The 55072-nt window shown below is 66.2% G+C and carries 56 protein-coding genes (2 of these 56 running past the window's edge); 17 read left to right on the top strand and 39 right to left on the bottom strand.

Annotation, left to right across the window (positions count from 1 at the left end; genetic code table 11):
• Nucleotides 1-494, bottom strand: partial view of an NAD(+) diphosphatase gene (nudC, locus tag ASD87_RS04010; protein WP_056317439.1) — the 5' portion only. 277 nt of this gene lie to the left of the window's left edge; the window shows 494 of its 771 coding nt (coding positions 1-494); its start codon is at nucleotides 492-494; its stop codon lies off the left edge, out of view.
• Nucleotides 495-787: 293 nt separating this feature from the next.
• Between nudC and ASD87_RS04005 the strand changes: the two genes are divergently transcribed.
• From ASD87_RS04005 to ASD87_RS03985, 5 genes are all read left to right on the top strand, one after another.
• Nucleotides 788-1762, top strand: coding sequence for a TRAP transporter substrate-binding protein (locus ASD87_RS04005; RefSeq protein WP_056317437.1), 975 nt, complete (start codon nucleotides 788-790; stop codon nucleotides 1760-1762).
• Nucleotides 1763-1769: 7 nt separating this feature from the next.
• Nucleotides 1770-2270: a TRAP transporter small permease gene (locus ASD87_RS04000; RefSeq protein WP_056317434.1), complete on the top strand. Its 501-nt coding sequence runs from the start codon at nucleotides 1770-1772 to the stop codon at nucleotides 2268-2270.
• The gene (locus tag ASD87_RS03995) at nucleotides 2263-3564 is read left to right on the top strand and encodes a TRAP transporter large permease (RefSeq protein ID WP_056317432.1); all 1302 of its coding nucleotides are present in this window, start codon (nucleotides 2263-2265) and stop codon (nucleotides 3562-3564) included. Before ASD87_RS04000 ends, ASD87_RS03995 begins: the two co-directional genes overlap by 8 nt.
• Before the next feature lie 332 nt (nucleotides 3565-3896).
• On the top strand, nucleotides 3897-4967 hold the full coding sequence (locus ASD87_RS03990; protein ID WP_056317431.1) for a porin: 1071 nt from the start codon (nucleotides 3897-3899) through the stop codon (nucleotides 4965-4967).
• A 210-nt stretch (nucleotides 4968-5177) separates the two neighbouring features.
• A complete protein-coding gene (locus ASD87_RS03985) occupies nucleotides 5178-6488 on the top strand; it encodes an alpha/beta hydrolase (RefSeq protein WP_056317428.1) in 1311 nt (436 codons plus the stop codon).
• A gap of 96 nt (nucleotides 6489-6584) precedes the next feature.
• Here the strand turns inward: ASD87_RS03985 and ASD87_RS03980 are convergent, their stop codons facing one another.
• The 7 genes from ASD87_RS03980 to ASD87_RS03950 form a co-directional block, all read right to left on the bottom strand.
• Nucleotides 6585-7391: a putative hydro-lyase gene (locus tag ASD87_RS03980; RefSeq protein WP_056317425.1), complete on the bottom strand. Its 807-nt coding sequence runs from the start codon at nucleotides 7389-7391 to the stop codon at nucleotides 6585-6587.
• A gap of 29 nt (nucleotides 7392-7420) precedes the next feature.
• Nucleotides 7421-8770 (bottom strand): amidase, encoded by a 1350-nt coding sequence (locus tag ASD87_RS03975; protein ID WP_056318723.1) that lies wholly within the window; start codon nucleotides 8768-8770, stop codon nucleotides 7421-7423.
• A 90-nt stretch (nucleotides 8771-8860) separates the two neighbouring features.
• Nucleotides 8861-9544 (bottom strand): DUF2848 domain-containing protein, encoded by a 684-nt coding sequence (locus ASD87_RS03970; RefSeq protein WP_056317422.1) that lies wholly within the window; start codon nucleotides 9542-9544, stop codon nucleotides 8861-8863.
• A gap of 67 nt (nucleotides 9545-9611) precedes the next feature.
• Nucleotides 9612-10895 (bottom strand): TRAP transporter large permease, encoded by a 1284-nt coding sequence (locus ASD87_RS03965; RefSeq protein WP_056317419.1) that lies wholly within the window; start codon nucleotides 10893-10895, stop codon nucleotides 9612-9614.
• Nucleotides 10892-11512 (bottom strand): TRAP transporter small permease subunit, encoded by a 621-nt coding sequence (locus ASD87_RS03960; protein WP_056317417.1) that lies wholly within the window; start codon nucleotides 11510-11512, stop codon nucleotides 10892-10894. The genes ASD87_RS03965 and ASD87_RS03960 overlap by 4 nt, the downstream gene beginning before the upstream one ends.
• A 130-nt stretch (nucleotides 11513-11642) precedes the next feature.
• Nucleotides 11643-12689, bottom strand: coding sequence for a TRAP transporter substrate-binding protein (locus ASD87_RS03955; RefSeq protein ID WP_056317414.1), 1047 nt, complete (start codon nucleotides 12687-12689; stop codon nucleotides 11643-11645).
• 344 nt (nucleotides 12690-13033) lie between these two features.
• Nucleotides 13034-13921: a LysR family transcriptional regulator gene (locus tag ASD87_RS03950; protein ID WP_056317412.1), complete on the bottom strand. Its 888-nt coding sequence runs from the start codon at nucleotides 13919-13921 to the stop codon at nucleotides 13034-13036.
• A gap of 93 nt (nucleotides 13922-14014) precedes the next feature.
• On the opposite strand from ASD87_RS03950, the gene ASD87_RS03945 reads away from it, so the two are divergent.
• Both ASD87_RS03945 and fabV read left to right on the top strand, forming a co-directional pair.
• Complete coding sequence (locus ASD87_RS03945; RefSeq protein ID WP_056317409.1) at nucleotides 14015-14989, top strand: DMT family transporter; 975 nt, start codon at nucleotides 14015-14017, stop codon at nucleotides 14987-14989.
• Between the two features lie 107 nt (nucleotides 14990-15096).
• Nucleotides 15097-16287 (top strand): enoyl-ACP reductase FabV, encoded by a 1191-nt coding sequence (fabV, locus tag ASD87_RS03940; RefSeq protein ID WP_056317406.1) that lies wholly within the window; start codon nucleotides 15097-15099, stop codon nucleotides 16285-16287.
• 4 nt (nucleotides 16288-16291) lie between these two features.
• Here the strand turns inward: fabV and ASD87_RS03935 are convergent, their stop codons facing one another.
• Entirely contained in the window at nucleotides 16292-16969 is a 678-nt protein-coding gene (locus ASD87_RS03935; protein WP_056317404.1) for an ABC transporter ATP-binding protein, read from the bottom strand.
• On the opposite strand from ASD87_RS03935, the gene ASD87_RS03930 reads away from it, so the two are divergent.
• Nucleotides 16968-17615, top strand: coding sequence for an arylesterase (locus ASD87_RS03930; protein ID WP_056317400.1), 648 nt, complete (start codon nucleotides 16968-16970; stop codon nucleotides 17613-17615). The two genes, ASD87_RS03935 and ASD87_RS03930, sit on opposite strands and share 2 nt — an antisense overlap.
• 16 nt (nucleotides 17616-17631) lie before the next feature.
• Here ASD87_RS03930 and ASD87_RS03925 read toward each other — a convergent pair whose 3' ends face one another.
• On the bottom strand, nucleotides 17632-19596 hold the full coding sequence (locus tag ASD87_RS03925) for a SurA N-terminal domain-containing protein (RefSeq protein ID WP_056317398.1): 1965 nt from the start codon (nucleotides 19594-19596) through the stop codon (nucleotides 17632-17634).
• Nucleotides 19597-19946: 350 nt separating this feature from the next.
• Here ASD87_RS03925 and ASD87_RS03920 point away from each other — a divergent pair, with 350 nt between their 5' ends.
• The 3 genes from ASD87_RS03920 (at nucleotide 19947) to ASD87_RS03910 (ending at nucleotide 22955) form a co-directional block, all read left to right on the top strand.
• A complete protein-coding gene (locus tag ASD87_RS03920) occupies nucleotides 19947-21239 on the top strand; it encodes a M20/M25/M40 family metallo-hydrolase (protein WP_056317395.1) in 1293 nt (430 codons plus the stop codon).
• 62 nt (nucleotides 21240-21301) lie between these two features.
• Nucleotides 21302-22051: a glycerophosphodiester phosphodiesterase gene (gene ugpQ, locus ASD87_RS03915; RefSeq protein ID WP_056317392.1), complete on the top strand. Its 750-nt coding sequence runs from the start codon at nucleotides 21302-21304 to the stop codon at nucleotides 22049-22051.
• A gap of 13 nt (nucleotides 22052-22064) precedes the next feature.
• Nucleotides 22065-22955: a 23S rRNA (adenine(2030)-N(6))-methyltransferase RlmJ gene (locus ASD87_RS03910; protein WP_056317390.1), complete on the top strand. Its 891-nt coding sequence runs from the start codon at nucleotides 22065-22067 to the stop codon at nucleotides 22953-22955.
• Nucleotides 22956-23048: 93 nt separating this feature from the next.
• Here the strand turns inward: ASD87_RS03910 and ASD87_RS03905 are convergent, their stop codons facing one another.
• The 3 genes from ASD87_RS03905 to ASD87_RS03895 form a co-directional block, all read right to left on the bottom strand.
• Nucleotides 23049-24479 carry a dihydrolipoyl dehydrogenase gene (locus ASD87_RS03905; protein ID WP_056317389.1) on the bottom strand — a complete coding sequence of 477 codons (1431 nt, stop codon included), beginning with the start codon at nucleotides 24477-24479 and terminating at the stop codon, nucleotides 23049-23051.
• 115 nt (nucleotides 24480-24594) lie between these two features.
• Entirely contained in the window at nucleotides 24595-25323 is a 729-nt protein-coding gene (locus ASD87_RS03900) for a glutathione peroxidase (protein WP_056317387.1), read from the bottom strand.
• A 175-nt stretch (nucleotides 25324-25498) separates the two neighbouring features.
• Complete coding sequence (locus tag ASD87_RS03895) at nucleotides 25499-25699, bottom strand: heavy-metal-associated domain-containing protein (RefSeq protein ID WP_056317385.1); 201 nt, start codon at nucleotides 25697-25699, stop codon at nucleotides 25499-25501.
• Between the two features lie 153 nt (nucleotides 25700-25852).
• Between ASD87_RS03895 and ASD87_RS03890 the strand changes: the two genes are divergently transcribed.
• The gene (locus ASD87_RS03890) at nucleotides 25853-28135 is read left to right on the top strand and encodes a heavy metal translocating P-type ATPase (protein WP_056317382.1); all 2283 of its coding nucleotides are present in this window, start codon (nucleotides 25853-25855) and stop codon (nucleotides 28133-28135) included.
• On the top strand, nucleotides 28132-28524 hold the full coding sequence (gene cueR / locus ASD87_RS03885; protein WP_056317380.1) for a Cu(I)-responsive transcriptional regulator: 393 nt from the start codon (nucleotides 28132-28134) through the stop codon (nucleotides 28522-28524). Before ASD87_RS03890 ends, cueR begins: the two co-directional genes overlap by 4 nt.
• 37 nt (nucleotides 28525-28561) lie before the next feature.
• Here cueR and rlmD read toward each other — a convergent pair whose 3' ends face one another.
• From rlmD to surE, 7 genes are all read right to left on the bottom strand, one after another.
• Nucleotides 28562-30055 (bottom strand): 23S rRNA (uracil(1939)-C(5))-methyltransferase RlmD, encoded by a 1494-nt coding sequence (gene rlmD / locus ASD87_RS03880; RefSeq protein WP_056317377.1) that lies wholly within the window; start codon nucleotides 30053-30055, stop codon nucleotides 28562-28564.
• A 228-nt stretch (nucleotides 30056-30283) separates the two neighbouring features.
• The gene (locus ASD87_RS03875) at nucleotides 30284-31036 is read right to left on the bottom strand and encodes a TorF family putative porin (RefSeq protein WP_056317376.1); all 753 of its coding nucleotides are present in this window, start codon (nucleotides 31034-31036) and stop codon (nucleotides 30284-30286) included.
• 352 nt (nucleotides 31037-31388) lie between these two features.
• Nucleotides 31389-32084: a hypothetical protein gene (locus tag ASD87_RS03870; RefSeq protein WP_056317373.1), complete on the bottom strand. Its 696-nt coding sequence runs from the start codon at nucleotides 32082-32084 to the stop codon at nucleotides 31389-31391.
• A gap of 190 nt (nucleotides 32085-32274) precedes the next feature.
• The gene (locus ASD87_RS03865; protein ID WP_056317371.1) at nucleotides 32275-33054 is read right to left on the bottom strand and encodes a 3'-5' exonuclease; all 780 of its coding nucleotides are present in this window, start codon (nucleotides 33052-33054) and stop codon (nucleotides 32275-32277) included.
• On the bottom strand, nucleotides 33051-33908 hold the full coding sequence (locus ASD87_RS03860; RefSeq protein WP_056317368.1) for a peptidoglycan DD-metalloendopeptidase family protein: 858 nt from the start codon (nucleotides 33906-33908) through the stop codon (nucleotides 33051-33053). The genes ASD87_RS03865 and ASD87_RS03860 overlap by 4 nt, the downstream gene beginning before the upstream one ends.
• A gap of 16 nt (nucleotides 33909-33924) precedes the next feature.
• Nucleotides 33925-34749, bottom strand: a complete 825-nt coding sequence (locus ASD87_RS03855) for a protein-L-isoaspartate(D-aspartate) O-methyltransferase (RefSeq protein WP_056317364.1) — start codon at nucleotides 34747-34749, stop codon at nucleotides 33925-33927.
• On the bottom strand, nucleotides 34734-35492 hold the full coding sequence (surE, locus tag ASD87_RS03850) for a 5'/3'-nucleotidase SurE (RefSeq protein ID WP_056317363.1): 759 nt from the start codon (nucleotides 35490-35492) through the stop codon (nucleotides 34734-34736). The genes ASD87_RS03855 and surE overlap by 16 nt, the downstream gene beginning before the upstream one ends.
• A 94-nt stretch (nucleotides 35493-35586) precedes the next feature.
• On the opposite strand from surE, the gene plsY reads away from it, so the two are divergent.
• The gene (gene plsY / locus ASD87_RS03845; RefSeq protein WP_056317360.1) at nucleotides 35587-36225 is read left to right on the top strand and encodes a glycerol-3-phosphate 1-O-acyltransferase PlsY; all 639 of its coding nucleotides are present in this window, start codon (nucleotides 35587-35589) and stop codon (nucleotides 36223-36225) included.
• A gap of 51 nt (nucleotides 36226-36276) precedes the next feature.
• Here plsY and tsaD read toward each other — a convergent pair whose 3' ends face one another.
• Nucleotides 36277-37308 (bottom strand): tRNA (adenosine(37)-N6)-threonylcarbamoyltransferase complex transferase subunit TsaD, encoded by a 1032-nt coding sequence (tsaD, locus tag ASD87_RS03840; protein ID WP_056317357.1) that lies wholly within the window; start codon nucleotides 37306-37308, stop codon nucleotides 36277-36279.
• A gap of 110 nt (nucleotides 37309-37418) precedes the next feature.
• On the opposite strand from tsaD, the gene ASD87_RS03835 reads away from it, so the two are divergent.
• Nucleotides 37419-38711 (top strand): NCS2 family permease, encoded by a 1293-nt coding sequence (locus tag ASD87_RS03835; RefSeq protein ID WP_056317354.1) that lies wholly within the window; start codon nucleotides 37419-37421, stop codon nucleotides 38709-38711.
• Nucleotides 38712-38813: 102 nt separating this feature from the next.
• Here ASD87_RS03835 and ASD87_RS03830 read toward each other — a convergent pair whose 3' ends face one another.
• Nucleotides 38814-39167, bottom strand: coding sequence for a VOC family protein (locus ASD87_RS03830; protein WP_056317352.1), 354 nt, complete (start codon nucleotides 39165-39167; stop codon nucleotides 38814-38816).
• Between the two features lie 237 nt (nucleotides 39168-39404).
• Between ASD87_RS03830 and ASD87_RS03825 the strand changes: the two genes are divergently transcribed.
• The gene (locus tag ASD87_RS03825) at nucleotides 39405-40427 is read left to right on the top strand and encodes an LLM class flavin-dependent oxidoreductase (protein WP_056317348.1); all 1023 of its coding nucleotides are present in this window, start codon (nucleotides 39405-39407) and stop codon (nucleotides 40425-40427) included.
• A gap of 166 nt (nucleotides 40428-40593) precedes the next feature.
• On the top strand, nucleotides 40594-40968 hold the full coding sequence (locus tag ASD87_RS03820) for a co-chaperone YbbN (protein ID WP_006388150.1): 375 nt from the start codon (nucleotides 40594-40596) through the stop codon (nucleotides 40966-40968).
• 108 nt (nucleotides 40969-41076) lie between these two features.
• Here ASD87_RS03820 and ASD87_RS03815 read toward each other — a convergent pair whose 3' ends face one another.
• The 17 genes from ASD87_RS03815 to ASD87_RS03735 form a co-directional block, all read right to left on the bottom strand.
• A complete protein-coding gene (locus ASD87_RS03815) occupies nucleotides 41077-41664 on the bottom strand; it encodes a YigZ family protein (RefSeq protein WP_056318721.1) in 588 nt (195 codons plus the stop codon).
• A gap of 78 nt (nucleotides 41665-41742) precedes the next feature.
• Entirely contained in the window at nucleotides 41743-42573 is an 831-nt protein-coding gene (locus tag ASD87_RS03810; protein WP_056317346.1) for a transporter substrate-binding domain-containing protein, read from the bottom strand.
• 16 nt (nucleotides 42574-42589) lie between these two features.
• Nucleotides 42590-43363 (bottom strand): ABC transporter permease, encoded by a 774-nt coding sequence (locus tag ASD87_RS03805; protein WP_056317341.1) that lies wholly within the window; start codon nucleotides 43361-43363, stop codon nucleotides 42590-42592.
• Nucleotides 43360-44358: an ABC transporter substrate-binding protein gene (locus ASD87_RS03800; protein ID WP_056317339.1), complete on the bottom strand. Its 999-nt coding sequence runs from the start codon at nucleotides 44356-44358 to the stop codon at nucleotides 43360-43362. The genes ASD87_RS03805 and ASD87_RS03800 overlap by 4 nt, the downstream gene beginning before the upstream one ends.
• A 67-nt stretch (nucleotides 44359-44425) precedes the next feature.
• On the bottom strand, nucleotides 44426-45196 hold the full coding sequence (locus ASD87_RS03795) for an ABC transporter ATP-binding protein (RefSeq protein ID WP_056317335.1): 771 nt from the start codon (nucleotides 45194-45196) through the stop codon (nucleotides 44426-44428).
• 105 nt (nucleotides 45197-45301) lie between these two features.
• Nucleotides 45302-46528, bottom strand: coding sequence for an MFS transporter (locus ASD87_RS03790; RefSeq protein ID WP_056317333.1), 1227 nt, complete (start codon nucleotides 46526-46528; stop codon nucleotides 45302-45304).
• Nucleotides 46529-46710: 182 nt separating this feature from the next.
• Nucleotides 46711-48315, bottom strand: coding sequence for an ABC-F family ATPase (locus tag ASD87_RS03785; protein WP_056318719.1), 1605 nt, complete (start codon nucleotides 48313-48315; stop codon nucleotides 46711-46713).
• 136 nt (nucleotides 48316-48451) lie between these two features.
• Entirely contained in the window at nucleotides 48452-49495 is a 1044-nt protein-coding gene (locus ASD87_RS03780; protein ID WP_156403374.1) for an LD-carboxypeptidase, read from the bottom strand.
• Nucleotides 49492-49995 (bottom strand): tRNA adenosine(34) deaminase TadA, encoded by a 504-nt coding sequence (gene tadA / locus ASD87_RS03775; RefSeq protein ID WP_255357244.1) that lies wholly within the window; start codon nucleotides 49993-49995, stop codon nucleotides 49492-49494. The genes ASD87_RS03780 and tadA overlap by 4 nt, the downstream gene beginning before the upstream one ends.
• Nucleotides 49996-50002: 7 nt before the next feature.
• A complete protein-coding gene (locus tag ASD87_RS03770) occupies nucleotides 50003-50851 on the bottom strand; it encodes an HAD family hydrolase (protein ID WP_056317330.1) in 849 nt (282 codons plus the stop codon).
• A 91-nt stretch (nucleotides 50852-50942) separates the two neighbouring features.
• A complete protein-coding gene (locus ASD87_RS03765; RefSeq protein WP_081101054.1) occupies nucleotides 50943-51476 on the bottom strand; it encodes a hypothetical protein in 534 nt (177 codons plus the stop codon).
• A gap of 157 nt (nucleotides 51477-51633) precedes the next feature.
• Nucleotides 51634-51975, bottom strand: a complete 342-nt coding sequence (gene mnhG, locus ASD87_RS03760; protein WP_056317327.1) for a monovalent cation/H(+) antiporter subunit G — start codon at nucleotides 51973-51975, stop codon at nucleotides 51634-51636.
• Nucleotides 51972-52253: a K+/H+ antiporter subunit F gene (locus ASD87_RS03755; RefSeq protein WP_056317324.1), complete on the bottom strand. Its 282-nt coding sequence runs from the start codon at nucleotides 52251-52253 to the stop codon at nucleotides 51972-51974. The genes mnhG and ASD87_RS03755 overlap by 4 nt, the downstream gene beginning before the upstream one ends.
• On the bottom strand, nucleotides 52250-52732 hold the full coding sequence (locus ASD87_RS03750) for a Na+/H+ antiporter subunit E (protein ID WP_056317320.1): 483 nt from the start codon (nucleotides 52730-52732) through the stop codon (nucleotides 52250-52252). Before ASD87_RS03750 ends, ASD87_RS03755 begins: the two co-directional genes overlap by 4 nt.
• The gene (locus ASD87_RS03745) at nucleotides 52732-54363 is read right to left on the bottom strand and encodes a monovalent cation/H+ antiporter subunit D (RefSeq protein WP_056317317.1); all 1632 of its coding nucleotides are present in this window, start codon (nucleotides 54361-54363) and stop codon (nucleotides 52732-52734) included. Before ASD87_RS03745 ends, ASD87_RS03750 begins: the two co-directional genes overlap by 1 nt.
• Complete coding sequence (locus tag ASD87_RS03740) at nucleotides 54360-54704, bottom strand: Na+/H+ antiporter subunit C (protein ID WP_056317316.1); 345 nt, start codon at nucleotides 54702-54704, stop codon at nucleotides 54360-54362. Before ASD87_RS03740 ends, ASD87_RS03745 begins: the two co-directional genes overlap by 4 nt.
• On the bottom strand, nucleotides 54704-55072 hold the 3' end of the coding sequence (locus ASD87_RS03735; RefSeq protein ID WP_056317313.1) for a monovalent cation/H+ antiporter subunit A. 2547 nt of this gene lie beyond the right edge of the window; the window shows 369 of its 2916 coding nt (coding positions 2548-2916); its start codon lies beyond the right edge, outside the window — the gene reads right to left on this strand; it ends in the stop codon at nucleotides 54704-54706. The genes ASD87_RS03740 and ASD87_RS03735 overlap by 1 nt, the downstream gene beginning before the upstream one ends.

Here is a 55072-nt window from a genome sequence, read left to right as displayed (position 1 = left end):
CTTTCCCCGGGCTCGACGAAGCCGGCCAGCGCGGTGTAGCGGGCAGTCGGCGCGTTGGCGTGACGCGCCAGTAGAATGCTGTCTCCCTTGCGGATCAGCACCATCATCGCCGGCGAGATGCGCGGGTATGCGGACAGGCCGCACGCGGGGCATCGCAGGCAGAATTCGTGCGCGACACGCTCGGCAGGCGTGCCGCAAGCGCCACAGAACCGGTGGGTTCGCGCCCATTCGGCGATTTGATAGGCGCGGCCGGCCAGCGCCATGCCTTCGTCGTCGAACACGCCGAACAGCGAGCGCAGTTTCTTGAAGGCGTAACCCTCGGGCGCTTCGAGGCCGGGGTCGACACAGACCGTGCGATACGGCGACCCCGCCTGCATCCAGACCGGCTGCAAGGCCGAGGCGCCAAGCCCGATGCGTTCACACAACGCCGAATCCGGCAACACGCTGGACGACTCCTCGACCAGCAATTCATCACGGCGGAAAACGAAATTCACACGACCCTCTTCGGCGCGTCATCGATCCCGCAATCTTAGAAGAAAAACGCGCTGACAGCCGGTCTGAGCGCCGCACCAGGCGCGGACCTCGCGGCGTCATTGAACCTTCAACCAATGAACAACATTCCCTTCCTAGGAATTACCCGTAAAACGCCGATTTCCCGCGCTTTGTTACCGCACAGCAACATAGAATGGCACGGCGCTCGGGCGGCGCGATGCCGCGCCGCGCATGCTTTTTTTCGCAATGCCTATCGGGTCAGACCCGACTTCACCATTCGCAAAGAAGGACCAACATGTACAAGAAAATCTCGCTGCTCACCGGCAGCATCGTCCTGGCATTCAGCGCGGGCGCACAGGCCCAGACCAAGTGGGACCTCCCCAGCGCCTACCCGGCGAGCAACTTCCACGTCGAGAACCTGACGACCTTCATCAAGGACGTTGACTCGCTGTCGCAAGGCAAGCTCAAGATCACGCTGCACAACAATGCCTCGCTGTACAAGGCGCCCGAAATCAAGCGCGCGGTGCAAGGCAACCAGGCTCAGATCGGCGAAATCCTGCTGACCAACTTCGCCAACGAAGACCCGATCTACGAACTGGACGGCCTGCCCTTCCTGGCCACCGGCTACGACGCATCGTTCAAGCTGTACCAGGCCCAGAAGCCGTTCCTGGAGAAGAAGCTGGCCTCGCAAGGCATGACCTTGCTGTACGCCGTGGCATGGCCGCCCCAAGGCATCTTCGCCAACAAGGACATCAAGCAGATCAGCGACATGAAGGGCCTGAAGTGGCGCGCCTACAGCCCGGTCACGGCCAAGATCGCCGAACTCGTCGGCGCCCAGCCCGTCACCGTGCAGCAGGCCGAACTGGCGCAGGCCTTGGCCACCGGCGTGATCGATTCGTACATGTCGTCGGCGTCCACCGGCTACGACACCAAGACGTACGAGTACATCAAGAAGTTCTACGACACGCAGGCCTGGCTGCCCAAGAACGCCATCATCGTCAACAAGAAGGCGTTTGACGCGCTGGACCCCGCCACGCAGGAAGCGCTCAAGAAGGCTGCCGCGCAAGCCGAAGAGCGCGGCTGGAAGCTGTCGCAGGAAAAGAACAAGTGGTATCAGGCCGAACTCGCCAAGAACGGCATGGAAACCATCCAGCCCACGGTTGAGCTCAAGGAAGGCCTGAGCGTGATCGGCAAGCGCATGCTGGACGACTGGCTCAAGAAGGCTGGCGCGGACGGCCAGGCCATGATCGACGCCTACAAGAAGCAGTGATATCGCCATGCGCCGTTTTCTGGATAACCTGTACGGCGCGGCCGGCCTTCTGGCCGGCCTGTGCACGATAGGTGTACTCGTCTCGGTGCTGGCGGCGATCATCGCCCGCCAGCTCAGCTTCAACATTCCCGGCACTGACGCCTATGCCGGATACTTCATGGCCGCCGCGGGCTTTCTTGCGCTGGCCAGCACGTTCAAGCACGGCGAGCACATCCGTGTGACGCTGCTGCTCAATTCGCTGAATCCCGCTGGCAGCCGCCGGCTGGACATCTTCGCCTTGGCCGTGGGTTGCCTGCTGGCCGCCGCCTTCGCCTTCTTCAGCGTCAAGCTCACCTACGACTCCTGGCTGTTCAACGACATTTCCACGTCGAACGACGCCACGCCGCTCTGGATCCCGCAAACGACCATGGCCGTGGGCACGATCCTGTTCTTCATCGCACTCGTCGACGAACTGGTCCGCCGTTCGCGCGGCGTCGCCGCCGCAACCTCGCAGCAAACCCATGAATGAACTTCTCGTCATCACCTTATTGGTCGTTTCGATCTTCGTCCTGCTTGGATGCGGGGTCTGGGTCGGCCTGACCCTGGCGGGCACCGCCTGGATCGGCATGGAGATCTTCTCCAGCCGCCCGGCCGGCGACGCCATGGCCGTCACGATCTGGGGCGCCTCGTCCAGCTGGACATTGACCGCCCTGCCGCTCTTTCTGTGGATGGGCGAAATCCTGTTCCGCACGCGGCTTTCCGAAGACCTGTTCAAGGGGCTTGCGCCCTGGCTGAACCGGTTGCCGGGGCGCCTCTTGCACACGAACGTGATCGGCTGCGCGATTTTCGCGGCCGTGTCGGGCTCGTCGGCCGCCACGTGCGCGACGGTGGGCAAGATGACCATCCCCGAGCTGACCCGCCGCGGCTACCCCGAGGATAAGATTCTCGGCACGCTGTCAGGCGCCGGCACGCTCGGTCTGCTGATCCCGCCCTCGATCATCATGATCGTGTACGGCGTGGCGGCGGACGTGTCCATCGCCAAGCTGTTCATCGCCGGCATCATTCCGGGCATCCTGCTCGCGCTGCTGTTCAGCGGCTACATCGCCTGGTGGGCGATCCGCAATCCCGGCGAAGTGCCAGCGGCGGATCCGGGCCTGACGTTCATGCAGAAGCTGTCACGCTCGCGCCATCTGATTCCGGTGCTGCTGCTGATCGGCGCGGTGCTGGGCTCGATCTACACCGGCATCGCGACGGCCACGGAAGCGGCGGCAGTGGGTGTGGTGGGCGCGCTGATCCTGTCGGCGCTGCAGGGATCGCTTAACGGCTCCACGTTCAAGCAGTCGCTCCTGGGCGCCACCCGCCTGTATTGCATGATCGCGCTGATCCTGGCGGGCGCCCAGTTCCTCACGCTGGCGATGGGCTACATCGGCCTGCCGCGCGCGTTGGCGGAATGGATTGGCGGACTTGGTCTGTCGCAGTTCGGCCTCATCATGGCGCTGATGGTGTTCTTCATCATCCTGGGTTGCTTCCTGGACGGCATCTCGATCGTGGTGCTGACCATGGGCGTGCTGCTGCCGACGGTGCAAGCCGCCGGCATCGACCTGATCTGGTTCGGCATTTTCATCGTGTTCGTGGTGGAAATGGCGCAGATCACGCCGCCAGTGGGGTTCAACCTGTTCGTGCTGTCCGGCATGAGCGGGCGTGAACTGCCCTACATCGCGCGCGCCTCGCTGCCGATGTTCTTCCTGATGATCCTGGCCGTGCTGCTGCTTTATGTGGCCCCTGGCATTGCCACCTGGTTGCCGCTGCACATGACGCTGTAACGTCGCGCCAACGCCACAAAAACCCCGTTCCGCGAACGGGGTTTTTCTTTTCCGTCCGTCCGCTATTCAGGCGGTGCGCGCTTGCCGGCCTGTAAATCCGGGAAAACGCCGAATCTTTTCGATATTCCGCGCTCGGCAACTTACTTAGAATCCCCAGGCGTTCCTGTGCGGCACCGGCAGGACGCACCACTGCAAAGCTGGCTGCTGCTCCGGACCCGCGCCCATTCACGGCGGCGGTGCAGCGGCCAGGCGTCCGGCAAATCGCCGGGCGCGGCAAGCCAAGCCACAAGCGCGGCGCAACCATAAATCAGCTACACCTGGAGGAGTCCAACATGAAACGCATCACCCTCTCGCTGGCGGCAGCCGGCCTGGGCCTGGCCGCCGGCGCGGCCAACGCTGAAACCAGCGTCACCCTGTACGGCATCGCTGACGTCAGCATCCGCTACCTGAGCACCAGTTCCGGCGCCGTTGGGCAAGACGGCAGCCGCATCAGCATGGAAAACGGCGCCATCTCCAACAGCCGTTGGGGCCTGCGCGGTTCGGAAGACCTGGGCAATGGAAACCGCGCCTTCTTCCGCCTGGAGAACGGCATCAATCTGCAGAACGGCAATGGTTCCGATCCGTCCAAGGCGTTCAGCCGCCTCGCGTACGTTGGCCTTGACGGCGGCAGCATCGGCACGCTGACGCTGGGCCTGCAGAACACGCCCATGTTCGACCTGCTGGCCGACTACTTCGACCCGCTGACCGTCGGCAACTACGAGCAGAACGCCTGGCTGCCCGCCGCCATGTCGCGTGTGCGCACCAACAACATGACCAAGTACGCCAACACATTCGGCAACCTGTCCGTCGTGGCGTCGTGGGCCAATGGCGAAGACTGGGACGACCGCAAGGCCGGCCAGCAGTACGGCGCCAGCCTGCGCTACACGATCGGCCAGCTCGGCCTGGGCGCGGCCTGGCAGCAAACCTACGCCGCCACCGATTCCGGCGAGCGCCAGCGCGCCTGGAACCTGAACGCGTCCTACCAATTCGAATCGGCCAAGGTCTTCGCGGGCTACTTCAACGGCCGCGACGAAACCGGCTGGGTCAATGGCGTCATGGGCGGCACCACCACCGCCAGCCTGGACCGCAAGGACAACGGCTACTTCGCCGGCGTGACCTGGCAAGCCACCCCGCGCTGGGCCATCACGGGCGCGGCCTACTACGACCGCAGCGAGAACGTGGTCGTGGAAGGCGACAAGGGCAAACGCTACGCGCTGGTCGCCGTGGCCGAATACGCGCTGTCCAAGCGGTCCCAACTGTACGGCACCGTCGACTGGAACAAGGTCAGCGACGCCGCCAGCGGCGAAATCGCAGGCAAGAGCAACCAGCTTGGCGCGGCGGTGGGGTTCAGGCACATTTTCTAAACCTCGGGTGTCTGACACCCATGTAACGCCGTCTTCCGTCCAAGATGGCGCCCAAGGGTGTCAGCCCCCCCCTCCCCCTTGATCGCCGCCTGGACCACGGCGACAATCCCACGCGTGCCTTGCCGTTTTCCGTGGAATGTCCCCGGCCCCGCGCGTTCATCGCCATCCCCCCGCGGCGCCGCTTCCTCACCATGAACCCGGGCCCGCCGTATGAGTCTTCTCGATGCCTGCGCGCTTGTCACGCTTGTCCCGCTTGACCGCCTGCGGCGGACGGCATGGACGGCCATGGCGGTGACGGTCAGCGTGCTGCTGGCGGCCTGTTCATCACCAGTGCAGCTGATGCCCACGCCGGTCAAGTTCACGACCGGTCAGGTCGATCCGTTCGCGCACAAGGCCGCGGCCGACATCACCGCCATTCCCCTGCTGTACGCCACCAACCGCGCCGTCTTTCTCGAATCGCGCCAACCCTTTTATTCGATCTTCCCCAGCGACACGCTGCGCCTGGGCGTGGCCAAGGTGCAGATCGGCGACGGCACATTGGACTGGGATCAGTTGCGGCAATTGTCCACGTCGGACAGCCAGCGCGGCCGGCCCGTGCTCAGCCTGGAGCGCATGGAAGAGCTGGTGGCCCTAGGCCCGCAAAGCGACGCGGAAAGCTCGCCCGAGGCGCAGGCTTACTTCGCGCTCATCAACGACGCCTTGGCGGTCAGCCGGCACCGTGATCTGATCATCTACGTGCATGGCTTCAACAACGCCGTATGGCGCGGCACCGCGCAGGCCGCGCAGTTCCATCACTTCACGGGACGGCAGGCCGTGGTGCTGGTGTTTCTGTGGCCTTCGGCGGCCAGCCTGCTTGCCTATGCCACGGACGTGCGCGCGGCGCGGCAGTCCGTGCCCGCGTTTGCCCGTCTGATCGAGCTGCTTGCGCGCAACACGAACGCCGAGCACATCAACGTGCTTGCCTTCAGCGCCGGTGCGCGCATTGCCAGTGAAGGACTCGCGACGCTGGCCCAGCCGAAGAACGGCGAAACCCGCGAGGCGCTGCGGGCACGCTTGCGGCTGGGGCAGATCTATTTCGCGGCCCCGGATGAAGACACGTACCGCTTCGTCACCGACCTGCGCCAATACATCGACCTGACCGAACGCGTCAGCCTGGGCGCCAACCTGGACGACCGCGCCCTGCGCTTTGCGGCGCGCCACCAGCGCGCGTCACGCGCGGGCCGGCCCAGCGCCGACGACCTGACCGAGGAGCAGGTCCAGTTCATCAACGCCGCCTCGAAGCAGTTGAACTTCGACATGATCTGGGTGGATCCCCGGGCCATTCCGGACCTGAACCGCCGTGCGCACAGTTTCTGGTTCGGCAATGCCTGGGTCAGCAGCGACGTGCTGATGCAGTTCCTGTGGCACAAGGCCCCGGCCGAACGCGGCCTGCAAGAGGGCTATACGCAGCAAGGAATGCGGTTCTGGACGTTTCCGCCCGATTACGATCAGCGCGTCAAAGCCTTGATGCTCACGCGGTGAGGGGGGACGGCCGGTAGCGGAGGGCCGGTAGCGGAGGGCCGATGGCGGAGGGCCGATGGCGGACGGCCGGCCGCAGACGCCTGCGACCGGCTCGGATCAGAACACCGCCATGCGGCTGTTGATCAGATCGGTGACCAGCATGTGCCCGGGCGCGTGCGTGATGCAGAACTCGGGGCGCACCGCCGCCACCACCGACTGCGGCGTCACGCCGCAGGCCCAGAAGACCGGCATCTCGCCTGGCCGGATTTCGACGGGATCGCCGTAATCGGGGCTGCCGATATCCGCGATGCCGATCAGCGCCGGGTCGCCGATGTGCACGGGCGCGCCATGCACCGACGGGAACCGCGACGTGACCTGAATGGCGCGGATGGCGTCGGCGGCTTTCAAGGGCCGCATCGACACCACCAGCGGACCGCCGAATACGCCTGCGGGCTGCGTCGCGATATTGGTGCGGTACATGGGCACATTGCTGCCCTGTTCGATGTGGCGCACGGGCAAGCCGTTGTCCAGCATCGCCTCTTCGAACGAGAACGAGCAGCCGATGAGGAACGACACGAGATCGTCGCGCCACAGGTCGCGCACGTCCGTCGGCTCGGCCACCAGCTCGCCGTCTTTCCAGACCCGGTATCGCGGAATATCGGTGCGGATGTCGATGTCCGCGCCCAGCTCCGGCAACGCCGGGTCGCCGGGCTCGGACATGGCCAGCAAGGGGCACGGCTTGGGGTTGCGCTGGCAAAAATGCAGGAAGTCCGCCGCCAGGGCGCGCGGCAGGATCGCCAGGTTGGCCTGCACGTGTCCCGGCGCCAGATTCGCCGTGGGGCCCGTCAGGCGTCCGCTGCGGGCGTCCAGCCGCGCCTGACGCGCAAGCGCCAGGCTGGTTCTAACGTTATCTACGTCAGGCATGCATTCTCTCGTTGCGAAAAGATTGCCGGTCAGCGGCCGGCGAACAGGTCTTCCACGGACAAGCCGATGCCCAGCACACGGCGGTCCGCGCCATTGCTGGCCGCGATCATCAGGCCCACGGGCGCGGTGCCCGGTGCGTGGCACGGCAGGGACAGCGCGCAGCCATCCAGGAAGTTGATGAGGGTGGGATTACGCAGGATGAGGCCATTGGCGGCGTAGTAGGCCTCGTCGGAGGCCTGCAGATCGGCCACCGGCGGCGCCACGATGGGTGTCGTGGGCATGATGAGCGCGTCGTAGCCGGCGATCCGGTGGTCCACCGCCGCGACCCAGGCCTCGCGCGCGTCAAGCAGCGCAATGTAATCGGCCGCAGACATGTCCTGCCCGCGCATGATCCGCGACACCACGCGCGGATCGTAACGCTTGCCCGCGCGCGCGATCAGGTCCCGGTGCCAGGCCCACGCCTCGGCAGCCGTGAAGCCGCCCTTGCTGTTGATGGAAGCCAGCTCGGCGAACTCCGGAATCTCGATCCGGTCGATCAGCGCCCCTGCCGCTTCCAGACGCTGCACGGCCGCCGCAAAGGTGTCCGACACATGCTTGTCCATGGCATCCAGCGCCAGCGTCGTCGGGATGGCCAGGCGCAGGCCGCGCACCGGCAGCGCCTGCGGCAACGGCCCCGCATCGCCCGACAAAATGGCATCGAGCTCAGCGCAGCAACGGACGCTGGCGGCGATGGGGCCGATAGAGTCCAGGTTTGCCGACAATGGCAGCACACCTTGCATGGAGACGCGCCACGCGCTGGGCTTGAAACCGGTCAGGCCGCACAGCGCGGCGGGAATGCGCACGGAACCGCCCGTGTCGGACCCGATCCCGGCGACCGCCATGCCGTCGGCAACCGACACCGCGGCCCCGGAGGACGAGCCGCCGGGAATGCGGCCGGTGGCTCGATCGTACGGATTGAGCGGCGTGCCGTAGTGCGGATTGATGCCCAGGCCCGAGTACGCGAATTCGGTCATGTTGGTGCGGCCAATGATGACTGCGCCGGCAGCGATCAGGCGCTGCACGACCTCGGCGCTCTCTTCGGCGGCGGGCTCGCCTTCGCGCGCCACGGAACCGGCCATCGTGGTTTCGCCCTGGACGTCGAACAGGTCCTTGATGCTGATGGGCAGCCCCTCGATTGCGGACCGCACGATGCCGGCCGCGCGCAGCGTGTCGGACGCGCGCGCCTGCGCCAGCGCGGACTCGGCATAAAGCTTGGTGAACGCGCGGGCGCCCTCGCCCGCCGGATCCTGCGCGCGCGCCAGTGCGGCTTCGGTCAACGCGACGGAGGTGCTGCGGCCCTCGCGCAGGGCCGTGGTCAGATCATTCAAGGTCGAAACCATCATTGTCCTAATGCCGCCTGGCGGCGTAAGTGTTCGGACGGGCGCCTTCGCAGGGAATGCGCCCGGGTTCAATGCCCGGCAAGCTGGCGATCAGGCCACCACGGGCAGCGACTCGACATGATAGCGGTGGCGCAGCGTGCGGTTCAGGCGCGGATCGTGCAGCTCCATCGTGAAGTCGGCGGCCGGGCGGATGCCGCCAATGGCAGCGACGGTGCCGCAGGTCATGCCCGCGCCTTCCGGCAGGACGGCGCCGCCGCCCGTGTAGCCGGCAATCAGATCCTGGGGCGTGCGCAGCGTGGACAGCGGGCCTTCCTGGTACAGCACCTGCTCGCCGTTTTCCACGATGTAGGCACGGATGATGAGTTCGTCCCAGTGCCCTGCCACGTCCGCCAGCCGCCACGCTTGCGCGCCCACAGGCTTGACGCAGACCTGCTTGGACATCGCCACGCTGACGGTCTCGAGCTTGCGGTCGGTGTGGTCGGACGCGATGCTGACGTACATCTCGCCATCGACTGCGAACACAAAGGTCTCGACTTCGCCCGACGATTCCTCGCCCAGCGCCTGCACGTTCGATGCCTGCGTGAGCTGGTTTTCCGCGATGCGGTAGTACAGCGGGACGCTGCTGGGCCGCGGCACGCCGATGGCGGCCAGCTCTTCGATGTGATGCTCGATGGCGGCCATGTCGCGCCCGGCCCAACCGGCCACGATCACGCTGTTGAAGGTCACTTCCACCTGGCGGGGATTGGCGTCGTCGATCTGGAATACGGCTTTCATATCAGTCCTGCGAATAAGGGGATGGAGAATGGCGCGGCCGCTGGGCCGCGCCGGTATCAAGGGCGCGTCAACCGAAGGCGCGCGGCAGCCAAAGGGCGATGTCCGGCCAGAAGGCCAGCAGCGCCAGCATCACGAACATGGCGGCCACGAACGGCAGGCTGCCGACAATGACTGCGCTCATGGAGCCGCTCTTGCGCAGGCTTTGCACCACGAACAGGTTCAACCCGACGGGCGGCGTGATGAGCGCCGCTTCCACCAGCACGATGATGACGATGCCGAGCCAGATCGGGTCGTAGCCCAGGCCGATCATGATGGGCGCCACGATGGGGATGGTCGTGATCATCATGGACAGCGTTTCCATGAAGCAGCCCAGCACCAGGTAGAAGATCACCACGATCAGCAGCATCCAGCCCGGCGACAGGCCCAGTCCGGTGATGGACTTGGTCAGCGCGTCGGTCAAACCCGTGGCGGACATGATGAAGTTCAGGAAGCTGGCCGCGATGACGATCAGCATGATCATGGCCGTGGACCGCATCGTGCCCTCCAGCACCTCGCGCAGCATCGACCACGTCAGGCGCCGGTACCACGCCGCCAGGATGAATGCGCCCAGCACGCCCAGCGCGGCCGCCTCGGTTGGCGTCGCCAGGCCGGCGTAGATCGATCCGACCACCAGGAAGAAGATGCCAAGCGGCGGGGCCAGGTGCACCAGGCTGGCGATGCGCTCGCCCCAGGTCGCGCGGATTTTCTTGCCGCCCCACGAGGGCTTGGCCACGCAGGCGATCACGACCGTCAGCATGAAGAGCGCCGCCATGGCGAAGCCCGGAATGATGCCGGCCAGGTACAGCTTGGGCACCGACGAATTGGTCAGCACGCCATAGATGACCAGGTTGATCGATGGCGGGATCAGGATGCCCAGGGTGCCGCCCGCGGCAAGGCTGCCCAGGAACAGCGGCTCGTTGTAGCCGTACTTGCGGATCTGCGGAATGGCGACGGTGCCCACGGTGGCGGCCGTTGCCACGCTGGAGCCGGAGGTCGCCGAGAACAGGGTCGAGGCGCCAATGTTGGCGTGCATCAATCCGCCCGGCAGCCACGACAGCCACAGGCTCATCGCGCTGTACATGCGCTCGGCAAAGCCGGCACGCAGCAGCACCTCGCCCAGCATGATGAAAAGCGGAATCGCGACCAGCAGGAACTCGTTGTTGGAACTCCAGGAAATCTCGCCGATGGCGCGCGTCAGCGGCAGCATCGAGAACATCGGGTCCAGAATCAGGCCCAGCACCCCCAGGGCTGCGCCTACGGGAATCGACAGGCCGATCAGGACCAGCAGCAGTGTCAAGGCGGTGGCAATCATGCGGCTTCTCCCTTCACCATGCGCTCGCCAGCGGCGGCTTCTTCGTCAGCCTCTTCCTGCGCCGAACGCACGCCGCAGATCTGCTTGACCAGTTCGATGTCGCCCGTGACCAGCGCGGCCGACGCGCGCGCCAGCATCAGCGCGACCGTGATGCACATCCAGCCCAGGCCCAGCAACCACAGGCCTTGCGGTATCCAAAGCGGCGTGGCGAGCGGCGTGTTGGCTGCCGACTTCTGGGTCCACGAGGTCACCACCACGTCGTAGGCGTAATAAGTGAGGAACACCATGAAGACGGCCAGCGCCACCATGGAGATCCAGTCCAGTACCGCCGACAGGCGCACCGGCAGGAATTGGTAAAGCACGTCGACGCGCACGTTCGCGCGTTGCAGCGTGGCAAAGGCGAGCGCCCACGATGTGCTGATGGCAAAGGCGTAGCTGGACAACTCGTCCGCGCCCCCGGTCGTGAAGCCCAGGAATTTGCGGGCCAGCACGTCGAAGGAGATCAGCAGCACGCTAGCCACCGTCAGGGCGCCGCCGGCCCAGACGGCCGCGCGGGAAAAGCTCTCGGCGCGCCGCAACAGGCCGCCGAGCAGGCGGAAGTGTTCGGTTTGTGTCATGAAAGGAACCTCTGGTGGCTCGACCCGGCGTCGCGGGCGGCCACCGCCGACCCGAATGCAGGGTCACCGTTGCCGCGCGCCGCACAGGCCGGAATTGGCGCCGGCCCCAAAGGCCGGCGCCTTCTGGCGCTTACTTGCTGGCGGTCAGGTTCAGCGTCTTGCCGACGGTGGCGTTCCAGTCCTTGACGCACTGCGCCGAGCAGCGGGCAGCCCACTTGGGCAGGACGGCCTCTTGCGCCACCTTCTTGAGCAGCGCCTGATCGGCCTCGGACGGCTGCACCAGGACCATCTTGCCCTTGACCGGGAACGGGCATGCGGCCGCGCCGGTGTTGCAGTCATAGCCTTCCTGCGTCTGGCGGGCGGCGGCATCCCAGATGTTGTCGACCAGCGTCGTGATCTGGGCTTGCAGGAACGTGCGCACCTTCGGATCCAGCTTGTCCCAGGCCTTCTGGTTGACGGCGTGGATCTGCTGGTTCCAGTTGATCGGCAGCGCGACAAGGTGCGTGGACACTTCGTACCACTTGGCCGAATAACCCGACAGCGAACCCGTGATGGCGCAATCGACAACCTTGTTCTGCAGCGCGGGAACGACTTCGCCGAAGGCCATCGTCACGCTCGAGCCGCCCAGCGCCTCGACGAACTCGGCCGTGGTGCGGCTGCTGGTGCGGACCTTCTTGCCCTTGATGTCCGCCAGGCCCTTGATCTCGGCATTGCAGAACAGCACTTGCGCGGGATACGTGGAGATGCCCAGCAGCTTGACGTTGTTGCCTTCGCCGTAAAGCTTGGCGTAAACGGGCTCGAAAGCTTGGGTGACGGCGCGAGCGGTCTTGACGTCGGGCGCCAGGCCAGCCAGGTCGATGGCCTCGTTGATCGGATTGTCGCTGGCAAAGTAAGACAGCGTGGCGGTGCCGAATTCGATCACGCCCTGCGACATCAGGCGCAGCAGCTCGGGCCCCTTCAAGCCCATTTCATTGAAGCCCTTGATCTCCGCCGTGACCTGCCCCTTGGACTGCTCGGGAATGGTCTTGGTCCAGAACGGCTTTTCGTAGTCGTTGTAGGCGGTGAGGTTCGACAGGCCACCCACGATCTTCAGATGGGTCTTGGGCAGGTCCTGGGCCTGGACGGCGCCAGCCAGCAAGCTGGCGGCGACGGCGGCAAAAACAAGAGACTTCTTCATGGAAAAACTCCTGGCTGGCGGGATCGTCTGTCGCGCGCGGGATCCCGTTGTCCTGGTCGCGCGCCGGTAGGAATCGGTGGTCAAGGATGGGTATATCCAGGCCCTACGTCGTTATGAGCGCCATTGCATCGCCAGGGGCGGCAAGCGTCCAATCGTATGTTCCGATGTGGGGGTATAAATTTTTCTTGGGTCTCGCGGCGCCAAGCAACGCCATTCGCCGCAAACGACGTATTGGCGCGGCCTTGCGGCCATCGACGGGGTGCGGAACAGAGCCTGGCGGACACGTCCCGGCGCAGCCCGCAACGCCGCTGCCTCGGGAAAACACCTACGGCGGTTTTGCCTGCTCAGGCCTGCGCGGCGACCTTTTGCGCCATCTGCGCAATGACGCGCACGGCATGGCTGTCGGGGCCCTGCACCCATGTGGCGGTAAAGCTCAGCTCAGGCAGCGGGTCGGCCTGCACCTGCAGGATCCGCAACTCGCCGCGGGCCAGTTCCTTGCCCAGGAACACAGGCGCGATGACGCTGGTGCCGATCGCGTCCTGCGTCATGCGGACCACCATGGACATTGAAGCGCTGCCGTACATGCGTGGCGAGGTCACGCCCGCCCGGGTCAGCATGTCGCGCACCACGCGGTAAGGCGAACTGTTGGAGGGATACGTGATGATCGGCAGCTTGCCGATCGTGGCCAGCGTCAAGGGCTCCGGCCCCAGATCCAGCAGCGGGCTGGCCACCCACGCCAGCGGATACGTGCAGAGCGGCAGGTTCTCCACGCGCGCCTCCAGCACCGGCCCCATCAAGAAGGCCAGATCGATCTGGCGCGACATCAGGTGCGAACGCAGCACGTGCGTGGTGTCCACTTCGATCTCCAGCACCAGTGCCGGATAGGTCGCATGGATCAGTTCGATGAGCGCGGGCAGCCAGGTCTGCACAATGGTCTCGGCGACACCGATGCGCACGGTGCCGGACATGACGTTCTGCTCGCGCGCAGCCTCGAACATGTCGCGCCGCACCTGCAGCATGCGTTCGGCATGCGACAGGAGTTCGTGCCCCTTGGCGGTCAGCTTGACCCCGCGCGCGTCGCGCTCGAACAGCTTGACGCCCAGATCCGCCTCGAGCGAAGCAATGCGCTGCGAGACGGCGGGCTGCGTGGTGTTGAGCTTGTCCGATGCGGCCCGAAAGCTGCCCAGTGTGGCGACCCAAAAAAAAGTTTCGACGTTGCGTAGTTCTATCATTGGCCTTTTCCCCCGGCGGGATGAGCGTATCATGTCAGCCGCTCATCGCCCCAAAGGCGCCATGCCCTGTGTACGCTGAAAGGAGTACCCGCCATGTCCCCGGCCGATAACGGTCGCCCGCGCTCCGGCGCGTCAACCGCACGCGGCCCGATGATCGGCGTGCTGCTGCTCGTGCTGTCGATGTGGACCCTGTCGTGCCTGGACGCGAGCGGAAAATGGGTCATGAACGCGGGCGTGCCCTTGCTGGTGCTGTCGTGGGTCCGTTACGCCATCCATCTGGTGCTCGTCCTGGCGCTGGTGCTGCCCGCGCGCGGCGTGCGGGTGCTGCGCAGCACCAAGCCGCGCGAACAGCTCATTCGCGGCGGCTCGATGTTCCTGGCCACGCTGATGTTCTTCACGACCCTCAGCTACATCCCCCAGGCCGAAGCCACCTCGATCAATTTCCTGGCGCCGCTGCTCGTGCTTTCGCTGGCGCCCTGGATCCTGAAGGAACCGGCGCGCATGTCGCGCTTCGTCGCCGCAGGCATCGCCTTCGTCGGCGTCCTGATCGTCATCCGCCCCGGCGGCGGCCTGCACCCGGTGGGCACGATCTTCGGCCTGCTGACCGCCTGTTGCTTTACCGCGCAATTCATCGCCACGCGCCGCGTGGCCGGCGACGATCCGTTCACCTCGCTGATCTGGAGCGGCGCCGTGGGCACGATCTGCCTGACGCTCGCCCTGCCCTTCATCCTTCCGCCCGCCCTGCCCGTGCTCCAGGCCTTGTCGGCGTTCGACTGGATGGTGCTGATCTCGACCGGCATCACCGGCTGCGTGGGCCACCTGTTCCAGATTGCCGCCTACCGCCGCGCCCCGGCCTCCACGCTAGCGCCCTTCATCTACCTGCAGATCATCAGCGCCACGTCGGTCGGCTGGCTGGTCTGGGGGCATTTTCCCGATCCATTGACCTGGCTGGGCATTGCGATCATCTGCGCCAGCGGCGTGGGCATCGGCATGATCGAATGGCGGCGCAGCCGCGCGCAGGGCGCCGCGCTGGCCCAGGCGGCCGCGGGCACGACGGCCCGGCGCTGAACGGCGGCGGCGCCCCCAGCGAGGGGCCGCCCGCCTCCCGTACAATGCGCTTCGCCTGATGCCCGATCCGGCATCTGCCCCTGGCGTATCCCCAACAAGAGGCTCCCATGATCATCAAGCCCCGCGTGCGCGGTTTCATCTGCGTCACCACCCATCCTGCCGGCTGCGAAGCCAACGTGAAGCAACAGATCGACTACGTGAAGGCGCAAGGACCGGTGCCCGGGGGACCGAAGCGCGTGCTGGTCCTGGGCGCGTCGACGGGATACGGCCTGGCCGCGCGCATCAGCGCGGCATTCGCCTGTGGCGCGCAGACGCTGGGCGTATTTTTTGAGCGGCCGGGCGACGCCAGCAAGGCGGGCACGCCGGGCTGGTACAACAGCGCCGCGTTCCACAAGTTCGCCCAATCCGAGGGGCTGTACGCCAAGAGCATCAACGGCGACGCGTTTTCCGATGAGTTCAAGCAGCGCACCATCGACGCCATCAAGGCGGACATGGGCCAGGTCGACCAGGTCATCTACAGCCTGGCCGCGCCGCGCCGCACGCACCCGAAGACGGGGCAGGTCCACACCTCCACGCTCAAGCCCATCGGCAAGTCCGTGACCTTGCGCGGCCTGGACACCGACAAGGAACTCATCAAGGACGGCGTGCTGGAGCCGGCCTCGCAAGACGAGATTGACGCCACCGTCGCCGTGATGGGCGGGGAAGACTGGCAGATGTGGATCGATGCGCTGCTGCAAGCCGGAGTGCTGGCCGAAGGCGCCACCACCACCGCCTTCACCTATCTGGGCGAAAAGATCACGCACGACGTCTATTGGAACGGGTCCATCGGCGCGGCCAAGAAAGACCTGGACCAGCGCGTGCTGGACATCCGCGCCAAGCTGGCCGCGCGCGGCGGCGATGCCCGCGTGTCGGTGCTCAAGGCCGTGGTGACGCAGGCCAGTTCGGCGATCCCGATGATGCCGCTGTACCTGTCGCTGCTCTTTAAGGTCATGAAGGAAGACGGCACGCACGAAGGCTGCATCGAACAGGTGTACGGACTGTATCGCGACAGCCTGTGCGGCCCTTCCCCCATCCTGGACGACGAGGGCCGGTTACGCGCCGACTACAAGGAACTGGATCCCAAGGTGCAGGCGCGGGTGCAGGCGCTATGGGATCAGGTCGACACGGCCAGCCTGTATACGCTGACCGATTTTGCCGGCTACAAGCGCGACTTCCTGCGGCTGTTCGGCTTTGAAATCGACGGCGTCGATTACGACGCAGACGTCGATCCGGTGGTGCCGATCCGCGAACTGGCCTAGCGCCTCAATCAGCCGGCACCATCCGGCCGGCCGCCAGCACCAGTTGCCGCCCGCAGCGCGCCGCCAGTTGCGGGTCATGCGTGACCAGCACGAGCGTCGTGCCTTGTTCGCGGTGCAGGTCGAACATCAGGTCGATGACCGTCACGCCAGTGGCGGCATCCAGGCTGCCGGTGGGTTCGTCGGCGAACAGCAGGTCTGGCTGCACCACGAAGGCCCGGGCCAGCGACACCCGTTGCTGCTCGCCGCCTGACAGCGTGCGCGGATAGTGGTGCAGGCGCGCGCCCAGTCCGACGCGCTCCAGCATGGCCTGCGCGGCCTCGCGCGCGGACTGGCCCGCCAGTTCCAGCGGCAGCATCACGTTTTCCAGCGCGGTCAGATTGGGCAGCAGCTGGAACGACTGGAACACGAAGCCCACATGATTGGCCCGCAGGCGCGCGCGGCCGTCCTCGTCCAAGGCAAACAGGTCCTGCCCCGCAAGGTGTACGCTGCCCGCACTGGGAACATCCAGGCCGGCCAGCAGTCCCAGCAGAGTCGACTTGCCCGAACCGGAGCTGCCGGTGATGGCCACGGCACTGCCCGCGGCGACCGTAAAATCGATTCCTTCCAGGATAGAAAGCGACCCGCCGGCATCGGCCACCCGCTTGCCCAGCCCTTTCACCACGATTGAGTTATTGCTATCCATGCGCCTATTTTCCCGTCTGCTTCTCGTGACTGCCTTTGCGACCGCCGCGGCGGCGCCCGCCCACGCTCAGACCGCCGCCGCGGCCCAGGGTTCCTCGCCGCGCACCGTACTGGTGGTGGGCGACAGCCTGTCGGCCGAGTATGGCATCAAGCGCGGCACTGGCTGGGTGCCCCTGCTGTCTGAAAGGGTTTCCGAACAATACCCGAAGTTCAAGGTCGTCAATGCCAGCATCAGCGGCGACACGACCAGCGGCGGCGTGGCCCGCCTGCCCGCGCTGCTGCGCCAGCACGCCCCCGCCGTCGTCGTGCTGGAGCTGGGCGCCAATGACGCGCTGCGCGGCCTGCCCCTGAACATGACCGAGCAGAACCTGCGAACGATGGCTCAGGCGGCCCGCAAGGCCGATGCCGACGTGCTGATCGTCGGGATGCAGATCCCGCCGAACTATGGCCGGGATTACGCGCAACGCTTTGCCGCGGTGTTCAGCAAGGTCGCCAAAGACGAAAACGCCCGGCTCGTGCCCTTCCTGATGGAAGGTATCGCAACGAACCGGGCGATGTTCCAGGCTGACGGCATCCATCCGAACGAGGATGCCCAGCCTCAATTGCTCGACAACGTGTGGCCGACGCTGCGGCCCCTGTTGAACTGAGCGTTGCCTGCGGCGATCAGCCCGCGGCCTGGGCCTGATCGCCGCGAATGACGTCGGCTGCGGCCGGCAGCACATTCACCTTGTACTGCTCGCGCAGCATGCGGATCATGGCTTCGTTTTCGGCCTGGCCCCAGGCGCCCGACAACTGCTGCGCCAGGCGCTCCTTGTCGGCGGCTTCGGTCTGGCCCGCTTCCACCTTTTCCAGACGCACCAGCGTGTAGTCCACGCCGGACTGCACGCCCGTGAAGGCCGGCAGCGCGGCCGACGGCAGGCGCATCACGGCATCCAGCACCGGGCGCGACAGATCCTGCGGATTCTGGCGCGACACCGTGACGGCGGGACCAAAGCCTTCAGGCGCCGCGGCAGGATTGGCCTTGTTGGCGGCCAGGGCAGCCTCGCCTGCCTTCTTGGCGGCTTCGGCCGAGCGCTCGTCCAGCAGCTTGGCGCGGATGACGTCGCTGACCTTGTCCAGCGGCGGCACGTGAGCAGGCTCGACAGCGGCGACGCGCACGGCCAGCATCGTGTCGGGGGCAAGTTCGATCACGCCGGAGTTCTGCTTTTCACGCAGCACGTCGGGCGAGAACAGCACCTGGCGCACGCGCGGGTTGTCCAGCAGCGCGGCGTCCGGGCTGTCGGCGGCGGAACCCGGGCCGGCCTTCGCGGCGGGCAGCAGACCTTCGCGGGTCACGCCGGAGGCGGTGCGCAGCTTAAGGCCCACGGCGTCGGCAGCCGGTTGCAGGCTGTCGCGCTGGTCGTAGACCTGCTTGTTCAGCTGGCTGGCCATCTCCGAGAAGCGTTGCGCGGCGATCTGCTTGCGGACTTCGGCGGTGATCTGGTCCTTGACCTCGGCCAGCGGCTTGATGGCAGCCGGGCTGATTTCCGTGACCTTCAGGATGTGCAGGCCAAACGGGCTTTCAACCACGCCGGACACCTGATTGGCGGCAAGGCCGAAGATGGCCTTGTCCAGCGGGCCCGCCTGCGAACCCGGCGCGATCCAGCCCAGGTCGCCACCCTTGGCGGCCGAGCCGGAATCCTGCGAATTCTTGGCGGCCAGTTCAGCGAACTTGCTGGGGTCGGCGGCGGCTTGCTTGGCAATGTCTTCGGCCTTGGCGCGCGCGGCCTTGCGGGCATCTTCGGAGCCGCCGGACGGCAGCTCGATGAAGATGTGGCTGGCGCGGCGGCGCTCGGGCTGGCCAAAGCGGTTCTTGTTCTGTTCGTAGTAAGCAGCCAGGTCTTCGTCCTTGACCTGCACGCCCTGCGTGGCGGCCGCTTCGTCCAGCACCAGGTATTGGACCTGCACCTGTTCCGGCACCTGCAGCTGCTGCTTGTTGGCGTCGTACCAGGCCTGGATGTCGGCCGGGGTGACGGTGACCTGCGAACGGAAGTCGGCTGCCGAGAAATTGCGCAACTGCACCGTGCGCGTCTGCGTCAGCGCCGATTCCAGCGCGGCCACCACTTCGGCCGGCGCGCGGGCCGATTGGCCCACGGGCTCGAGCACCCGGGCGATGGCCAGGTCACGGCGCAGGCCGGCTTCGAACGAGGTCGGCGACATGCCCTGCGCGGCCAGCACCTGGCGATAGCGCTCGGGCGAGAAACGGCCGTTGTCCTGGACTTCCGGAATGGCGGCGATCGTGTTGCGCAGGGTCTCGTCGGACACCGAGAAACGGTTGTCGGCGGCCACATTGGCAAGCAGGCGCTGGTTGATGAGCTGGTTCAGCAGGCCTTCACGCAACGCGGGCGTGTCGATCACGGCCGGGTCGAACTGCGTGCCCAGGCGCTGGCGGAACTGGTCGAGCTGGTTGCGGTGCGCCTGGTCGAACTCGGCGCGGGAAATCGGCTGGCCAGCCACCGTCGCGAGCTCGGGCTCCCGGTTCATGAAGCTGTCATAGCCTTGAATCCCGACCAGGAAGAAGGAAGGCACGATCAAGATCAGCAGGATGAACTGCATCCAGCGCCGATGGCTGCGAATAAATTCGAACATGGAATCCCTGTTGCCGCGCTCCGGGATGGATGCCCGGGGCCGCACGAAAACGCATAAAAAAAGGCGAAGTGGATTCGCCCCTATTCCCATACCGGTTATTACCGGGATCAGCGGGCGGATTTTACCATTTCTCATTCATTACGGAGGCCCGCGGTTCTCCCGCCCCGCGACGGCCATGGCGGCGGCTGTTCCGTCCCCGCCCGTCGCGCGCCCGTCAACCCGGGAAACCCCCATTACCCGCCCCGCCCGGCGCTCGTATCGTGGGCTGGGGCTGCCCCGCCAATCGGGCCCCCACTGCCAGGCCGGCGCAAGGCCGGTCTCCCTCCCGCGCGCTAAAAGGGTCACTCACGATGCCGTTCATGCCTTCCCGCCTGCCTTTTCTGAAATCCTGCGTCGCCCTGGCGTTCCTGGGCTGCGCCCAGGCCGTGCAGGCCGCTCCGGTCGCCGAGGTGCTGGACGCGGCCAAGGGCCAGCAGCAGGCGGTGCTCGACACGATGCGCGACCTGGTGAACATCGAGTCGGGCAGCAAGGACGTCGAGGGCGTCGAACGCATCGCCGGACTGATCCGTGACCGGCTTCAAGCGCTGGGCGGCACCGTGGAGATCATCGCGCCGTCGGATGTCTTCCGGCTGGACGACACGCCTGACAAGGTCGGTCCGATGGTCCACGCCCAGTTCAAGGGCAGCGGCAGCAAGAAGATCATGCTGATCGCCCATATGGATACCGTGTACCGCAACGGCATGCTGAAGGATCAGCCCTTCCGGATCGATGGCGACAAGGCCTACGGCCTGGGCATCGCCGACGACAAGCACGGCGTGGCGGCCATCCTGCACACCATCGCCCTGCTCAAGACATTGAAATTATCCGACTACGGCACCTTGACCGTGCTGATCAACGGGGACGAGGAGATCAGCTCGCCGGGGGCTCGAAGCACCATCACCCGTCTGGGCGCCGATCAGGATGCCGTCTTTTCGTTCGAGGGCGGCGGCATGGAGCCGCGCCTGACGCTGGCCACCAGCGGCATCGGGGCGGCCTACCTGACGGTGCAAGGCAAGACCTCGCACGCGGGCGCGCGGCCAGAGGGCGGCGTCAATGCGCTCTATGAGCTGTCCCATCAGCTGCTGCAGCTGGACGACCTGTCCAAGCCCGACGAGGGACTGAAACTGAACTGGACGGTCGCCCAGGCTGGCACCAACCGCAACGTCATTCCCGGCCTGGCAACCGCGCAGGGCGACGCCCGCGCCCTGCGCGTGTCGGACTTCGACGCGCTGGCGCGCACGCTGGAGGAACGGGTGCAGAAAAAGCTGCTGCCCGAATCCAAGGTCAGCGTCAAATTCGAGGTCCGCCGGCCGCCGCTGGAAGCGACGGCCGCATCGCGCGCGCTTGCCCTGCACGGCGTGAAGATCTACCAGGAACTGGACCTGCCGCTGAAAGTGGTGGACCGGGCCAGCGGCGGCGGCACGGACGCCGCCTTTGCGGCGCTCAAGGCGCGCGGCCCCGTCATCGAGGGGATGGGGCTGAGCGGCTTCGGCGCGCATTCGAATGACGCCGAGTATGTCCTGATCGGCAGCATCGTGCCGCGCCTGTATCTGGCCACGCGCATGATCATGGACGTCTCCGAGGACAAGGCGCCGCTGAAGTAGGTGCGGGCCAAGACAAGGTATCCTTGCAACCCGTCCCAAAAGAACCCCGAAGCAGCACCGAAATGACCGCAACCCTTCCCTCCTGGCCCTACTCCCGTTACATCGCGCACCGCGGCGGCGGCCGCCTGGCCCCGGAGAACACGCTGGCCGCCATGCGCGTGGGCGCCGAAAACGGCTTCACCATGTTCGAATACGACGTGAAGCTCAGCCGCGACAACGTGCCGGTGCTGATGCACGACGACGACGTCGACCGCACCTCCAACGGCACCGGCCCCGCGGCCACCAAGACGTTCGCCGAGCTGGCCCAGCTGGACTTCGGCAGCTGGCATTCGCCCGCCTACGCGGGCGAACCGCTGCCCACCTTTGCCGCTGTCGCGCGCTACACGTTGGCCAATGGCATTGCCAGCAACGTCGAGATCAAGCCCTGCCCCGGCCGCGAGGCCGAGACCGGCCGCGCCGTCGCCCTGGCGGCCCGCCAATGGTGGCAAGGCGCCGATACGGCGCCGCTGCTGTCCTCGTTTGCCGAGGAAGCCTTGCAAGCCGCCCTTGAGGCCGCGCCCGAACTGCCGCGCGCGCTGCTGGTGGAAAAGGTGCCGGCCGACTGGCGTGAACGGCTTGCCAAGTACCAGTGCGTCGCCCTGAACATCAACCAGAAGGACGCCACCCGCGAACTGATCGACGCCGTGCACGCCGCCGGCTACCGCATCGCGGCCTGGACCGTCAATGACCCCGAGCGCGCGCGCCTGCTGCTCGACTGGGGCATCGACGGCATTTTCACCGACGAGCTGGCCGCCATCCGGCCCGCCGCCTGAGGCAGACAGCCCCGTGTTCAGCTACCGCCACGCCTTTCACGCCGGCAACCACGCCGACGTGCTCAAGCACGCCATCCTGGTCCACACCCTGGACTATTTCAACAAGAAAGACGCTCCGTATTGGGTCGTCGACACCCACGCCGGCGCCGGCCTTTACAGCCTGGACAGCGACTGGGCCGCCAAGACGTCCGAGTTTGCGGACGGCATCGGCCGCCTGTGGGAAGCCAAGGACCTGCCGCCGCTGCTGGCCGATTACGTTGCGCGCATCCGCGACTACAACACCAACGGCCGGCTGCGCCGTTACCCGGGCTCGCCCTGGCTGGAGCTGGACGCGCTGCGTCCGTCCGACCGCCTGCGCCTGTTCGAGATGCACCCCACCGAAATCGACACGCTGGTCGGCAACCTGGAACACCAGGGCCGCGCCGCGCAGCGCCAGACCACCATCTATGGCGACGATGGCTTCGAAGGCGTCAAGGCGCTGCTGCCGCCGCCCACGCGGCGCGGGCTGGTGCTGATCGATCCCTCGTATGAAGACAAGCACGACTACCGCCGCACGCTCGTCACGGTCAAAGAGTGCATCAAGCGCTTTGCCACCGGCACGTATGCCATCTGGTATCCGCTGGTGCAACGGCGCGAAGCCAGCGAAATGGCGCGCCACTTCGAAAACCTGAAGGTCAAGAGCTGGTTGCACGCCACGCTGACGGTCAAGAAGGCAACCATCGACGGCTATGGCTTGCACGGCAGCGGCATGTTCCTCATCAATCCGCCCTGGACGCTGCACGACGCGCTGAAACAGGCCATGCCGTACCTGGCGCGCGAACTGGCGCAGGACGAGCGGGCTGGCTTCACGTTGCAATACCGCGAGAACCCGTTCCCCGTTCCCAAGAAGCAATCGGACGACTGACGGGCCGCCCGCTTGCGGCGGTGCGATCGCGCAGACGGCAAAAGGGCCGCGCCTTCATGGCGCGGCCCTTTTTACATGCGGGCTTACGGCGGTTCAGACCGTTTCGACGTCGGCATCGCGCAAGGCTTCCTGCGCCAGCGCCAGCTTCGAGGCCGCATCGCGCAGCGCGGTGCGAAGGCCTTCCTCGATCACGGGATGGTAGAACGGCATTTCCAGCATGCGCGCCACCGTGAGCTCTTGCTGCACGGCCCACGCCAGCAGGTGACCGATGTGTTCCGCGCTGGGGCCGATCATTTCGGCGCCCAGGAAGCGGCCCGTTTCGATGTCGGCATACACGTGCAGCATGCCGCGGTTCTTGAGCATTACGCGCGAACGGCCCTGGTCGCTGAAATCGACCGCGCCGATGACGAACGTGCCTGGCACCAGCTTCGCATGGCCCGCGCCAACCAGCGCGATCTGCGGATCCGAGAACACCACGCCCAGTGGCGCACGCCGCAGGCCCTGGCGCACATCGGGAAAGCGCGCCGCGTTTTCGCCGGCGATGCGGCCCTCGTCGGCGGCCTCGTGCAGCAACGGCGCGTCGGCGTTGGCGTCGCCCGCGATGAAGATCGGCGCGCTGCCGGCCTGCATCGTCAACCGGTCGAACTGCGGCACGCCCTGCGCATTCAGCGCCAGCGACGTGTTTTCAAGGCCCAAGCCATCGACGTTGGGGCGGCGGCCCGTGGCGACCAGCGCGTAATCGAAGCGCTCGGTGCGCTCGCTGTTGTCCAGCGCCACGTAACGCACTTCGACTTCGTCGCCGACGCGGGTCGTTTCCAGGACGCGGGCGTCCGTATCCAGGTAGAACTCGCGTTGGAAGATCTTGCGCGCGGTCTGGCGCACCTGCGGATCGCTGATGCCGCCCAGGCTGCCGCTCATGCCGAAGACCCGAACTTCCACCCCAAGACGGGCGAGCGCCTGCCCCAGTTCCAGCCCGATCACGCCGGGGCCGAAAACCGCGACGCGGTTCGGCAGATCGTCCCACGCAAACACGTCATCGTTGACGACGAGCCGGTCGCCCAGTGCGCGAAACGGCGGCGGCACCGACGGGCGCGAGCCGGTGGCGATCACCACGCGCGAGGCCTGGATTTCGGTATGGTCGTCCACATGCAGCACCGTGTCGGACACGAACTTTGCGTAGCCGCGTACCTTGTCCTCGGCGGGAATGTTCTCGACGCCATCGACCACGAAGCCCACGAAACGGTCACGTTCGCGCTTGACGCGGTCCATGACCTCGGCGCCGTGAACCGTGATCTCGCCGCCGACATGCACGCCGAAAGCTTCCGTGTGCGCCGCCGCATGCGCGGCCTCGGCGGCGGCGATCAAGAGCTTGGACGGCATGCAGCCCACGCGGGCGCAGGTCGTGCCGTAAGGGCCGCCTTCGATGAGCAGCGCGCGCTTGCCCGCTGCCTTGGCGGCGCGATAGGCAGCCAGGCCTGCGGTGCCGGCGCCGATGACGGCAATGTCGGTGTGCAGCGTCTTCATGATTGGGAACCCCCTGTGATGCAAGTTTTTCAGTGTCGAGCAAAGCGCGGCGACGTGCGCCGCGCTTCGTGGCGGGAAGGGGGCACGCCCCCTGCCCGGCCCCATCGCCAGGAGATCAGGCGAAGTGCGCCTTCAGGTCTTCCAGGCCGCCGATGAGGGCGCCGTTGATGAACACCTGGGGTGCCGTGCCCTTGCCCGACACCGCGCCGATCACACGGCCGCGGACCTTGTTTTCGAGGGGGATCTCGATCGGGGCGTAGCCCTTGCTGTCCAGCAGCGCCTTGGCTTCGACGCAGAACGGGCAGCCCGGCTTGGAGAACACGACCACCTGGTCCGGCTTCTTGGCCGACGGCGCGACGTGAGCCAGCATGGTGTCGGCGTCCGAGACTTCAAACGGGTCGCCTTCCTTTTCCGGCTCGATGAACATCTTTTCGACGACACCGTCCTTGACCAGCATGGAATAGCGCCAGCTGCGCTTGCCAAAGCCCAGGTCGCTCTTGTCGACCAGCATGCCCATGCCTTCGGTGAAGGCGCCGTTGCCGTCGGGCAGCAGCGTGATGTTGGCCGATTCCTGATCCTTGGCCCATTCGTTCATGACGAAGGTGTCGTTGACCGACACGCAGACGATGCTGTCCACGCCCGAGGCAAAGAACGCGGGGGCCAGTTCGTTGTACCGCGGCAGGTGGGTGGACGAGCAGGTCGGCGTGAACGCGCCGGGAAGCGAGAAGACCACGACCGTCTTGTTCTTGAACAGGTCGTCGGTCGTGACCTTCTTCCACGTGTTGTCCTCACGAACGGGGAACGTCACATTGGGAACACGTTGGCCTTCGCGGTTTTGCAGCATTCGAATTTCTCCTTGGTAGCTAAATAAATTGGCGGTTTCGATCCGCCATGAGAAGAATCATAAATCTGGACTATCAAACAATCCAATTTAATTAATTCAATTGATTGATAGTTATAGACAATGATTGAATCTCTAAAGAAATACGAAAGCTATCACAAAGCCGCGACGGACCGCGTCAGACTCGCGCGGGCTCGTACCCGGCGTCGCGGATGGCCGCCTCGACCTTGTCGGCCTCGTCGGTTCCCGTGATCGTTACGCGATGCGCGGGCAGGTCGACGGCGACAACCGCGCCCGGGACGGCTTGGTTGACGGCGCTGGTGATTGTCTTGACGCAATGGCCGCAGGTCATGTCAGGCACTTGGAAAGCGATGGTCATGGTGTTTCTCCGGAAGGTTCAAAGGTGGCGCACGGCCACCATGACGGGCAGGTTAAACGTTCCCATTATGGCAAGGTCAAGCGTAGAATGGCGCTTGACCTTCCTATGATGGGAAGGATGAAACTGAGTGCTCCCATTCAGACAGAGACAGCCATGCGCGCAGCAAACCCACCCCCCATCTCCGAATTGGAACTTGCCATTGAAGGCATGACCTGCGCATCGTGCGTCAAGCGCGTGGAAAAAGCCCTGACGAATGTCCCCGGGGTTGCGCAGGCGCAAGTCAACCTCGCCACCGAGCGCGCGCGGGTCTCATTCGACCCTGCTGCTGCCCAGCCGCAGGCGCTGGTCGCCGCCGTGGAGAAGATGGGCTATGAAGCCCATCCCATCGCCGCCCAGGACGACCACGCCGAGCGGCAGTCGCAGGCCCGCGACGCCGAGGCGCACCGCCTGCAGCAGGCGTTCTTCGTGGCGCTCGCGCTGACGCTGCCGGTGTTCGCGCTGGAGATGGGATCGCACCTGATTCCCGCCATGCATCATTGGGTGCTCGGCACGATCGGCCAGCAGAACAGCTGGCTGCTTCAATTCGTGCTGACCACCGCCGTGCTGGTGTGGCCAGGCAGGCAGTTTTTCACCAAGGGGCTGGTCGCCCTGTGGCGCCGCGCGCCCGAAATGAATTCGCTGGTGGCGCTGGGCGCCGGCGCCGCGTGGGGCTATTCGGTCGTCGCCACGTTTGCGCCCGGCCTGCTGCCGCAGGCGGCCCGCAACGTGTACTTCGAGGCGGCCGCCGTCATTGTCACGCTCATCCTTCTGGGCCGCATGCTCGAAGCGCGCGCCAAGGGCAAGACCGGCGCGGCCATCAAGCGGCTGATTGGCCTGCAGCCGCGCACCGCACGCGTGCTGCGCGACGGCCAGGCGCAGGATATTGCGATCGAACGCGTGCGCACCGGCGACATCGTGATGGTGCGGCCCGGCGAGAAGATTCCGCTGGACGGCGACATCGTCGAAGGCAATTCCTACGTCGACGAGTCCATGTTGACGGGCGAGCCCGTGCCTGTCGAAAAGCACCCCGGGATGCAGGCAACGGGCGGCACGCTGAACACCTCGGGCAGTTTCACCTTGCGCGTCACGCACACGGGTGCGGACACCATGCTGGCCCGGATCATCCGCATGGTCGAAGCAGCCCAGGGCGCGCGCCTGCCGATCCAGGCGATGGTGGACCAGGTGACCGCCTGGTTCGTCCCGGCGGTCATGGCGGCCGCCCTGCTCACCTTCCTGGTCTGGTTCTTCCTGGGACCGGAGCCCGCCCTCTCGCACGCGCTGGTCAATGCGGTCGCCGTTCTGATCATCGCCTGCCCGTGCGCCATGGGTCTGGCGACGCCCACTTCCATCATGGTGGGCACGGGGCGCGCAGCCGAGATGGGCGTCCTGTTCCGCCAGGGCGACGCCTTGCAGACGCTGCGCGACGTCGATGTGGTGGCCTTCGACAAGACCGGCACCCTCACGCTGGGCAAGCCCACGCTGACCGAACTGGAACCCGCGCCGGGCCATGACGCCCAGCAGGTCTTGCAGTGGGTGGCGTCGGTGCAGGCGCGCTCCGAGCATCCGATCGCGCTGGCCATCGTGGCGGCAGCCGCCGAACGCAAGCTGGAACTGCTTCCCGCCGAAGGCTTTGCGGCGATCACTGGCGCGGGCGTGGAGGCCACCGTGGCGGGCCGCAAGGTGCTGGCGGGCGCGGCGCGCCTGATGGCCGAACGCGGCATCGATGTCAGCGCGTTCGGCGCACGCGCCAGGGATTGGGGCAACGAAGGCAAGACGCCGATTTACGTGGCCATCGACGGTCAGGCCGCCGCCATGATGGCCGTGACGGATCCGGTCAAGCCATCGGCGGTGTCCGCGATTGCCGCGCTGCACGCGCAAGGCCTGAAGACCGCCATGATTACCGGCGACAACCGCCACACCGCACAGGCGGTTGCGCGCCAGCTTGGCATCGACGAAGTTCGCGCCGAGGTCCTGCCCGACGGCAAGGTGCAGGCGATTGCGGCGCTGCGCGAGGGCGGGCGCAAGGTGGCGTTCGTGGGCGATGGCATCAACGACGCGCCCGCACTGGCCGCGGCCGATACCGGCATCGCGATCGGCACGGGCACGGATGTGGCGATCGAGGCGGCGTCCGTGGTGCTGATGGCCGATGACCTGCACGGCGTGCCGAACGCCATCGCGCTCAGCCGCGCGACGCTCGCCAACATCCGGCAGAACCTGTTTTGGGCATTTGCCTACAACGCGGCGCTGATCCCGCTGGCTGCGGGCGCCCTGTACCCGGCCTTCGGGCTCTCGCTCTCGCCCATCTTTGCGGCGGGCGCGATGGCGCTGTCCAGCGTATTCGTCCTGGGCAATGCGCTGCGTCTGAAGGCCTTCCGCCCCCGCTGGAGGCAAGCATGAACATCGGACAAGCCGCCAAGCAGTCCGGCATTTCGGCCAAGATGATCCGGTACTACGAGAGCATCGGCCTTATCGGACCCGCGGTGCGCACGGACTCGGGCTATCGCGTCTACAGCGACCAGGACCTGCACACGCTGCGCTTCGTGCGCCGCGCGCGCGACCTGGGGTTTTCAGTGGAGCAGATGAACGAGTTGCTGGCGCTCTGGAAGGATCGCAGCCGGGCAAGCGCGGATGTGAAGCGCATTGCGCTTGAGCACGTCGATGAGCTGGAGCGCAAGGCCGAGTCCCTGCGGGAGATGGCGGCCACGCTCAAGCATCTGGCGCAGCACTGCCACGGGGACGAGCGGCCCGATTGCCCCATCCTGGAGAACCTGGGCTGCTCGCACTGATGATGCCAGGCGGCGGGGCGTTACCCGCCGCCGCGCCTTACTGACCCGGCTGCGCCTCGGCGGCGACGCGCGCCTCGTAGGCCTCGGTGGCGGCCTGCTTGGCCGCCGCCTTTTCGGCCGCCGCGGCTAGCCTGGCTTGCTCGGCAGCCGCCGCTTCGGCTGCCGCGGTGGCCGCACGCTCACGGGCGCGCGCTTTCGCTTCCAGCACGCCCTGCGCGTCCAGCGTCTCGAACACGGCGATGGATTCCACATGGCCGGTGTGAGGGAACATGTTGATCACGCCCGCGCTCTTGAGCACGTAGCCGCCTTCGTGAACCAGGATGGCCGCGTCCCGCGCCAGCGTGGCCGGGTTACAGGACACGTAGACAATGCGGCGCGGACGTTCTTCGTACGACAGGTCGGACAGCGCCTGCGACACCGCGTGCGCGCCTTCGCGCGGCGGATCAATCAGCATGCGGTCGAAGTAGCCCAGGCTGCGCAGCCAGGTGGCGTCGACTTCGAAGAGGTTCAGGGTGGCGAAGCTGGTGCGATCGCCCAGGCCGTGGCGCGACGCCGCGTCGAACGCGCGATCGGTCAGCGCCTTGCTGCCTTCCACGCCGACGGCCTCTCGGCCTTGCGTGGCCAGCGGCAACGTGAAGTTGCCCAGACCACAGAACAGATCGGCCACGCGGTCGGTGGGCTGCACTTCCAGCAGCTTCAGCGCCCGCGAGACCATCGCCCGGTTGATGGCGTGGTTCACCTGCGTGAAGTCGGTCGGACGGTACGGCATGCGCAGGCCGAATTCCGGCATGGTGTAGGACAGCGTGTCGTTGTGCTCGCGCTCCAGCGGGTGCACCGTGTCAGGGCCCTTGGCCTGCAACCACCATTGCACGTCGTGCTTGGCCGCAAAGGCCCGCAGGATCGCGATGTCGCCGTCGGTGAGCGGCAGCAGATGCCGCAGCACCAGCGCCGTCACGCCCTCGCCGAGCGCCACTTCGATCTGCGGCATGCGGTCCGGCGCGGACATCGAGGCGATCATTTCGCGCAGCGGGATCAGCAGATCGCTGACGTGGCGGGGCAGCACATGGCATTCGCGCATGTCGGCCACGTAGCTGCTCTTGCGTTCGTGAAAGCCCACGAGCACCCCGCCCTTCTTGGGCACCACGCGCACGGACAGACGCGCGCGGTAGCGGTAACCCCAGGTCGGGCCCTGCAGCGGCGCCAGGATGAGCGCCGGACGCAGCTTGCCGACATGCCAGAAGGTGTCTTCGAGCGCGCGCTGCTTGATGGCCACCTGTGTGGTGGGTTCCAGATGCTGCATGGCACAGCCGCCACAGACGCCGAAATGCGGGCAGCGGGGCACCACGCGTTGCGACGAGGGGTGCAACACCTCGTCCACCCGGGCCGTCTCGTAGGCCGGCTTGCGGCGCAGCGTGACCGCGGTGACCCGTTCGCCCGGCAAGGCGCCTTCCACGAAAATGACCTTCCCGTCGCGGCGGGCGATCCCCCTGGCTTCCAGGTCCAGGGATTCGATATTCAAAACGTCAGACATCTCACGCAGTCCAGAATTGCACGCAACCCGTGATTGTAGAAGGACTTCGCGTATTCCCGGAAATCGGGTGTGACGGGGCCGGAGCGGCCGGGGCCAACCCGCCCTGCCCGGCGTCGCGCCGCGCATCGCACGCGCAAAAAAAGGGGCTGTTCCGGAATGCCGCCAGGCCAGGCGGCGTTCCGGAACAACCCCAAAAGGCCGGCGCTTTTGACGGCGCCGCCACGGATATCAGAATGCGCGCGCCACCGAGAAGACGGCGCCGATGCGGCCTGACGGATGGCCGTATTTGGTGGGCAACCAGTTGTCCTTGGTCGCGCCCACCGCGGCCAGGCCGAGGATCCAGCCCTTCAGGTCCTTGGTCACGCCCAGCTTGTAGTCGACGTAATGGCCGATCGAGTCGCCGTCCATGTTGGTCTGGTTCTTGAGCTTCTGGTAGCCCAGGTGGCCCAGCAGCCCCCAACCGTCGCCCAGGTCGAACGTGGCCGTGCCGTCCAGGTACCAGGTTCCCTTGCTGTCCGGCGTGCTGAAAAAGTCGCTGGGCGTGTACGAGTACTTGAGGCTGTAGTTGCCGTAGGACGCGCCCAGGTACAGGTCGGTGTTGTTGTAGTTGCCGCCCTTGGGCGAGCTGGAGCCGGGATAGTAGTAGTGCAGCACGCCCGCATCCAGCGTAAACCCGCCGCCGACGTCTCCCTTCCAGCCACCGTAGAAATCCATTTCCAGGTTGCCGTCGGTGAAGACGAAGTTGGAGACGTTGGAGTTCCAGTTGCCCAGATAGAAGCCCGAGCTGTGGTTCAGGTCAAAGCCCAACTGAACGGCGGGACGGAAGTCGGTCTGCGAATAGCCGCGGAAGCGGTAATCGCTGACTATGGTGGCGTTACCGCTGAGCGAAAAGCCGCCACCCAGGTCGGTGGGTTCGGCTTGCGCCACACCTGCAAAACAAGCGGCAAGCGCGAGGGGCAAGGCTAGCAACGTCTTATTCATGGTGCGAAGGTCCTGATCGGATAGTCGGGAGAGCGGACGGCGCGCGGCGCGTCCGGCTGGCCGGCCTGTGCAGGTAAAACCGGCTCAAATCCCTTCAAGCAATGTCCGTGCCAGGTTTCGGCGCCATCGTGCAACCCGCCACAGGGTCCTTCGGGCGCTGGCAATGCACCATGCTGGTGCCCTGTTATGGGGCGCGGTTAGGGCCGATGCGTCAAAACGGGGAAATCCGGCCCGGCCTGGCCTGGCCCGTCTGGAAAAAAAGCACCCCGGCACGCGCGAAGCGTGCCGGGGTGCGTTCAAGTGGAGCGTTGCCCCACTTTGCGGCCAGTGTGATGGCCTAGGACTTGCCGGCTCAGTTGGCCTGGGGCGCGGCAGGCGGCGGGGGCGGCGGGACGTCGCCGGCAGCCGGCGGGGGCGGCGGCGTGCCGGGACGGCCGTCGGCGCCACGCATGCCGGGGCGGCCGTCCGCGCCGCGCATGCCGGGATGGCCCTTGCCGTCCGCGCGGCCTTCCATCTTGGCGTGGCGTTCGGCCATGCGCGCTTCGCGCTCCTTGACGATCTTGGTCACCTGGGCGCGCTGCGTGTCGTTCAGGCTATCCCAGACGGCCAGCCATTGGTCGCGAACCTGCTTGGCTTGCGGCTCGAACGCGTCGCGGCGCTTCTCCGACTGGTCGATGAGGGCGCGAGGATCGAGCTTGCCGCTGTCCAGCTGCGCCTTGAGCAAGTCGTGGCGCTTGCCGCCGGCGGCACGCATGGCTTCGTGCAGGCTGCGCTGGCTGTCCTGGGCGGTCTTGAAAAGGGCCTCCTGCTTGGCGTCGAGTTTCAGCTCGGCAACCTGTGCCTTGGACACGGGGCCGAGTCCGGGGATGAGCAGGCCGTCGCGCATGCCCTTGTGGAAACCACCGCCGCGATGGCCTTCGTGCATGGCGGCCGGACCGCCATCAGCGGGCGGAGGCGGCGCGGCCATGGCGGAGCCAGCCGCGAAACCGCTGGACGCGGCGACGATTGCAAGGACGGCCAGATTGGAGCGGATAGCGAATCGGGACATGTAGGTCTCCTGGAAGTGAAGAAAGCGAGGCCATTGTGCGATCCCGCTGGTTTCATCCAGGTTTCGTTTGCGGCCGTCTTGTTTCAGTCGATTGCTTGCCCGCAGACGCGAGAACGGGGCCCTAGGAGGCCCCGTCCGCATGCTGTCCCATCCACGCAATGGGTCCGGCATCAGTGAGCAATTGGTGCGGTCAGCCCGCGTCCCACGCCGCCATGTATTCCTTCCAGTGCGGGGCGTCGCTGGCGCCAAGCGTGTCGCGCACCAGCGCTATTTCGGCCTCGTAGGCCGTGCGGTCCAGTTCGCCGCGCAGGAAGCGGAAGCGGCAGTAGACCAGCCACGTATTGACGACGTCGGTCTCGCAATATGCCCGCACTTCGTCGGCGCGGCCCGTGCTCCAGGCCTCCCACACCTTGCTGCCATCCATGCCCAGCTTGCCGGGAAAGCCGCACAGCTTGGCCAGCTCGTCGAGCGGCGCGTTGGCGCGGCCGTTGTACTTGGCCAGCACGTCCATCAGATCGACGTGCCGCGTGTGGTAGCGGGAGATGTAGTTGTTGAACTTGAAGTCGCGGTCTTCTTCGCCCATGTCCCAGTAGCGCGGCGCGGGCACGCCCTGGATCAGGCTGCGGTAATGCAGCACAGGCAGGTCGAAGCCCGACCCGTTCCAGCTGACCAGGCGAGGCGTATAGCGTTCGATGGTCTTGAAAAAGCCCGCAAGCAGCGCCGCCTCGGGATCGTCCGGCTGGCCCAGCGTCTTGACGCGAAACCCCTGGTCGTCGCGGAACACGCAGCCCACCACCGCCACCTTGTGCAGGTGCAATGGCAGGAAGTCATGACCCACGGCCTCACGCCGGGCCGTCAGCGCACGCTCGACCACTTCCTGGTCGGGCACGTCGGCGCCCCAGCCGTTGAGCTTGCGCAGCCCGTCGGCATCGGGGATGGTTTCGAGGTCGAATACCAGGGTGGGCGTCATTTGGGCGGCAGGTATTGCATCGGGTCGACCGGCGTACCCTGGCGGCGGATCTCGAAGTGCAGGCGCGGCGAGGTGGTGTCGCTTTGGCCCAGCTCGGCGATCTTGGCGCCGCGCTTGACCGTCTGGCCGGTCTTCACGAGCAGCGCGCGGTTGTGCGCGTACGCCGTGATGAAGCCGTTCTGGTGTTCGACGATGATGAGGTTGCCCAGGCCGCGCACGCCGTTGCCGCTGTACTTGACCAGCCCATCGGCCGCGGCGGTGATCGGGTCGCCCAGCGCGCCGGCGATATCGATGCCCTTGCTGCTGCTGTTAAAGCCCTGCACGATCTGGCCGTTGGCCGGCCAGGCCCAGTTGATGACGCCCGCATCGGCCGCGCGAGGCGCCGGCTTGGTGTCCACGGGCGCCGGAGGCGCGGTGGGGGTGGCGTCGGGCGCGGGCGTGGTCGCCGCGGGTGTTTCGGGCTGGTCCAGCGGACGCGGCTGCGGGCGGGCGCCGGAGATCGGCGCGGTTTGCGCGCCACCGGTGGCGCCCCCGGACATGCGCAGCACCTGCCCCACCGAGATCTGGTTGGGATCGCTGATGTTGTTCCAGCGCTTGATGTTTTCGATGTCGACGTTGTTGGCGCGGGCGATCTTGTAGAGCGTGTCGCCCGGCTTGACCACATAGCTGCCGGACGTCGCCGTCGGCGCGGGTTGCCCGCCGGTCATGTCGACCACAGGGGCACGAGTACCTTTGGATGCGCAGCCGGCCAGGATGGCGAGGCTGAGGACCCCCACTGCAAAGAGCGGGCGGCGCAGGCGCGTCATGGACGCGCCCAAATTCATATCGGTCAGTTGCAACTGCCCGTTGAGCATACGTTTCTCCTGTTGCTCAAGATTGTATTCCGGACCGTAGCGGCACAAAGCGCACGGCCTCTAGTTCGGTTCGTTTCCAGCTTGCCGCGCCCGTGCGTTCGATCAGAACCAGGCGCTGGTTCGAGCCCCCTTCGGGAGCGATGAGACGGCCTCCCGGAGCAAGCTGCGTCAGCAGCGCTTGCGGGATGGCCAGACCTGCGGCAGCCACAACGATAGCATCGAACGGCGCCACGCCGGGCAGCCCCAAGGTGCCGTCGCCATAGATGAGGCGGATCCTTGTGGTGAGCCGCAAGGCGCGTAAATGCTCGCGCGCCAGCTCGTACAAACCGCGGATGCGTTCGATGGTGTGGACGTCGCGCACGAACTGCGCGAGCACTGCGGCCTGATACCCGCAACCGGCTCCGACCTCGAGCACACGGGTGGGCGCGCGGTCTTCGCAAGCAGCCGCGATCATACGCGCGACGACCCACGGCTGGGAAATGGTTTGCGAGTGGCCGATGGGCAAGGCCGCGTCTTCGTAGGCGCGGCTGGCAAGCGCCTCGTCAACGAACAGGTGGCGCGGCACGGCAGCCATGGCGTTCAGGACGCGCTCGTCCGTGATGCCTTGGGTGCGCAGACGCTGGACCATGGCCTGGCGCAACCGTTCGGAGTTCAGACCCAGATTACTGCCCGCCTGCGGCAGCGGCGCCTGCGCTTGCCGGGGCAGCGTGGCGGCGGAAATTCGCGTGTTGCTGTTGGCCGGCGTGTAGCCCGGACCGAGCCGGCCGGCGTCATGGCGGGCAACGCTGGCGCGGCTGGCCGCGCCAGGGGTGAGGTCCGGCTGGCTTATCCGTTTGCGCATAGCGGCTCCGCCCAGGTGCGGATCTCGTCAAGCTGGCTGTGTTGCGTCAGGTCCAGGCGCAAGGGCGTGACCGACACGGTGCCCTGCTCGACGGCATGGAAGTCCGTGCCGGGCGTGGCGTCCGCGGCCAGGCCGACCGGCCCGATCCAATAAACCGTGTCGCCGTAGGGCGTGGTCGTGCGCACGACGGGCTGCGACGGATGCCGCTTGCCCAGCCGCGTGACCGCAAAGCCGTGCATGTCTTCGAAGCGGCGGTTGGGGATGTTGACGTTGAGCAGCACCGGCGCCGCGAGGGGCTGGGCCAGATGGCGCTCGACCACCAGGCGGGCTGCGCGCGCGGCCGATTCGATGTGCTCCCAGCCTTTTTCCGCCAGTGAGAACGCGATGGCGGGAATGCCGAACAGATAGCCTTCGCTGGCCGCGGCGACAGTGCCCGAATAGAGGGTGTCGTCGCCCATGTTGGCGCCGTTGTTGATGCCCGACACGACGAGGTCGGGACGCGCGTCCATGAGACCCGTCAGCGCGACGTGGACGCAGTCGGACGGCGTGCCGTTGACCGCGATGAAGCCGTTGGAGGCGGTGCGCACCGACAGCGGCCGGTTCAGCGTGAGCGAGTTGGAGGCGCCGCTGTGGTTGGTCTCGGGGGCGACAACGGTCAAATCGCCCAGCCCTTCCAGCGCCGCCACCAGCGCCTCTAGGCCGGGGGCCGAATAGCCATCATCGTTCGAAACCAGAATTCGCATTGTGCATCCGAAAGAAAATAAAACGCGGGTGACGCTGCGGATTGTACCCGCGGTAGAATCCGCAGCCATTACTACAACAACGGACTCCCTTTCCATGGCGATAACCGAACCTTCCCTGGCGTTTACCATTGCGCTCGTCGTGCTGGCCTACCTGATCGGCTCGGTGCCGTTCGCCGTGGTCGTCAGCAAGCTGATGGGCCTTCAGGACCCGCGCAGCTACGGGTCCAAGAACCCCGGCGCCACCAATGTGCTGCGCACCGGCAACAAGACCGCCGCCGCGCTGACGCTGCTGGGGGACGCCGCCAAGGGATGGTTTGCGATCTGGCTGGCTGAAAAGCTGGCGCCGGGCATCAGCCCCGTCGCCCTGGCCTGCGTGGCGCTGGCGGCATTCATCGGTCACCTATACCCCGTGTTCCTGGGGTTCAAGGGCGGCAAGGGCGTGGCGACCGCGCTGGGCGTGCTGGTGGCGATCCAGCCCTGGCTGGCCGTGGCCACTGCCGCGACCTGGCTGATCGTCGCCATCTTCTTCCGGTATTCGTCGCTGGCGTCGCTGGTCGCCGCGTTCTTCGCCCCCGTGTATTACGTGTTCGGATCGGGCCTGGCCTGGCAGGCGCAGCCCGCGCTGGGCGTGGCCCTGGCGGTCATCGGCATCCTGCTCTTCTACCGCCATCGCGCCAACATCGCCCGCCTGATCCAGGGGTCCGAAAGCCGCATTGGCAGCAAGAAGAAATAATTCCCCGAACGGAAATTGACGGAACGGGCGGCCTTGGCCGCCCGTTTCATTTCAGGCGATGTCGGCCAGATCCCAGCGGGGCTTGACCGTGAAGCTGTGCGCGCTGGCGTCCAGCGTCGCCAATCCCGCCTTGACCCGCTCGGCCGCCGCGAACGCGATCATCGCCCCGTTGTCGGTGCACAGCTCCAGGGGCGGAAAGTACGCGCGCGCCTTGAGCGGCTTGAGCGCGGCATCCAGTTTGGCGCGCAGGAGCTGGTTGGCCCCCACGCCGCCGGCCACCACCAGCCGCCGCAGGCCGGTCTGCTTCAAGGCGCGGATGGACTTGGCCGCCAGCACTTCCACGATGGCCGCCTGCGTGGCCGCGGCCAGGTCCGCGCGGGTCTGATCGTCCAGGCCGCCGTTCTGTTCGGCCGCCTTGACCCGGGTCAGGACGGCCGTTTTCAGACCGCTGAAACTGAAATCCAGGTCGCCGCTGTGCAGCATGGGCCGCGGCAGGTCAAAGCGCGACGCATCGCCGCTGGCGGCCAGCCGGGACAGCGCCGGTCCGCCCGGATAGCCCAGGCCCATCAGCTTGGCGGATTTGTCGAAGGCCTCGCCCGCGGCGTCGTCCAGCGTTTCGCCCAGGAGTTCGTAGCGCCCCACCCCGTCCACCCGCATGAGCTGGGTATGCCCGCCAGACACCAGCAAGGCGATGAAGGGAAATTCGGGCCGGGGATCGGCCAGCATCGGCGACAGCAGATGGCCTTCAAGGTGATGGATGCCGATGGCCGGCAGGCCGCGGGACCAGGCGAACGCCTGCGCCACGCTCGCGCCGACCAGCAAGGCGCCGGCCAGGCCGGGGCCGGCCGTATAGGCCACCGCCCCGACATCGGACATCTGGATGCCCGCCTCTTCCAGCACCTGGCGGGTCAGCGGAATGACGCGCCGGATGTGGTCGCGCGAGGCAAGTTCCGGCACCACGCCCCCATATTCCTGGTGCATGGCGATCTGGGTGTGCAGCGCGTGCGCGAGCAGGCCGCGTTCCGTACAGACGGCTGCGACGCCGGTTTCGTCGCAGGAGCTTTCAAAGCCGAGAATGATCATGGCGGCAGAGTTTACAACTGATGCGAAAATACGCCTGTTCTTGAATGGGACGGGGCATGCGCCCCCGCCCGACACAACCTGAAAATCCTGCAAAAACCCTGGGGACTCGAATGCTGGAGAAGCTATTCAAGCTGCGTGAGCACGGCACGACCGCAAGAACGGAAGTCGTTGCCGGCCTGACGACATTCCTGACGATGTCGTACATCATCTTCGTCAATCCGGACATCCTGTCCTCGACCGGCATGGACCGCGACGCCGTGTTCGTCGCCACGTGCCTGGCCGCCGCGCTGGGATCGCTGGTGATGGCATTCATTGCCAACTGGCCGATCGGCATGGCGCCCGGCATGGGCCTGAACGCGTTTTTCGCCTTCACCGTGGTCAAGACCATGGGTTACACCTGGGAGCAGGCGCTGGGCGCCGTGTTCATCTCGGGTGTCATCTTCCTTTTCCTGACGATATCCGGCATCCGGGTCTGGCTGGTCAAGGGCATCCCGCATTCACTACGCAGCGCGATTGCCGCCGGCATCGGGTTGTTCCTGGCCATTATCGCGCTATCGAGCGCCGGGATCGTGGTCGCGCATCCGGCCACCAAGGTCACCCTGGGCAACCTCACGACGCACGGCCCGCTCTTTGCCATCCTGGGCTTTTTCGTGATCGCATCCCTGGACGCGCTGCGCGTGCGCGGCGCCATCCTGATTGGCATCATCGTCGTCACCGTGCTGTCGATGGTGCTGGGCTACAACGAGTTCAAGGGCATCTTCTCGGCGCCGCCCAGCCTGTCGCCCACGCTTTTCAAGCTGGACATCATGGGCGCCCTGCACTCCGGGTTCGTGCACGTGATCCTGGTGTTCGTGCTGGTCGAGGTGTTCGATGCGACCGGCACGCTGGTGGGCGTGGCCAAGCGCGCGGGACTGGTGCCCGAAGACCGGCCCAACCGCCTGGGCCGCGCGCTGTTCGCGGACAGCACGGCCATCGTTGCCGGCTCGATGCTGGGCACCAGCAGCACCACGGCGTATGTCGAGAGCGCGTCCGGCGTGCAGGCCGGCGGCCGCACCGGCATGACCGCGCTGATCGTGGGCCTGCTGTTCCTGGCCGCGCTGTTCATTTCGCCGCTGGCGGGCGCCGTGCCGGCTTACGCCACCGCCCCCGCCCTGCTCTACGTCGCCGGGCTGATGATGCGCGAGCTCATCGACATCGACTGGAACGACGTCTGCGAGGCCACGCCAGCCGCGCTGACCGCGCTGGTCATGCCGTTCACGTATTCCATCGCCAACGGCATCGCCTTCGGTTTCATCAGCTACGTGGTGCTCAAGACCGCCACGGGCAAAATGCGCGACGTGCACCCGGCCACGTGGCTCGTGGCCGTGCTGTTCGTGATCCGCTACGCGTTCTTCCCGGAATAAGCAGAGTGGCTTGGCAAGGTGCCAGACACCCTGGCGGCGCCTTGCCAACCTGGCGGTCACGTCTGGCAGGATGTCAGGCACCTTGGGCAGGTGTCTGACACCTCATTGTGCAGTCCACACCGCCAATTCGTAGCCGTCCAGGTCTGTGAAATGGAAGCGGCTGCCGCCCGGAAAAGTGAATTCGTCGCGGCTGATGCGCCCGCCCGCGGTCAGAATGCGCTGCTGGATCGCGGCCAGATCGTCGCCGTACAGGATGACAAGCGGACCGCCGGGGCGCACCGCTTCGCCGGTCGTGAAGCCGCCCGTCAGACGGCCATCGGAAAACTCGGTGTAGGTGGGACCGTAATCCGTGAAGGTCCAGCCGAAGACGTCGCCATAAAAGCGCTTGCTGCGGGCAATGTCCGCGACGTTGAACTCGATGTTGTCGATCTGGTTGTTCTTGCCTCTTGCGCCCATCCGAGCCTCCTGTGTCCGTGTGGCATGCGACCCAAAACGCGGCCGAAAAGCCGCGTTTTTCCTTTGGCTATTGTAGGGATCGGAAAATTCAATCAACCCGGCCAAGGGCATGGTTGCTGGCAGGCGCCGTTGAATTCGCCGATACACTCCCCATGTAGATCAGCATATGGAGTTCATTTTGCGCCCTTCCCCCTTCCCCGCGCTGCACGCCTGTATTGACCCGGCAAAGGCGCCCGCATGAGCGCCCTGGCGAACGTCCCCTTTTCCGTGCTGGACCTGGCCCCGATTGTGCAGGGCCGCGATGCCGCGGACGCCTTCCGCAATACGGTTGCGCTGGCGCAGCATGTCGAGCAGCTGGGCTACAACCGTTTCTGGCTTGCCGAGCACCACAACATCAACGGCGTGGCCAGCAGCGCCACGGCCGTCCTGATCGGACACGTGGCCGGCCACACCCGCACGCTGCGCGTCGGTTCGGGCGGCGTCATGCTGCCCAACCACGCGCCGCTGATCATTGCCGAACAATTCGGCACGCTTGAAACCCTGTACCCCGGACGCATCGACCTGGGCCTGGGCCGTGCACCGGGCAGCGATGGCGCCACGCAGCAGGCGCTGCGCCGCAGCCCGCGCAGCGGCCTGGAGTTTCCCGCGCTGGTCGAGGAACTGCGCGCATTCCTTGCGCCTTCGCGGCCCGGCCAGCCAGTGCGTGCGATTCCCGGCGAAGGCCTGGACATCCCGATCTGGTTGCTTGGGTCTAGCGACTTCAGCGCGCGCATGGCGGCCGAGTTGGGCCTGCCCTTCTCGTTCGCGGGCCATTTCTCGCCGGAAGGCATGGCCGCGATGCGCTTGTACCGTCACTTGTTCAAGCCTTCCGAGACGCTGTCGCGCCCTTACGCCATGATCGGCGTGCCGGTCATTGCCGCGGAATCCGACGAAGCTGCCCGCTTCCAGTCCACCACGCAGCAATTGAAGTTCCTGTCGCTGGTGCGCGGCCATCGACTGCAGTTGCAGCCGCCCGTCGAAAGCATGGACGGCTTGTGGAACGAATGGGAGCGTGAAGCGGTCAATCAAAGATTGGGCGCTGCGATCGTGGGCGGCCCGGACACCGTCAAGCGCAAACTCGAAGCGCTGGTCGCGGAAACGCAAGCCGACGAGGTCATGATCGTGTCCGACTTCTACGACATCGCAGACCGCCTGCGCTCGTTCGAGATCGTCGCGTCGTTGAAAAACGGCGCGGGCGTCTCGACTCAATCCGCGGCCTGAGGGCCGCAAACCGCGCTTTGCACAGCGCCAACCATTGCGACGCAGCCTTCACCGGTTCTACTATTGCCTAACAAGCATCTGGCAACTACGCGTCGCCGCAATACGCCGGGACAGAAACCAGGCGTTTCAGCCACTGCTTTTCGCCGCCCCGCGGCAAGGATTCCACATGAGTATTGTTGAACTCACCAAAGACAGCTTCCAGGAAGCCATCACGCCCGACGGCACCCTGATCGTCGATTTCTGGGCGCCCTGGTGCGGCCCGTGCCGCGGCTTCGCCCCGGTCTTCGAACAGGCAGCCACCGAGCATCCGGACGTCACGTTCGCCAAGGTGAACACCGATGTGGAGCAGGAACTGGCCGGCGCGCTGGGCATCCGCTCGATTCCCACGCTGATGGTCTTCCGCGAAAAAGTCCTGCTGTTCTCGCAACCGGGCGCCTTGTCCGGCGGCCAGCTCAATGAGCTGCTCGCCAAGATCAAGGAAGTGGACATGGAAAAGGTCCATCAAGAAATCGCCGCAGCGCAAGACAGCCAGGACGCGTAAACACCAAGGGGCCCTCACCGGGCCCCTTCCTTTTGCACTAGGTCAGTGCAGCCCCACCGTTGCGCAAGCCGTGGCGCATCCCGGCCTGCGCCCACGCGCGCGGCCGGGCTAGGACACCACTTCCCACCCGGACCGGCCGCGCGTGATGTTGGCCGCGGTGACTTCCAGGTCCGGCACGGCCGCGCGCGGCACCGTGAACGTGAGCACGACGCCATCGGCGTTGTAGTCTTCCTGCCCGATGGCGGCGCCTGCCTGCGCCAGCCGCGATTTCAGCAGCGCCATTTCCGCAAAGCCGCAGGCGCAGCGCACGGTCGCAAGATCGACGATTTCGGTGCGCTCTCCCAACCGCAGGCAATTGGCCGCGCATCCGCCGTAAGCCCGCACCAGTCCACCCGCACCGAGCTTGATTCCGCCATACCAGCGGACCACCAGCACCGCGACGCGGTCCATGTCCTGGCCTTCGATGGCCTGCAGGATCGGCCGGCCGGCCGTGCCGCCGGGCTCGCCATCGTCATTGAAGCGGTATTCCTGTCCGATGCGGTACGCCCAGCAGTTGTGCGTGGCTTCGGGATCGCTGTGCTCGGCAAAGAAGCGCATGGCGTCGTCGATCGTGGCGACCGGCGCGGCATACGCGGCAAAGCGGCTTTTCTTGATGTCTTCCTGGTAGGTGCAGGGAGCGGTCAACGTGTGCGTCATGCCCGGCATTGTAAGTGCGCGGATCGCGTGTCCGAATGCCCGGGCGGCGTGGCCGCGCGCAGTGGCCATGAGGCCGCATCAGCCGTGGCAGTCGGGGACTTCCTGGTCCAGATAGACGTCGAAGGCGACGTCGCGCGCCCATTTCGTGGTCATGGCCTTCCACGCGCCGGCGCGGTCCCAGGCGCGCATCTCCTGGCCGAGCCAGGCACGAGAAGCGTTGTCCTGAGCGGGCAGAAGCCACACGCGCTCCTGGCGGGCGCCATCCGCGGCCAGTGTCGAGGAAAACTTCTTCCATTCCGGAAAGCGCATGAGGGGCTCCCACACGGCATCGTCGACCAGGCCGATGTCGCACTCGCCTTCGCGCACGGCAACGAGCGCGTCCGACGGCACGCGATAGGTCTTGACGGCCGCGCCCCAGCTTTGCGCCAGGGCTTTGGCCTGCGTGGCCGCCTCGGCCATGCACACGCTGCGGCCCTGCACGTCGGCGGGCTTGCGCAGCCGCGTGTCGCTGCGGATCACCGCCTTGGGCCGCGCGGCATAGCCGGTGGCTTGCACCGCGACGGTCTGCGGCTGCCCGTCGGCATTGTCGGCCAGCACCAGATCCACTTCGCCGGCGGCGAGCGCGCGGGCGGCGTCGCGCGCCGGCACCTGCACCAGACGCACGGGCAGTTTCAGGCTTGCGCCCAGCCTTTCGGTGATGGCCGCATCCAGGCCTTCCGGCGTGCGGATCTTGGCGCCCGCGGCGGGCGGCGCAGCCAGGTACGGCACGCCCACGACCAGTTCGCCGCGCGTGCTGGCCGCCGCGAAGACCTTGGGCTGCACCGCGGGCTGAACCTCGGGCTGGGCCTGCGCCAAGCCCGCGGCCAGCAGGCCGGCGGCAAGGAAGAATGGACGGATGCTGGACAACATGACGGGCTTTGCGACCTTACACGTACTGGTAACGCAGCAGGCGATGCTTGAGGTTTTCAAGCACGAACTGGTCGATCAGGGCGGCCAGCACGGCGATGACGAGGATATTGGTCATGACCCCCGTCATGTCGGCGATTTCGCCCGAATACGCCAGCGACCGGCCCAGCCCCTTGCCGAAGCCGATCAGCATTTCAGCAGAGATCAGCGCCCGCCACGCATTGCCGAACGCCAGCTGCGCGCCGGTGATGAGTTCGGGCATGACCGCGGGCAGATACACCCGCTTGATCAGCCCCCAGCGGGTCGCGCCCATGACGCGCGCCGCCGAGACGTGCACGCGCTGCACGGATTCGGTCGCGTTCATCACGCTGAGCGCGGCCGGGAAAAACGCCGCCAGCGCCACGACCACGATGATGGGCGTATTGCCAAAGCCCATCACGATGAGAAACAGCGGCACCCACGCGATGGACGGAATCGACTGCAGGATGACGATGGCGCTGCGCAGGACTTCGCGAAAGAAGAACAGCACGGCTGCCACGAGGCCGAAGCCGACACCAGCGGCCAGGGCCAGCCCGTAACCTGCGCCCAGGCGTCCCAGTGTGCCCAGGAGGCTTTGGTGGAACGACTGCTTGCCCAGGTCTTCGAACAGACGTTCGACCACGGCGGGCACGCCGGGCATCAGGAAGTCAGGCAGCGCGAAGGCCGCCAATTGCCAGATGGCCAGAATGAACAGGACGCCCAAAACGCCCGCAAGATGCTTGCGGGCGCCGGTCACTCGGGTAGACGCGCTCAAAGCTTGCGAGCCTCTTGCCAGGACAGGTCGACGATGCTGGAGACGTCGTACGGCTTGCCGTCGCGCGTCTTGAGCGATCCCTGGGCTTGCAGGATGTCAGCGATTTCCTGCATGCGCGCCGTGTCTTTCTCGGTCAGCTTGGGCGTGAACACCTGCGTGCTGATGGCCTCGGAAATGACCGTTTCGCGCGGCAGCTCGCCACGGTTCAGCGTCTTGAGCGTGGGCTCGGCAATGAAGTAGGATGCGATCAGCTTGGAAGCCTGCGCGGGTTCCTTCTGCAGCAGCGTGATGGCCTGATTCTGCGCGTCCAGCGCCTTCCAGACGTCGTCCTTGCGCTTGGCCAGCGTTTCGCCCGACGTGATCACGACCATGCACGGGAACGGCCACGCCTCGCCCACTTCATAGATCTGCTTGACCGGCGCGATCAGCTGCGCGATGCGGTCGTAGGGTTCGAACAGGAAGGCGGCGTCCACGCGCTTGCCCACCAGCGACTGCACGGCCACGGCCGGGCTCACGCCCATGACGTTGACGTCGTCGGCCGTCAGGTTGCCTGACTTGAGCACGACGCCCTTGAGCACCACGTCAGCGGTGCTGCCTTCGGCCTGCGAGGCCAGCGTCTTGCCCTTCAGGCCGGCGATGTCCTTGATGCCCGAATCGTCGCGCACGATCAGCGAGTGATAGCCCTGCTGCGCGCCGCCCACCACCTTCAGGTCAGCTCCCTTGGAGGCCCAGGCGACCGCGTTGGTAAAGCCCAGCACGCCGATGTCGAGCTGGCCGCCAACGATGGCCTTGATGAGGTCGGTGCCCGATTTGAATTCGATGAGTTCGGAATCCAGGCCGGCCTTTTTGTAATAGCCGCCCTCTTGCGCGACGATGGCCTGCGCGTCATCCATCACGCGCAGGTAACCTACGCGGAACTTCTCGGCGGCCATCGCGGGGGCAGCCGCCAGCAGCGCCGCGGCCAGCGGCAGGGACAACCATTGCTTCAGTTTCATCAGGAGCTCCAGGAAATTCAGGAAGCGGCCGCGCCCGGGCGTGGCCGCAGGATATGGGTATGAAGGATCAAGCCGCCAGCGCGATGTCCGAGTGCGCGTCCGCGCCACCGACCCCGATGCCCAAGAGGCGCAGGATCTCGCGCTTTTCAGCGGCCAGGTCGGACAGGTCGTGCGTCTTGGCGCGATGCGCCAGGTTGAATTCGCGCAGCACCCGCGCCGGGCGCGGGCTGAAGACGACGATGCGGTCGGCCAGGAACAAGGCCTCGTCGACATCGTGGGTCACCAGCAGCACGGTGGGCTTTTCCTGCGCGATAAGCTGGCGCAGCACGTCCTGCAGAGCCAGGCGGGTGAGCGCGTCCAGCGCGCCGAAGGGTTCGTCCATCAGCATGGTCTCCGGTTGCGCGATGAACGCGCGGGCCAGCGCGGCGCGCTGGCGCATGCCGCCGGACACCTGATGGGGATAGTAGTGTTCGAAGCCCGCCAGGCTGACGCGCGCCAGCCATTCGCGCGCCGCCTCGCGGGCGCGCTTCTTGGGCGTGTTCTGGAATTCCAGCGCCAGCGCCACGTTGTCTTCCAGGGTCAGCCAGGGATACAGGGCGTGTTCCTGGAACACCAGCGTGCGGCTGGGATGGGGACCGGCGACCTTGGTGCCGTCGGCCAACACGCTGCCCTGCGTGGGCATTTCAAGCCCTGCCGCCAGATGCAGCAAGGTGGACTTGCCGCAACCGGACGGGCCAACCAGCGCGACCAGCTCGCCGGTCTTGAATTCACTGGTAAAGCCGTCGACGACGGGCAAGTCGCCGAACTGCTTGTGGACGTTGTCGAAAATAAGGTTCATGGACGAATCGTCAGGGCGCGAGAAAACGAGCCTCAAATCTAACAATTCGTTATATGAATCCAAACGATCAATATCGAATGTCTTAACTTCTTCCAGTAATAAAGATCACGCTGACGAGGCCGTCGCCTGTCCACGCGTGGCGGCCCGCTGCAATCCGAACGCAATCAGCAAGCCCATCGTGACCGACAGGGAGGCCGCCAGGAAGATCGCCGGATAGCCGAATCCGCTGGAGATGTAGCCGGCGATGGGACCGGTCACGCCCAAGGCAAGATCCAGGAAGGCCGAATAGGCGCCCAGCGCGGCGCCGCGGCTGCCGGCCGGGACGCGCGCCACGGCCTCGACGCCGATGGCCGGAAACACCAGCGCAAAGCCGCTACCGGTAAGCGCGGCGCCCAGCAGCGCCATGCCTGGGTTGGGCGCCAGCCACAGCAGCAACAGTCCGGCGGCCTCCACCACGAATGACACCTGCGCGACGCGGAAGCCGCCAAAACGGGTGATCGTGCCGGCAAACAGCAGCCGCACACCGATGAAGGCGCCGCCGAATGCGCTGAGCGCATTCGCGGCGCCCTCCCACGAGGCGCTGGCGTAGTACAGGGCGACAAATGCCGCCAGGGTGCCAAAGCCCACCGACCCCAGGCCCAGCGCCATGCCGTGCGGAAACACCCGCAGCACCACGCTCTTGAAGGCCATCCGGTGGCCGCCCACGATGGCGACGGCGGGCCGCAGCATCGCCAGGCCCAGACCCGCCAGCCCCAGCAGCAGCACCGCGCCGCCCAGCGCGCCCATGCTCCAGTACTTTTCAAGCTGCACGCCTAGCGGCGCGCCGAGCGCCAGCGCGCCATACGTGGCGATGCCATTCCACGAAATGACGCGTGCCGTGTGCAGCGGCCCTACCCGCGCAATGGCCCAGGTGGCCGAACCGGTGCCCACCCAGCTCTCGCCGAAGCCCAGCGCCAGACGGCTCAGGATGATGGCCGCCAGACTCAACCAGGCGGTGCGCTCGAAAGCATAAGCCAGCAGCAGGAAGACGCCACTGATCGCGCAGGCGGCCATGCCGATGACGACGGTCTGCTTGGGGCCGACCATGTCGGCCATTCGGCCGGCGTGCGAGCGGCTGAGCAAGGTCGCCACGTACTGCACGCTGATCGCCAGGCCCGCCAGCACCGAGCCATAGCCCAGGTTGCCGTGCACGTAGCCCGGCAGCACGGCCAGCGGCAGGCCGATGGCCAGATAGCAGATAAAGGTAAAGAAAGCGATGGCTACGATGCGGGCCGTCAGGGTGAACGTGCCGATCTGCGCGCCATCGGGCGCGGCATGCTGAGAGGGAGACATTTGGGGACAAAGGCAGGCCTGGCCGGACAGGCGCCAGGATCGGGGCGGATGATAGCGCAGCGCGGTTTGCGGCCGGCTGAATGCGCGCGCCGCGCGGCGGACCGCAGGCCAGAGGGCAGGCGGGCTCAAATGCAGAAGCGGCGCACGAGTCCGTGCGCCGCTTCAGGCGAACCGTCCGGGAATCAGGCCTCGATGCCGCGAGAGGACAGGTAGTCTTCGTAGCCGCCGCGGTAGTCGACGATCTCGCCCGAAGGCAGGATTTCGATCACGCGCGTGGCCAGGCCCGACACGAATTCGCGGTCATGCGACACGAACACCAGCGTGCCTTCGTACTTTTCCAGCGCGAACTGCAGCGATTCGATCGATTCCATGTCCAGGTGGTTGGTGGGCTCGTCGAGCAGCATGACGTTGTGCCGGCCAAGCATCAGGCGGCCGAAGGTCATGCGGTTCTTTTCGCCGCCGGACAGCACCTTGGGCGCCTTGGGCAGGTCATCCGCCGAGAACAGCAGGCGGCCCAGCACCGAACGGATCGACTGGTCGTCGTCGCCCGGCTGGCGGTGGTCGCCCATCCAGTCCAGCAGGTTGATGTCGGTCTGCAGGAACTGGTCGGAAACGTCCTGGGCCATGTAGCCGAGGTCGGCATTGTCCGACCATTTGACCGTGCCCGAATCGGGCTGCAGGTCCTGCGCCAGCAGGCGCAGCAGCGTGGTCTTGCCCACGCCGTTGGCGCCGATGATCGCGATCTTCTCGCCGGCGTCGACCATGGCCGAGAACTTGGTGATGACCGGCGCGTCGTAGGCCTTGGTCAGGTTTTCGACGGTGACGGCCAGGCGGTGCATGACCTTGTTCTGCTCGAAGCGGATGTACGGATTCTGGCGCGACGAGGGCTTGACCACGACCTGGTCGGCCTTGATGCGGTCGATCTGCTTCAGGCGCGACGTGGCCTGGCGCGACTTGGACTTGTTGGCCGCAAAGCGGCGCACGAAGTCCTGCAATTCTGCGACGCGTTCCTTGGCCTTGGCGTTGTTGGCGACCAGGCGTTCGCGGGCCTGGGTGCTAGCCAGCATGTAGTCGTCGTAGTTGCCGGCGTAGATGCGGATTTCACCGTAGTCCACGTCGGCCATGTGCGTGCACACCTGGTTCAGGAAGTGACGATCGTGGCTGATGATGATCATCGTGCTCTGGTAGCCGTTGAGCACATTTTCCAGCCAGCGGATCGTGTTGATGTCCAGGTTGTTGGTGGGTTCGTCCAGCAGCAGGACGTCGGGGTTCGAGAACAGCGCCTGCGCCAGCAGCACGCGCAGCTTCCAGCCCGGCGCCACTTCGCGCATCGGCAGGTTGTGCTGGTCGACGGCGATTTCCAGGCCCAGCAGCAGTTCGCCTGCGCGGGCTTCGGCGGTGTAGCCGTCGTACTCGGCAAACTTGGCTTCCAGGTCGGCGGCGCGCATGTAGTCGTCTTCGGTCGCCTCCGGATTCGCGTAGATCGCGTCGCGCTCGGACATGGCCTGCCACATTTCGGTGTGGCCCATCATCACCACATCAAGCACGCGCACGTCTTCGAAGGCGAACTGGTCCTGGCGCAGCTTGCCCAGGCGCACGCCCGGCTCAAGCGCGACGTTGCCGCCGGAGGGTTCGAGATCGCCGCCGATGATCTTCATGAACGTAGACTTGCCGGACCCATTGGCCCCGATCAGCCCGTACCGGTTGCCTTCCCCGAACTTGACGCTGACGTTCTCGAAAAGGGGCTTGGGACCGAACTGGATGGTGAGATTGGCGGTGGATATCACGGTGTATGTACGTTTGAAGGCGCCCAAAGGCGCATGCGGGAAAACCTGCTAGTGTAGCAAACGTGGTGCGGCCCCTATTTGGGACTTCGGTTGCGACCGACGCCGGCCGCCGGATCGCCGGCCGCCGGATCGCGCTTTAGTGATGGTGTTCGTCCAGCACCAGGTGCGCCAGGCCCTTCTCGGTGGCGATCCCGACCTTCTGGCCGATCGGCAGGGTGGCTTTGGTATCGACATGGCCGTACGGCAGGCCGGTAATCACCGGCACCTTGACCGTCCTGCGCAGCCAGGCCACGACCTCGTGCAGATCGTACCCCTTGTCGTGCGGGGCCAGCTTGTATTCCGTAAAACGTCCCAGCACGATCGCCTTCTGGCGCGCCAGGATGCCGGCCTGCCACAGCTGGATCAGCATGCGTTCGACGCGGTACGGATGCTCGGCAACGTCTTCAAGGAACAGGATGCCGCCGCGGATCTTCGGCATGTAGGGCGTGCCCAGCAGCGAGGTCAGCATGGCCAGGTTGCCGCCCCACAGGATGCCGCGCGCGTCCACCGGGTCGGCGTCCGGTGTTTCGAAGCTGAGGATTTCCAGCTCACCGCGCATCAGTTCGCCGAACAGCGCCTCGGTCAGATCATCGACCTTCTTGCCGCCGAAGTCCCGGACCGCGGTGGCGCCGGTATAGCTGACCGCGCCGGTCTGCGCCAGCAGGCCCAGGTTGAACGCCGTGAAATCGCTCATGCCGACAAATCGCTTGCCGCTGTCGGCCATTGCCTTCCAGTCGATGGCATGCAGCAGCCGGCCCAGGCCGTAGCCGCCGCGGGTCACCATGACGATCGGCAGCTTCTGCTTGGCCGCGCGGGTCAGGCTGGCCAGACGCTGCGCATCCGTGCCCGCGAACCGCTGGTGTTCGGCCAGCGCCGAGCGGTCCAGCGCCGTCTTGAAGCCCTGCTGCTCCAGCCGTTCGCGCGCCAGCGTCACGGTGGCGGGATCGCGCACGGCGGACGACGGGGAAATCAGATAGATGCCGCGGGCGTCCGGCTGCGGGCCGTGATGGTGGTCGTGATCATGGCCGCATGCGTCGCCGCAGTCCGGGCCGTGATCGTGCGGGTGATCGTGGGCCGCGGGCACTGCGGCCTTCGCGCGGCGCGCCTTGGTGGCGGGCTTGGCGGCTTTGGGGGTACTCATGCGATGGATTCCTTGGCGCGGCGTTCGCGGAAGAACCGGCGCAGCAGATCGCCGCAGGGTTCGGCCAGCACGCCGCCGGTGACTGAAGTGTGATGATTGAGCCTGGGCACGGACCCGACGTCCAGCACGCTGCCGCAGGCGCCGGTCTTGGGATCGTAGGCGCCGAACACGACACGGGCCAGGCGCGCGTGCAGCATGGCGCCGATGCACATGACGCAGGGCTCGAGCGTGACGTAGACGGTGATGCCGGGCAGCCGGTAGTTTTCAAGCTGCCGCGCGGCGCCGCGCAAGGCGACGATCTCGGCGTGCGCGGTCGGGTCGTGGTCGATGATGGTGCGGTTGTAGCCGCGCCCCAGGATGTCGCCCTGGGCAGAGACGACCAGCGCGCCCACCGGCACCTCGCCGATGTCGTACGCCGCCTGGGCCTGTTCCAGCGCCAGGGTCATGAATCGGGCGTCTTGCTCGGTCCAGGGCGGGACCACCGCAGGCGCGGCCAGCACGGCCGGGTCAGCCACGGTACACCCGCGACTTCAGCGCAATGCGGCCGGCCAGGCTGGTGACGGCCTCTTCGAGCCACTGATAGAGCTCGGCCTGCTCGTCATAGCGGGCCTGATTCAGGTTGGACACGCGCCCTTCCTCGATGAAGCCCCAGGCGCGGCTGCGCTTGTCGCGGTGCTTGGGATCCCAGACCCCGAAAGCGAAGCCGCCGGCGCGGCGGATCAGCGAAAAGCACGGGATGTCCGTGTAGCCATCGCCCACGAAGACCATCTGGTCGAACGGGATGCGCAGCCTGTCCTCGGGAATCTTGCGGTTGACCTCGAACGGCTTGTTGCGGAAATCGCGGCCGATGATGCCCTTCTGGATGTGGAAAAGGTAGCGGGTCTTGTCGGTGAAACTGACGACGCGCCGCGGGAACGCAATGCCGCCGTCGTCGCCATAGACGAATTCCGAGGCCCAGATCTCGGTGAACTCATGCGCGATGGGCGTGGCGCGCACCACGTCGCCGATGCCGCTGGAAATCAGGTAGAACTCAAGCTGCACCTGCGGATGCTCGGCGCGCACCGCCGCGCGCAGCCGCTGGAACAGCGTGGATACGCCGTCGTGCAGATCGAGGCGCGCGCCCCAATCTTTCAGGCGCTGCTGCGTGATGAGCCCGTGCCGTCCCTGGCGGGACAGTTCGATCATCTTGTAGAGATAGGCGGGGACGGGATCCCAGTCCTGCTGAAACAGCAAGGGATCGACCTCTTCCTTCCAGAACGAGGCCGTGTCCACGCCGATGCTGTCCAGAAAGCCGGACGTGCTGTCCGAAGCCAGCGTGTCGTCGAAGTCGAAAATCAGGGCGATGACGTCGGACATGAATGTGCGTGAGAAAAGGCGACAGCCGCCATTTTGCCTGATTGCGGCAGCGGCTGCGCCCTCACGCCATGCCCGATTTGACGCCGGCGACTTACTGGCGGATCGGTGCGCTCATGGTTCCCGTGCCCGGCGCGGGGGCCATGCCGGGGGCCGGCGCCATGCCCGGGGCGGGAGCCATTCCGGGTGCGGGTGCCATGCCAGGGGCCGGGGCCATGCCCGGTGCGGTGCCGGCGGGCACTTGAATCACGGTTTCGCGCAGCACGCCGCCGCCCTGAACGCTACCGCGCACATTGCTGGGCGAGGTCATCTGGGTGACGCAATTCTGGCGCTGGGCTTCCGGCAAGCGGCTGCAGCGGGCCAGCATGTTCTGCTGAAGTTGTTCAGGGCTGTCGTCCCGCAGATTCTGGCGGTTGCGCTCCTGGCGCGCCGCGCCGGCTTCGCGCAGGCAGGTATCCAGCGGTTGGCCGGTCGTGCCGCTCTTGCAAGCCGCGACGTCCTGCTGGTAGCGCGACTGCGACGAGTCGGCGTTGCCGGATTGCGCGTGCGCGGCGCCGGCGGCAAGCATCAGTCCGGTCGTGCACAGCATGGCGGCGAGGCGCTTCGTAGGCAGGGAAACAGAAGTCATGGTCAGCTCCTTTAGAAGAGATTGAACCCGGGCGACTCGGTCTTGCGCCGTGTCGCCCACTGACATCACTATCCCATGACCTGGCGATGGGGGACATAACCAGCGACGTGAATTCGTAAGGTTACGTTTCAACGCCAATCGGGGTCGCGCCCCAAATTCAGCGCGCGTCTTTGTCCGCTTCGGCCTTGGTGAGGCGGTTGCGATAGGTCGCGGCGCGCATCAGCAGCATGGCCGTGACGGGCGACGACACAATCAACAGCAACGTGATGATGACCTCGTGAAACACGGGCCGCGCCGACAGCGCCGAGAAGACGAGAATGGAAGATGCCAGCACGCAGGCGCAGCCCATCGTGTTGCCCAGCGTGGGCGCATGGATGCGCGACTGGAACGTGCGAAAGCGCAGCAGACCGGCCGAACCGGTCACCGCCAGCAGCCCCCCCAGCACCAGCAGGATGCAGGCCGGAATGCCGGCCCACAGCGGGATATCGACGTCCATCATGGCTCGATGACCTCGCCGCGCAGGAGAAAGCGCGCCATTGCGGTGGAGCCCACGAAACCGAACAGCGCGATCAGCAGCGCAATGTCGAAGTACACGGACGTGCCGGACCGGATGCCGAACACCAGCATCGTCAGCATGCCGTTGATGTACAGCGTGTCCAGGGCCAGGACGCGGTCCTGGGCGGTGGGGCCTCGCAACAGGCGGATGGTGGCAAACACCATGCCCAGCGCAAAGCAGAGCAAGGCAAAGGATGCCGCCCAATACAGTACGGAATTCATTCGAACATCTCCATCAACGGGCGCTCATAGCGCTGCTGCACCAGCTCGATCCACTCGTCTTCGTTCTGCAGGTCGAGCACGTGCAGTTTCAGGCTGTGGTCTTCGGTCAGGTCCACCCAGACGGTGCCGGGCGTATAGGTGACGATGCAGGCCAGCATCGCCAGGCCATGCGGGTCGCGCATGGTGAGCGGGATCAGGATGAACCCAGGCGAGAATTCATTGCGGCGCGGATTCAGGATCAGCCGCGCCACCGCGATGTTGGACTTGATGATGTCCAGCGTCACGCGCAGGAAAAGCGGTATCACCTTCCAGAGGCGGCGCGGGCGCGCCCGCAGCGGTCGCAGGCGCGAGGCGGCCCACGTGAACCACAGCGCCAGCGCGATGCCCAGCGCGATCTGCCCCGCGGACAGGCTTTCGTTGAGCACCAGCCAGAGAACAAACAGCAGCGTGGGCAGGATTAGGAAGTAAAGACGGCGCATCAGCTTCCTCCCTTGACGCCGCGCACGGTCTGCGCGGACATGACGGCGTCGATGTAGGACGCGGGCTGGTCAAGCGACCGGGCCGCGTCGTCTAGGTAGGCCGACACTGGACCGGCGCCCGCGGCCAGGGCCACGCAAAGCAACACCAGCGCCGCGACCGGGCCCGCCTCGATCACGCGAAGGCGCGGCGTGCTGCGGTCGTCGCTGGCCCAGAAAATACGGATGCCGGTGCGGCCCAGGCCGATCAGGCCAGCCAGACCCGACACCAGCACGGCCGCCACGAGAATCCAGGCGTCCATGGGCGGCGCCGATTCGGTGGCCGCCGAGACGGCCGCCGACAACAGCGAAAACTTGGCGACGAAGCCGGACAGCGGCGGCAGGCCGGTCACCAGCAAGGCGCACGAAATGAAGGCCAAGCCCAGGAACGCCATCGCGGCGGGGATCGCCACGCCGACCACGTCGTCGGACCGGTTCACAGAGGTCGGATCATCCAGATCGAAGGCGTCGAGCGTAACTGCGAGCACGTTCGCGCCGAAGCTGCGGGTGCGTTCGATCAGCTCGGCCAAGAGGAAGAACGCGCCCGTCGTCAGCACCGAACTGATCAGGTAGAACAGCGCGGGACCGGTGAGCGTGACGCCCGGCATGCCCAGCGCGGTCAGCAGCGTGCCGGCCGAAACGATGACGCAGTAGCCGACCATTTTTTCCAGTTGCTGGGTGGCCAGCAGCCCCAGGGCGCCGAACAGCAGCGTGGCCAGTCCGGCGGCGAACATCCAGTCCAGGCTGAACGCGGCGGGCGCGCCCGTGGGCAACAGCAGCGAGCCAATGCGCAGCAAGGCGTAGATGCCGACCTTGGTCATGATGGAGAACATGGCCGCGATGGGTGCGCCAGCCGACCCATAGCCTTTGACCAGCCAGAAGTTGAGCGGCCAGGCCCCCGCCTTCACGAGGAACGCCACGCCCAGGATGGCGGCGCCCGCTTCGAACAGCATGCGCTCGGCGCCCGTCAGATTGCCCGCGCGCAAGGCCAGGTCGGCCATGTTGAGCGTGCCCGTCACGCCGTAGATCAGCGCAATGCTGATGAGCAGCAGGAACGAAGCCACGAGATTCACGGCGATGTACTGCAGGCCGGCGCTGACGCGCGCCACGCCGGACCCATGCAGCAGCAAGCCGTAGGACGCGGCCAGCAGCACCTCGAAGAACACGAACAGGTTGAACAGGTCGCCGGTCAGGAAGGCGCCATTCAGGCCCATCAGCAGGAACTGGAAGAGCGAGTGGAAATGCACGCCCGCGCGGTCCCACCGCGCCAGCGCGTAGACCAGCGTGGCCAGCCCCAGCACCGCCGTCAGCGTCAGCATGACTGCGGCCAGGCGGTCGACCACCAGCACGATGCCGAACGGCGCCGGCCAATCGCCCACCAGGTAGGCCCCTACCCCGTTTTCCCAGACGCCGGGCACGCCCCCGCCTGCGACAAACAACAGGTAAATCGCGGCCGCCAATTGGGCAAGCGTGGACACAAGCGCGATGCCGCCGCGCGCGTAGCGGCTGGTGTCGGCGAGCAGCAGCATCGCCGCGCCCGCGACTAGCGGAATGATGATGGGCAGGACCGGAAGATGTTGAAGCCAGAAACTCAAGATTGGGACTCCCGTCCATCAACGTGGTCGGTACCCGTAAGGCCCCGCGAGGCGAGCAGCACAACCAGGAACAGCGCGGTGGTGGCAAAGCCGATGACGATGGCGGTCAGCACCAGCGCCTGCGGCAGCGGATCCGCATACCAGGAAGGATCATGCGCCATGGCGGGATCCACCACCGGCGGCTTGCCGGACGTGAGCCGGCCCATGCCGAAGATGAAAAGGTTGACCGCATAGGAGACCAGCGACAGTCCCATGATGAACTGGAACGTCCGGGGCCGCAGCAGCAGCCATACGCCCGAGCCCGCCAGCACGCCGATCGCGGCTGCGTATATCAATTCCATCAGGCTTCTCCTGTTTGAGCGGCGGCCGCCTGGAGTTCGGCGGCGGCCTTGCGTTGCGCGCGCAGCGATTGGTGGGCAAGCGCCACCAGCACTAGCACGGTGGATCCCACGACCAGCATGTAGACACCCAGGTCGAACAGCAGCACGCTGGACACGTGGACATGGCCGATCAACGGCAGCGCGACGTCCCAGGCCAGCGCGGCGAGGAACGGCTTGTAGGCCAGCCACGCGCTCACGGCGGCGATGCCTGCGGACAGCAGCCCGATGCCGATCCAGTTCTGGGGATTCAGGCGGCTGCGGGATTCGACCCAGTACACCCCGCCCACCATGTACTGCAGGATGACGGAGGTGGCGAAGATGAGGCCGCC

This window comes from Achromobacter sp. Root170 (assembly GCF_001428165.1).
Taxonomy (GTDB): Bacteria; Pseudomonadota; Gammaproteobacteria; order Burkholderiales; family Burkholderiaceae_B; genus Achromobacter; species Achromobacter mucicolens.
This window is presented reverse-complemented; position numbering and strand designations above follow the sequence as displayed.

What these genes read in the sequence shown, in the direction of transcription:
- ASD87_RS04005 (WP_056317437.1), top strand. Translation starts at nt 788, where the DNA reads ATGTACAAGAAAATCTCGCTGCTCACCGGCAGCATCGTCCTGGCATTC.
- ASD87_RS04000 (WP_056317434.1), top strand. Translation starts at nt 1,770, where the DNA reads ATGCGCCGTTTTCTGGATAACCTGTACGGCGCGGCCGGCCTTCTGGCC.
- ASD87_RS03995 (WP_056317432.1), top strand. Translation starts at nt 2,263, where the DNA reads ATGAATGAACTTCTCGTCATCACCTTATTGGTCGTTTCGATCTTCGTC.
- ASD87_RS03990 (WP_056317431.1), top strand. Translation starts at nt 3,897, where the DNA reads ATGAAACGCATCACCCTCTCGCTGGCGGCAGCCGGCCTGGGCCTGGCC.
- ASD87_RS03985 (WP_056317428.1), top strand. Translation starts at nt 5,178, where the DNA reads ATGAGTCTTCTCGATGCCTGCGCGCTTGTCACGCTTGTCCCGCTTGAC.
- ASD87_RS03980 (WP_056317425.1), bottom strand. Translation starts at nt 7,391, where the DNA reads ATGCCTGACGTAGATAACGTTAGAACCAGCCTGGCGCTTGCGCGTCAG.
- ASD87_RS03975 (WP_056318723.1), bottom strand. Translation starts at nt 8,770, where the DNA reads ATGGTTTCGACCTTGAATGATCTGACCACGGCCCTGCGCGAGGGCCGC.
- ASD87_RS03970 (WP_056317422.1), bottom strand. Translation starts at nt 9,544, where the DNA reads ATGAAAGCCGTATTCCAGATCGACGACGCCAATCCCCGCCAGGTGGAA.
- ASD87_RS03965 (WP_056317419.1), bottom strand. Translation starts at nt 10,895, where the DNA reads ATGATTGCCACCGCCTTGACACTGCTGCTGGTCCTGATCGGCCTGTCG.
- ASD87_RS03960 (WP_056317417.1), bottom strand. Translation starts at nt 11,512, where the DNA reads ATGACACAAACCGAACACTTCCGCCTGCTCGGCGGCCTGTTGCGGCGC.
- ASD87_RS03955 (WP_056317414.1), bottom strand. Translation starts at nt 12,689, where the DNA reads ATGAAGAAGTCTCTTGTTTTTGCCGCCGTCGCCGCCAGCTTGCTGGCT.
- ASD87_RS03950 (WP_056317412.1), bottom strand. Translation starts at nt 13,921, where the DNA reads ATGATAGAACTACGCAACGTCGAAACTTTTTTTTGGGTCGCCACACTG.
- ASD87_RS03945 (WP_056317409.1), top strand. Translation starts at nt 14,015, where the DNA reads ATGTCCCCGGCCGATAACGGTCGCCCGCGCTCCGGCGCGTCAACCGCA.
- fabV (WP_056317406.1), top strand. Translation starts at nt 15,097, where the DNA reads ATGATCATCAAGCCCCGCGTGCGCGGTTTCATCTGCGTCACCACCCAT.
- ASD87_RS03930 (WP_056317400.1), top strand. Translation starts at nt 16,968, where the DNA reads ATGCGCCTATTTTCCCGTCTGCTTCTCGTGACTGCCTTTGCGACCGCC.
- ASD87_RS03935 (WP_056317404.1), bottom strand. Translation starts at nt 16,969, where the DNA reads ATGGATAGCAATAACTCAATCGTGGTGAAAGGGCTGGGCAAGCGGGTG.
- ASD87_RS03925 (WP_056317398.1), bottom strand. Translation starts at nt 19,596, where the DNA reads ATGTTCGAATTTATTCGCAGCCATCGGCGCTGGATGCAGTTCATCCTG.
- ASD87_RS03920 (WP_056317395.1), top strand. Translation starts at nt 19,947, where the DNA reads ATGCCGTTCATGCCTTCCCGCCTGCCTTTTCTGAAATCCTGCGTCGCC.
- ugpQ (WP_056317392.1), top strand. Translation starts at nt 21,302, where the DNA reads ATGACCGCAACCCTTCCCTCCTGGCCCTACTCCCGTTACATCGCGCAC.
- ASD87_RS03905 (WP_056317389.1), bottom strand. Translation starts at nt 24,479, where the DNA reads ATGAAGACGCTGCACACCGACATTGCCGTCATCGGCGCCGGCACCGCA.
- ASD87_RS03900 (WP_056317387.1), bottom strand. Translation starts at nt 25,323, where the DNA reads ATGCTGCAAAACCGCGAAGGCCAACGTGTTCCCAATGTGACGTTCCCC.
- ASD87_RS03895 (WP_056317385.1), bottom strand. Translation starts at nt 25,699, where the DNA reads ATGACCATCGCTTTCCAAGTGCCTGACATGACCTGCGGCCATTGCGTC.
- ASD87_RS03890 (WP_056317382.1), top strand. Translation starts at nt 25,853, where the DNA reads ATGCGCGCAGCAAACCCACCCCCCATCTCCGAATTGGAACTTGCCATT.
- cueR (WP_056317380.1), top strand. Translation starts at nt 28,132, where the DNA reads ATGAACATCGGACAAGCCGCCAAGCAGTCCGGCATTTCGGCCAAGATG.
- rlmD (WP_056317377.1), bottom strand. Translation starts at nt 30,055, where the DNA reads ATGTCTGACGTTTTGAATATCGAATCCCTGGACCTGGAAGCCAGGGGG.
- ASD87_RS03875 (WP_056317376.1), bottom strand. Translation starts at nt 31,036, where the DNA reads ATGAATAAGACGTTGCTAGCCTTGCCCCTCGCGCTTGCCGCTTGTTTT.
- ASD87_RS03870 (WP_056317373.1), bottom strand. Translation starts at nt 32,084, where the DNA reads ATGTCCCGATTCGCTATCCGCTCCAATCTGGCCGTCCTTGCAATCGTC.
- ASD87_RS03865 (WP_056317371.1), bottom strand. Translation starts at nt 33,054, where the DNA reads ATGACGCCCACCCTGGTATTCGACCTCGAAACCATCCCCGATGCCGAC.
- ASD87_RS03860 (WP_056317368.1), bottom strand. Translation starts at nt 33,908, where the DNA reads ATGCTCAACGGGCAGTTGCAACTGACCGATATGAATTTGGGCGCGTCC.
- ASD87_RS03855 (WP_056317364.1), bottom strand. Translation starts at nt 34,749, where the DNA reads ATGCGCAAACGGATAAGCCAGCCGGACCTCACCCCTGGCGCGGCCAGC.
- surE (WP_056317363.1), bottom strand. Translation starts at nt 35,492, where the DNA reads ATGCGAATTCTGGTTTCGAACGATGATGGCTATTCGGCCCCCGGCCTA.
- plsY (WP_056317360.1), top strand. Translation starts at nt 35,587, where the DNA reads ATGGCGATAACCGAACCTTCCCTGGCGTTTACCATTGCGCTCGTCGTG.
- tsaD (WP_056317357.1), bottom strand. Translation starts at nt 37,308, where the DNA reads ATGATCATTCTCGGCTTTGAAAGCTCCTGCGACGAAACCGGCGTCGCA.
- ASD87_RS03835 (WP_056317354.1), top strand. Translation starts at nt 37,419, where the DNA reads ATGCTGGAGAAGCTATTCAAGCTGCGTGAGCACGGCACGACCGCAAGA.
- ASD87_RS03830 (WP_056317352.1), bottom strand. Translation starts at nt 39,167, where the DNA reads ATGGGCGCAAGAGGCAAGAACAACCAGATCGACAACATCGAGTTCAAC.
- ASD87_RS03825 (WP_056317348.1), top strand. Translation starts at nt 39,405, where the DNA reads ATGAGCGCCCTGGCGAACGTCCCCTTTTCCGTGCTGGACCTGGCCCCG.
- ASD87_RS03820 (WP_006388150.1), top strand. Translation starts at nt 40,594, where the DNA reads ATGAGTATTGTTGAACTCACCAAAGACAGCTTCCAGGAAGCCATCACG.
- ASD87_RS03815 (WP_056318721.1), bottom strand. Translation starts at nt 41,664, where the DNA reads ATGACGCACACGTTGACCGCTCCCTGCACCTACCAGGAAGACATCAAG.
- ASD87_RS03810 (WP_056317346.1), bottom strand. Translation starts at nt 42,573, where the DNA reads ATGTTGTCCAGCATCCGTCCATTCTTCCTTGCCGCCGGCCTGCTGGCC.
- ASD87_RS03800 (WP_056317339.1), bottom strand. Translation starts at nt 44,358, where the DNA reads ATGAAACTGAAGCAATGGTTGTCCCTGCCGCTGGCCGCGGCGCTGCTG.
- ASD87_RS03795 (WP_056317335.1), bottom strand. Translation starts at nt 45,196, where the DNA reads ATGAACCTTATTTTCGACAACGTCCACAAGCAGTTCGGCGACTTGCCC.
- ASD87_RS03790 (WP_056317333.1), bottom strand. Translation starts at nt 46,528, where the DNA reads ATGTCTCCCTCTCAGCATGCCGCGCCCGATGGCGCGCAGATCGGCACG.
- ASD87_RS03780 (WP_156403374.1), bottom strand. Translation starts at nt 49,495, where the DNA reads ATGAGTACCCCCAAAGCCGCCAAGCCCGCCACCAAGGCGCGCCGCGCG.
- ASD87_RS03770 (WP_056317330.1), bottom strand. Translation starts at nt 50,851, where the DNA reads ATGTCCGACGTCATCGCCCTGATTTTCGACTTCGACGACACGCTGGCT.
- ASD87_RS03765 (WP_081101054.1), bottom strand. Translation starts at nt 51,476, where the DNA reads ATGACTTCTGTTTCCCTGCCTACGAAGCGCCTCGCCGCCATGCTGTGC.
- mnhG (WP_056317327.1), bottom strand. Translation starts at nt 51,975, where the DNA reads ATGATGGACGTCGATATCCCGCTGTGGGCCGGCATTCCGGCCTGCATC.
- ASD87_RS03755 (WP_056317324.1), bottom strand. Translation starts at nt 52,253, where the DNA reads ATGAATTCCGTACTGTATTGGGCGGCATCCTTTGCCTTGCTCTGCTTT.
- ASD87_RS03750 (WP_056317320.1), bottom strand. Translation starts at nt 52,732, where the DNA reads ATGCGCCGTCTTTACTTCCTAATCCTGCCCACGCTGCTGTTTGTTCTC.
- ASD87_RS03740 (WP_056317316.1), bottom strand. Translation starts at nt 54,704, where the DNA reads ATGGAATTGATATACGCAGCCGCGATCGGCGTGCTGGCGGGCTCGGGC.